28 protein-coding genes are annotated in these 45624 nt (G+C 71.3%); 4 read left to right on the forward strand and 24 right to left on the reverse strand.

Features of this window, described 5'->3' with window-relative positions:
• The 4 genes from P2Q00_RS48870 to P2Q00_RS48885 all read right to left on the reverse strand — a co-directional run.
• A partial coding sequence (locus P2Q00_RS48870; protein ID WP_275781475.1) for a beta-ketoacyl synthase N-terminal-like domain-containing protein occupies nucleotides 1-3640 on the reverse strand: 3640 nt, incomplete at its 3' end.
• A gap of 74 nt (nucleotides 3641-3714) precedes the next feature.
• A complete protein-coding gene (locus tag P2Q00_RS48875) occupies nucleotides 3715-4623 on the reverse strand; it encodes a thioesterase domain-containing protein (protein ID WP_275781476.1) in 909 nt (302 codons plus the stop codon).
• A complete protein-coding gene (locus P2Q00_RS48880; protein WP_275781477.1) occupies nucleotides 4607-4873 on the reverse strand; it encodes an acyl carrier protein in 267 nt (88 codons plus the stop codon). The genes P2Q00_RS48875 and P2Q00_RS48880 overlap by 17 nt, the downstream gene beginning before the upstream one ends.
• A gap of 32 nt (nucleotides 4874-4905) precedes the next feature.
• Nucleotides 4906-6207, reverse strand: a complete 1302-nt coding sequence (locus P2Q00_RS48885) for an NAD(P)/FAD-dependent oxidoreductase (RefSeq protein WP_275781478.1) — start codon at nucleotides 6205-6207, stop codon at nucleotides 4906-4908.
• Between the two features lie 360 nt (nucleotides 6208-6567).
• Here P2Q00_RS48885 and P2Q00_RS48890 point away from each other — a divergent pair, with 360 nt between their 5' ends.
• Entirely contained in the window at nucleotides 6568-6987 is a 420-nt protein-coding gene (locus P2Q00_RS48890) for a DUF3291 domain-containing protein (RefSeq protein ID WP_275781479.1), read from the forward strand.
• The gene (locus P2Q00_RS48895) at nucleotides 6984-8531 is read left to right on the forward strand and encodes an MFS transporter (protein ID WP_275781480.1); all 1548 of its coding nucleotides are present in this window, start codon (nucleotides 6984-6986) and stop codon (nucleotides 8529-8531) included. The genes P2Q00_RS48890 and P2Q00_RS48895 overlap by 4 nt, the downstream gene beginning before the upstream one ends.
• Before the next feature lie 9 nt (nucleotides 8532-8540).
• Here P2Q00_RS48895 and P2Q00_RS48900 read toward each other — a convergent pair whose 3' ends face one another.
• Genes P2Q00_RS48900 through P2Q00_RS48910 form a run of 3 tightly spaced genes read right to left on the reverse strand, consistent with a single transcriptional unit; the run spans nucleotide 8541 to nucleotide 13933 of the window.
• Nucleotides 8541-9434 carry a DUF4231 domain-containing protein gene (locus P2Q00_RS48900; RefSeq protein WP_275781481.1) on the reverse strand — a complete coding sequence of 298 codons (894 nt, stop codon included), beginning with the start codon at nucleotides 9432-9434 and terminating at the stop codon, nucleotides 8541-8543.
• 1 nt (nucleotide 9435) lies between these two features.
• On the reverse strand, nucleotides 9436-13431 hold the full coding sequence (locus P2Q00_RS48905; RefSeq protein ID WP_275781482.1) for an nSTAND1 domain-containing NTPase: 3996 nt from the start codon (nucleotides 13429-13431) through the stop codon (nucleotides 9436-9438).
• 1 nt (nucleotide 13432) lies between these two features.
• Nucleotides 13433-13933: a hypothetical protein gene (locus P2Q00_RS48910; protein WP_275781483.1), complete on the reverse strand. Its 501-nt coding sequence runs from the start codon at nucleotides 13931-13933 to the stop codon at nucleotides 13433-13435.
• Nucleotides 13934-14458: 525 nt separating this feature from the next.
• On the opposite strand from P2Q00_RS48910, the gene P2Q00_RS48915 reads away from it, so the two are divergent.
• Both P2Q00_RS48915 and P2Q00_RS48920 read left to right on the forward strand, forming a co-directional pair.
• Nucleotides 14459-18325, forward strand: a complete 3867-nt coding sequence (locus P2Q00_RS48915) for a Pls/PosA family non-ribosomal peptide synthetase (RefSeq protein ID WP_275781484.1) — start codon at nucleotides 14459-14461, stop codon at nucleotides 18323-18325.
• A 77-nt stretch (nucleotides 18326-18402) separates the two neighbouring features.
• The gene (locus P2Q00_RS48920; RefSeq protein ID WP_275781485.1) at nucleotides 18403-19773 is read left to right on the forward strand and encodes a M1 family metallopeptidase; all 1371 of its coding nucleotides are present in this window, start codon (nucleotides 18403-18405) and stop codon (nucleotides 19771-19773) included.
• Nucleotides 19774-19815: 42 nt separating this feature from the next.
• On the opposite strand, the gene P2Q00_RS48925 is transcribed toward P2Q00_RS48920, so the two are convergent.
• From P2Q00_RS48925 to P2Q00_RS49005, 17 genes are read right to left on the reverse strand one after another with little or no spacing between them, the layout of a single operon-like run.
• Nucleotides 19816-20703 (reverse strand): peptidoglycan-binding protein, encoded by an 888-nt coding sequence (locus P2Q00_RS48925; RefSeq protein WP_275781486.1) that lies wholly within the window; start codon nucleotides 20701-20703, stop codon nucleotides 19816-19818.
• Nucleotides 20703-22259 carry a DUF6519 domain-containing protein gene (locus P2Q00_RS48930; RefSeq protein ID WP_275781487.1) on the reverse strand — a complete coding sequence of 519 codons (1557 nt, stop codon included), beginning with the start codon at nucleotides 22257-22259 and terminating at the stop codon, nucleotides 20703-20705. Before P2Q00_RS48930 ends, P2Q00_RS48925 begins: the two co-directional genes overlap by 1 nt.
• Nucleotides 22260-22313: 54 nt before the next feature.
• Nucleotides 22314-24452, reverse strand: coding sequence for a hypothetical protein (locus P2Q00_RS48935; protein ID WP_275781488.1), 2139 nt, complete (start codon nucleotides 24450-24452; stop codon nucleotides 22314-22316).
• A complete protein-coding gene (locus tag P2Q00_RS48940) occupies nucleotides 24452-28249 on the reverse strand; it encodes a putative baseplate assembly protein (RefSeq protein WP_275781489.1) in 3798 nt (1265 codons plus the stop codon). Before P2Q00_RS48940 ends, P2Q00_RS48935 begins: the two co-directional genes overlap by 1 nt.
• On the reverse strand, nucleotides 28246-31362 hold the full coding sequence (locus tag P2Q00_RS48945) for a putative baseplate assembly protein (RefSeq protein ID WP_275781490.1): 3117 nt from the start codon (nucleotides 31360-31362) through the stop codon (nucleotides 28246-28248). The genes P2Q00_RS48940 and P2Q00_RS48945 overlap by 4 nt, the downstream gene beginning before the upstream one ends.
• The gene (locus P2Q00_RS48950) at nucleotides 31359-31748 is read right to left on the reverse strand and encodes a GPW/gp25 family protein (RefSeq protein ID WP_275781491.1); all 390 of its coding nucleotides are present in this window, start codon (nucleotides 31746-31748) and stop codon (nucleotides 31359-31361) included. Before P2Q00_RS48950 ends, P2Q00_RS48945 begins: the two co-directional genes overlap by 4 nt.
• Nucleotides 31745-32080, reverse strand: coding sequence for a hypothetical protein (locus P2Q00_RS48955; RefSeq protein WP_275781493.1), 336 nt, complete (start codon nucleotides 32078-32080; stop codon nucleotides 31745-31747). The genes P2Q00_RS48950 and P2Q00_RS48955 overlap by 4 nt, the downstream gene beginning before the upstream one ends.
• A 21-nt stretch (nucleotides 32081-32101) precedes the next feature.
• On the reverse strand, nucleotides 32102-32641 hold the full coding sequence (locus P2Q00_RS48960; protein WP_275781495.1) for a phage baseplate assembly protein V: 540 nt from the start codon (nucleotides 32639-32641) through the stop codon (nucleotides 32102-32104).
• A 33-nt stretch (nucleotides 32642-32674) separates the two neighbouring features.
• Nucleotides 32675-33814, reverse strand: coding sequence for a hypothetical protein (locus P2Q00_RS48965; RefSeq protein WP_275781496.1), 1140 nt, complete (start codon nucleotides 33812-33814; stop codon nucleotides 32675-32677).
• Nucleotides 33807-34160, reverse strand: coding sequence for a LysM peptidoglycan-binding domain-containing protein (locus tag P2Q00_RS48970; RefSeq protein WP_275781498.1), 354 nt, complete (start codon nucleotides 34158-34160; stop codon nucleotides 33807-33809). Before P2Q00_RS48970 ends, P2Q00_RS48965 begins: the two co-directional genes overlap by 8 nt.
• Before the next feature lie 10 nt (nucleotides 34161-34170).
• Nucleotides 34171-34857, reverse strand: coding sequence for a hypothetical protein (locus tag P2Q00_RS48975; protein ID WP_275781500.1), 687 nt, complete (start codon nucleotides 34855-34857; stop codon nucleotides 34171-34173).
• Nucleotides 34854-35546, reverse strand: coding sequence for a hypothetical protein (locus P2Q00_RS48980; RefSeq protein ID WP_275781501.1), 693 nt, complete (start codon nucleotides 35544-35546; stop codon nucleotides 34854-34856). Before P2Q00_RS48980 ends, P2Q00_RS48975 begins: the two co-directional genes overlap by 4 nt.
• Nucleotides 35547-35592: 46 nt before the next feature.
• Nucleotides 35593-42183 (reverse strand): eCIS core domain-containing protein, encoded by a 6591-nt coding sequence (locus P2Q00_RS48985; RefSeq protein WP_275781502.1) that lies wholly within the window; start codon nucleotides 42181-42183, stop codon nucleotides 35593-35595.
• Nucleotides 42180-42476 carry a hypothetical protein gene (locus tag P2Q00_RS48990; protein ID WP_275781504.1) on the reverse strand — a complete coding sequence of 99 codons (297 nt, stop codon included), beginning with the start codon at nucleotides 42474-42476 and terminating at the stop codon, nucleotides 42180-42182. Before P2Q00_RS48990 ends, P2Q00_RS48985 begins: the two co-directional genes overlap by 4 nt.
• Nucleotides 42467-44416, reverse strand: coding sequence for an ATP-binding protein (locus P2Q00_RS48995; RefSeq protein WP_275781509.1), 1950 nt, complete (start codon nucleotides 44414-44416; stop codon nucleotides 42467-42469). Before P2Q00_RS48995 ends, P2Q00_RS48990 begins: the two co-directional genes overlap by 10 nt.
• 32 nt (nucleotides 44417-44448) lie before the next feature.
• A complete protein-coding gene (locus P2Q00_RS49000) occupies nucleotides 44449-45306 on the reverse strand; it encodes a Pvc16 family protein (RefSeq protein ID WP_275781506.1) in 858 nt (285 codons plus the stop codon).
• Between the two features lie 60 nt (nucleotides 45307-45366).
• Nucleotides 45367-45498 carry a hypothetical protein gene (locus P2Q00_RS49005; protein WP_275781508.1) on the reverse strand — a complete coding sequence of 44 codons (132 nt, stop codon included), beginning with the start codon at nucleotides 45496-45498 and terminating at the stop codon, nucleotides 45367-45369.
• Between the last annotated feature and the right edge of the window lie 126 nt (nucleotides 45499-45624).

The raw sequence follows: 45624 nt of genomic DNA on the forward strand, positions 1-45624 counted from the left end.
CCAGAATCTGCACCCGCTTGATCGAATCGATCCCCAGGTCGGCCTCCACATCCATCCCCGGCTCCAACATCTCCACCGGGTAACCCGTCTTCTCCGCCACCGCACCCATCAGCGCATCCATCACGCCGTCAGCGACCGCCGAGTTGGGGGTTGAGACCGGCTCGGGGGCGGGAGCGACCCCCACGGGCGCCGACTCGGCAGGCACCGTGGAAGCCAGGAACCCGGCGATGTCGTCCAGGGTCCGCAACTCCGCGAGCACCTCGGGGTCGACGTCCTCGGAGACCGGATACGACTCCTGCAACGCACCGAGGATCTGCACCCGCTTGATCGAATCGATCCCCAGGTCGGCCTCCACATCCATCCCCGGCTCCAACATCTCCACCGGGTAACCCGTCTTCTCCGCCACCGCACCCATCAGCGCATCCATCACGCCAGCCGCAATGGCGGAATCCGCGACGGACACGGGCTCGGGCTCGACCTCCATGACCGGCACCGGCGTCGACTCCGCCTCCGGCACCGGCTCCTCTGCCGGCGCCCCCGAACGCAACGCATCCAGCAGCAACCGAGTGGACCGCTCGTGCGCCGCCCCGATCGTCGCGCTCTGCTCCCGGATGAGCCGCAGCGCGGACTCCGTGTCCGGGTGCCCTCCTGCCCGTACGGACTCCTCCAGCGAACGGACCGACGCGTGCACCGTGTCCGCGTGGGCGGTGAGGATCTCCGCCTGAAGGGCGAGCCCGTCGCGTACGACATCCTCGACGCCGTCGGAGCCACCCGCACCGTCACCGGTATCGGCACCCGCACCCGCCGCCAGAGCCAATGGCTCCGCAATCGCGTCCCGATACGCCGAACGCCGCTCCTGTGTCACGTAGTTGATGCCGCGCAGCGGGATGCTCATGCCCTTGCGGACCGGCAGCTCGGCCCGCGGCTCGATGTGGTCGTCGAAGCCGGTGAGCGGCAGCCCGAGCACCGCGAGTTCGATCGCGGCGCGCTTCAAGGAGACCTCGCCGTCCTTGCTCGGCCCGCCGTCCACCGCGAGGGTGACGACGTCGGTGCGGCCTTCGAGGATGCGGTCGATCAGATCCGTCAGGACCCGCTTGGGGCCGAACTCCACGAAGACGCGGAACCCGTCGGCGTACATCTTCTCGATGCCGGACACGAAGTCGACCGGCTGGAGCAGCTGGTCGACGAGGGTGCGACGGTTGGCCGCCGCGTCGCTGCCGTACGCGGATCCGGGGGTGTTGGCGTAGACCGGGACCGTCGGGACGCCCAGCCCCGTCGACTCCACGGCCTGTCGGAACGCATCCGCGGCATGGGCGACGAAACCCGTGTGGAACGCGGCGGAGACCGGCAGCCGCTTGGCCGGGATACGGCGGCCCGAGACGTCGGTGACCAGGCGGTCGATCTCGTCCGTGGGGCCGCCTACGACGATCTGGCCGGGGGCGTTGATGTTGCAGATGGCCACATTGCGGTATGTGGCGACCAGCCCCTGGACGTCGGAGAGGGAGGCGCGGATGGCCGCCATGGCGCCGGGGTCGAAGTCGGCGGCGGCCTGCTCGGGCGGGGCCATGGCGTGGCCGCGGGCGCGCGCCAGCGCGGCGAACTGGTCGTCGTCCAGTGCCCCGGCCGCCCACAGCGCGGTGAGTTCGCCGAAGCTGTGGCCGATGACGCCGTCGGCGCGGAAGCCGAGTTCGCGCAGCCAGGTGTACTGGCCGGAGGCGAGCGCGCCGATGGCGGGCTGGGCGAAGTCGGTGCGGCGCAGGGCGGTTTCCTGCTCGCTGCGTAGGGAGTCCGTGAAGGCGGGCGGCGGGAAGACCGTGCGGGCGAGGGTGTCGGGGCCCTCGGTCAGCCGGTTGGCGCGGTCGAACGCGGCGCGCACGGACGGCAGCGCGACGGCGGCCCGCCGCCCCATGCCGACGTACTGGCTGCCCTGCCCGGCGAACACGGCCGCCGTCTTGACGGAGGCGGGCAGGGCCTGGCGCCGGTAGGTGATGCCCTTGGGGTGCTGCCAGGAGTCCGCGTCGGGGCGGGCGCGCAGCAACTCCACTGCCGTACGGCACAGTTCGGTGAATTCGTCGGCGCTGCGGGCCACTATCCCGATGCGGGCGTCGGTCGCGGGGATCGCGGCGGACATGTCCGGAGCCGCGCCGTTCTCGATGCGGTGGGCGAGCGCCTCGGGGCCGGCCGCGTGCCACAGGCCCCAACGGACCGCCGGGCCAAGGGATTTGGCCTCGGACGGTGCCTCGTGCTCCTCCAGCACCATGTGGAAGTTCGTACCGCCGAAGCCGAAGGAGGAGACGGCGGCGCGGCGCTTGCCGCGTTCCGGGTCCAGCACCCATGGACGCGCCTCGGTGTTGACGTAGAACGGCGTGCTCGTGGGGTCGACCGCCTCGCTCGGTGTCTCGACGTTGATGGTCGGCGGGAGGACCTTCTGGTGCAGGGCGAGGGAGAGTTTGATGAGGCTTGCGGCGCCCGCGGCCGCCTTGGTGTGTCCGATCTGGGACTTGACGCTGCCGATGGCGGCGTAGCCGTGGTCGTCGTTGTCGGCCGCGACGACGGAGGAGAGGGCCGACAGTTCGGTGTGGTCGCCGACGGCCGTGCCCGTGCCGTGCGCCTCGAACAGTTCGATGGAGTCGACCGGCACGCCGGCGTCGTCGTAGGCGCGGCGCAGGGCGAGTTGCTGGCCCTCGGCGCGCGGGGCGTAGATGCTCTTGAAGCGGCCGTCGCTGGAGGTGCCGATGCCGCGCAGGACGGCGTAGATGCGGTCGCCGTCGCGTTCGGCGTCGGCGAGGCGTTTGAGGGCCAGCATGCCGATGCCCTCGCCGATCAGCGTGCCGTCGGCGGTTTCGTCGAAGGGGCGGATCTGCTGGCTCTTAGAGAACGCCGGGGTCTTGCTGAAGCACATGTACATGAGGATCGTGTTCTCGGCGTCGCAGCCGCCGGTGATCATCATGTCGGCGCGGCCCTCGATGAGTTCGCTGACGGCGAGCTTGACGGCCGCGAGGGAGCTGGCGCAGGCGGCGTCGACGGTGCAGTTGGTGCCGCCGAGGTCGAAGCGGTTGGCGATACGGCCGGCGACGACATTGCCGAGCATGCCGGGGAAGGAGTTCTCCTCCCACGGGATGTACGCCTTCTTGAAGCGCTGCGCGATCTCCTCGGCGTCCTCCTCGCTCAGGCCGACGCTGCGTACGACCTCCTTGAGCACCGGGGTCTGCAGGCGCGCGGAGAGCGGCTGGGTGAGGGAGTTGGCGCCCGTGATGCCGAGGACGACACCGGTGCGGGAGGCGTCGTACCAGCTGCCCTGCTCGGCCCCGGCATCGCGCAGCACGTCGCGCGCCACCGTGAGGGAGAGCAGCTGGAGGATGTCGGTGACCTCCAGGGTGTTGGGCGGCAGCCCGAACTCCATGGGGTTGAAGGCGATTTCGGGCAGGAAGCCGCCGCGGCGGACATAGGTCTTGTCCTCGGCCGCGGGGTCCGGGTCGTAGTAGTCCGCGGTGTTCCAGTGGCTCTCCGGGACGTCCTCGATGCAGTCCTCGGCGTCCACGATGTTGTGCCAGAACTCGCGCAGGTCGCGCGACTTGGGGAAGAGGCCCGCCAACCCGACGATCGCGATCGGCGTCTCGGCCAGACGTGAGTAGTGCACGATGGTGGTCCTCTCGGGCTTGCGCGTCGCGCGGGTCGTGTGCGGCGAATACGTCGGAAGGGTCTTGGGCTGCTTCAGCCGGTGCGTGAACCGGCGAGCACCGCGGCGAGGGCCTGAGCGGTCCCCGGCTGCCGGAGCATCGTGTAGTGGTCGCCCGGGACGGCCAGTTGACGCAGCGGCCGTCCGCTGAGCTCGCTCCAGCCGAGGTCGGGGCTGTCGGGCAGCAGGGAGCGCTCCGGCTTGACGACGGTGACGGTGCGGTCCAGCGGAGCGGGCAAGTACCCGACGGTGCAACGGTTGTTGCGGACGAGGCCGGTGTGGAACGCGCCGTAGAGCTTGCGCAGTCCGGCGTGTTCGGTGCCCTCGGGCAGGAGGCCCTGTGCCACCGCCTCGGTGAGGAGGACGCCCAGGCCGTCCTCCTCACCGAGACCGTCCAGGGCCGACGGCTCCAGTGCGAGCCGGCGGCCGCGCTTGGCTCCCAGGTACATGGCGAACCAGCCGAGCAGCATGGCCGGTTGAAGGTCCTCGTCCGGCCGCGCGAAGGCGGCCACGGGTGCGATCGAGTCGAGTACGACGAGGTCCTCGACGCGATCGCCGGGCCTCTGGGCGTCGAGGCGGGCGGCGATCTCGTAGGCCACCACTCCCCCGAAGGACCAGCCGACGAGGGTGAACGGCCGGTCGGTGAGCCCGGCGGCGGTCAGTTCCGTCAGACAGCGGTCGGCGAGTTCGCGGACGCCGATGACGGACAGCGTCGGGACGAGGGCCGCCGCGAAGTACTCCGGGACGTTGCCCAGATCGCACAGGTGCAGTGCGTGGTCGGCGGGCAGCCGTGCCGCGACCGTCTGCCAGGCGGTGGCGGGCAGCGCGCCCGGGTGGACGGCGACGACGGTCCGCGCGGCCGGGTCCGCCGGTCGCGGTGACGTCAACAGCGGGTGGGCCACGCCCCGTTGACGTGGGGTGGCCGTGTCAGGCCGCGGCGACATGACGGTCGCTCTCCTCGGCGATGTGCTCGGACAGGGCGGCGATCGTCGGGTGGTACCAGAGCGCGGTGGCCTCAAGTTCGAAGCCGAGCCACTTCTCCAGCTCGCCCGCGAGGATCAGCGCCTCCGTGGAGTCCAGGTCGAACTCGTCGAAGTAGCGCTCGACATCGATCTGTTCCTGTTCGACCCCGAGCCGGATCGCCAGCTTCTCGACCAGCCAGGCCCGGGCTTCTTCGGCGGTGACACGCTGCATGGAGGATCTCCCCTAACTCTGCGCTGTGCGGTTCAGTGGGCGGGCCGGAGCTGCATCTCACGGGCGACGGCCTGAGCCGCCTTGCGCCCCGAGACGAATCCGGCCTCGTGGGAGCCGATGAGGTCGACGCCGATGCGCGGCGCGTGGAAGTAGGAGCCGGCCAGCTTGATACGGCCGCCGGGCGCGTTGACGTCGTAGATCGTGCGCTGCATGGCACGCACCTCCAGATCGATGACCGGGTGGGTGAACGGCAGCTCACGGACGACGAGTTCGTCGCGCGGGGCGATCGGCGAGTCGAGCGTGACGAAGTAGTCGTGCTCGGCGGTGAAGCCCTGCAGGGAGTTCATGTAGTAGGCGACCCAGGTGCGGGGGCGGCCGTCCACGGTCTTCAGTCCGTAGTTCCAGCTCTGCCAGCGGTCGCGGTTCGGCGGCATGCTCGACGGGTCGGTGTGCAGGATGGCGCGGGTGGCGCTGTAGCGGACCTTGCCGAGGATCTCCGCCTGGAGCGGGGTCGGTTGTTCCAGCAGCGCCAGGGTCTGGTCGGCGTGCGCGGCAAGTACGGCGTAGTCGTAGCGCTCCTCGCCGGCACGGGTACCGACGACGACCGTGCCGTCCGCCTCCTCCCGTACGCGCCGCACTTCCGCCCCGGTGCGGACCTTGCCGTTGACGCCGGCGACGACACGGCGGACGTACTCGATGCTGCCGCCCGAGACGGTCTTCCAGGCCACGGAACGCCCGCCGAGGCCGCCGGGGTCGTGGGACATGAAGAAGGCGATCACGGTGGTCGCGGGCATCTCCCAGATGAGCTCGGCGGGCACCGACCAGACGGCGGTGGCGAGCAGCACGACATAGCCGTACTTGAAGGCGTCGGAGTAGCCGCCGCGTTCGAGATAGTCGCCGAGGGAAAGGTCCGTGCGCCCCCGCAGGAAGTCGCGGGGTGCCTCGCGGTGGAAGCGCTCGGCGTCCCGCCACAGCGGCAGGAAGTCGGCCGGGTAGCGGGCCGCGATCTCATCCTCCGAGAGCTCGAACTCGGCGGTGCCGTAGTCGAGTCCGCGGTCGAGGTCGAAGAAGTCGAAGCCGCCGGTGTGGTCGAGGGCCGTGGCGCCCAACTTCTCGAAGAAGGCGGTGAGTTCGGGATACGTCCGCGCGTTGAAGACCACGAAGGCCGTGTCGATGCCGATGGTGCGGCCGCCCTCGTCGACCTCCACGGTGTGGGCGTGGCCGCCAGGGCGGTCCTGGCTCTCGTACACGGTGACTTCGACGTCGTCCGGCAGGTGATGGGCGGCGGAGAGTCCGGAGATCCCGGCTCCGACGACAGCGACACGGGTGGTCATGGCAGGGCTGCACCTCGGCTCGAACAGTTCTCGGGAACGGTCACGGTGAGGCGCAGAGGGCTGATACCTCTGAAAGGGGCGGCGATCCGCGAGAGTTGCTCTGCGGATGGCGCACAAGCACCGTAGGCCGGGCCGGAAAACGGGGTCAATCGGCCCATCGACGCCCGGATTTCCGCTATCGAAGGCATCGATAAGGCATCAATGGGGGCGCCTGCGGAAGGTCCGGATCCGGTCATACGGGCGCTCCGTGAGCGCGATTGCACGCAGTGCCGTCGGATTCACCCCTGCGGGGGTGCACGGAATCGGGCGCCCGTGGACTCTTTTGAATGACCGTCTGATCCCGCCGAGGGGAGAACCTCCATGCCGACGATTCCGTGGATGCCCGGCACCGCCAAGGACACCACCGAGCCCGCCGGCCAACCGCTGGTCATGGCCTCCCGTCTGGAGCTGCGCTCGCTGCTGGGCGTGCCCAAGTTCTTTCTGCTCTCCCTCGTGATCTTCCAGCAGGTCCGCAGCTCTCCGGGACTGCTCGGTGCCTCGTTGAAGGCGGAGCCGCTGAAGCGGACGTTCTGGACACTGTCGGCCTGGCGCGACCAGGAGGCCCTGAACACCTTCAACAAGACGGACCCGCATGCGAAGAGCGTGCGCGGGCTGCGCCCGGGGATGAAGGGCTCGGTATTCGTCTTCTGGAACACCGAGCGCGAGCAGCTGCCGATCAGCTGGGACGAGGCGCAGCACCGCCTGGCCGAGCAGGCCGAGCGGGAGGCTCAGTCGACATGAGCACGGTCTCGAAGGCAACTGGCGTACCACAGGCACCAGTTGTCCCGCACGGCCGCCTCGTCCTGCTGGCGGCCTGCCTCGGCCTCTTCATGTCGTTCATCGAGGTGACCGCGGCCATCTCCACGCTGCGGGCGCTCCAGGTCGACATGCAGGTGGCGCCCGCCGACCTCAGCTGGGTGTCCAGCACCTACACCCTCGTGGTCGCGGCCTGTGTCCTGTCCGGCGGGGCGCTGGGCGAACGCTTCGGGCGACGCCGGGTGTTCATCACCGGCACGGTCCTGATCGCGGCCGGCTCCCTGGTCGTGGCGTCGGCGCAGAGCTATCCGCAGGTCCTGATCGGGCGCGGCGTGAGCGGACTGGGCGGCGCCCTGGTGCTGCCCACCTCCCTCGCCCTGATCACCACCACGTTCTTCGTCGACCTGCCGCGCATGCTGCGCTACATAGCCGTCTGGGTGTCGGTCTCGGGCGTGGGCCTGGCCGTCGGCCCCTTGCTGGGCGGCGCCCTGCTCCAGACATGGAACTGGCGGGCGGTGTACCTGGTGAACACACCGCTGGCGGTGATCACCGTCGCGGTGACACTGCGCGCGGTCGCCGAGTCCCGGGTCCCGGACCGGCCGCTCGACCTGGCAGGCCAGTTCTGGGCCGTGCTCGGACTGTCCACGCTGGTCTACGGAATAGCGGTGGGCGGCCGGGCGGGTTACGACGACCCCGTGGTGATCGCCGTGCTGGCGGTGGCCGCGGTCTCCCTGACCGCGCTGGTCCTCACCGAGCGCCGCAGAGCGGTCCCCATGCTGGACGTCCGCATGATGGCCAACGCCCGCTACACGGCGGCCTTGTGTGTCGCGGCGGCCGCCCTGTTCGTGTTCGTCGGCGTGGTCTTCCTGGAGGTGCTCTTCCTCCAACGGGTCCGCGCCTTCGACCCCTTGGACACCGGTATACGGCTGCTGCCCGCGATGCTCGCGTTCGTCGCGGCGACGGCCATGGCGCAGCGCCTGGCGGGGCGCGTCCGCGCGGGCCGGCTGCTGGCGGCGGGCTCGCTCGTCACGACCGCCGCAGCCGTGGTCCTACTGGGCCAGCAGCCGGACGGCTCCTATGCGGTCACCGCGCTGGGTCTGGTCCTCGCCGGGCTGGGCAGCGGCCTGGTGGTCGCCCCGTCCACGGCCGCCGCCTTCGAGGTGGTGGAGGGCCCGCAGATGGGCGCGGCCTCCTCGGCCGTGACAGCCTTCCGCCAGGTCGGCTCGGTCCTTGCGACGGCGATACTCGGCGCGGTCCTCGCTGTCCGCTTCCTCGGCACCCTGCCCGACCGCCTCGCCGCACACCATCTGCCGGCCCCGGCGATCGACCAGGTGGTCACGGTCGCCCGCAGCGGAGGCAGGTCCACCGGCCGCTCGTCACCGCAGATCACGGGGGCGGTCGGGGACGCGTTCACGGCGGGCGTGCACAGCGCGTTGTGGGTGGTGGCGGGGGTGTCGCTGGGGGCGGCGGTCCTGGCGTGGACCTTCCTCGCCCGTCTGCCCGCGAACCGTGCTGTGCCGGGGAGCTGACTGACGTGGTCACTCCGAGGTCCACTTCGCCATCCAGGTGTCGTTCAGTACGGAGATGACCCGCTCGCAGTGCGCCACAAAGGCGTCCTCGACGGCTGGGCTCGTGCGATCGGTGTCCGCGTACCATCGCGCGACGGCGTCCTCGAGCTCGGCGGCGGTGGCGGTGAACTGCACCTGTTGGTAGGCGTAGTTGGCGGCCATGCCGTGTGCGCCGATCGCGGCGCCGGCAGTGGTGGCGACGGCCACCCAGGCGGCCGCCTGCTCCAGCTCGAAGGTGCCGGCCAGTGCACCCAGCAGTACCCCGACCGACCCCAGCGCGACCTCCCCTCGGCGAACCCAGGCGGCGCGGCTCCCCAGGGTCCGCGCCCGGGACAGGTAGTAGCCGCTGATCTGTGGTCGCAGACAGAGTTCGATGTAGGTCTCGACGTCCGAGACCGCGGGCGGCCGCCTGGGGACGGGGGGTATGCCCGCGGTGCGGGGAAGAAGCTGGGCGGCCTCCTCGCGCAGCGCCTTCAGGCGCTGGTGCAGGACGAGTTGGGCATCGGATGCCCGGTACGGCGTCACGCCCGCCAGCCATATGTGGATCTCGCTCTTGAGGGACTCACTGGTCACCCTCAGCCGTGTCCAGTCGCGTACGGCCGCGGGTCCGGCGTACCGGGCGGCGATGGGGACCAGGCCCGTGGCACACGCGGCGCCGAAGGCGAGCGCCTTGCCCAGGGTCGAGTGCGCTGCGATGACCTGGGACGCCGCCGTACCGAGCACGGCCGCGGCCAGGCCCAGAACGAGACTCAGCGTCCTGGCCCGGTCGATGCCGGCCTTGGCGCGACCGGCCGCCTGGGACCAGACGCTCTGCTGGTCCCAGGCCTGCTGGGTGGCGGCGCCGGCCGCCCGGTCGGTCGTCATGTCAGTATCCGGCGGCGGGAGCGTGGGACGGGGCACCCTGCCCGGACGGCAGGTCGGGACACGTTCGTTCGTAGCGGCGTCCTGGGACGTACTCCTGCCATTCGGTGGCGGTGAGGTTGCGGTTGACGAGCCTGCAGCCGTCCTCCACCCAGGAGTTGAACTCCGGTTTCCAGATGCGCGCGGTGCGGTCGGCGCCGGCGGAGGCCAGGGACGCACCGTCGGGGCTGAAGGCGACGGCGTACACCTCGCCGAGGTGACCGGTGAGGACGAGGCCGGCCGGGCGTCCGGTGCGGACGTCCCACCTGCGGACGGTGGCGTCGTCCCCGGCACCGGCCACCACGCGGCCGTCCGGGCTGAAGGCGACATCCTCCGCTCCGCCGGTGAATCCGGTGAGGGCGGCGCCGTGCTGTCGCCTGGTCGTCACGTCCCACAGGCGCACGGTGCGGTCGAGGCTCGCGGTCGCCAGGAGCCGGCCGTCGGGGCTGAAGGCCACGTCCATGATCGCGTTCGTGTGCCCCTTCAGTGGACGACCGACCCGCCGGTGACGTGCGACGTCCCAGAGCACGATGGTCTGGTCGTTGCTCACCGAGGCGAGAAGCCTGCCGTCGGGGCTGAAGGCGACGCCGTTGGCCGACTCGCCATGGCCCACGAGCGGCCCGCCCACGGGGCGCCCGGTGGCCGGAGACCACAGCCGTACGCTGCCGTCGCCCGCCGCGGTGGCGAGCAGCCGTCCGTCGGCGCTGAAGGCGGCGTCGACGGCCCCACCGGGGTGTCCGGTCAATACGCGTACCCCGTGTCCTCCGGGACGGACGTCCCACAGCCGTACCGTGCCGTCCGCGCTCGCGGAGGCGACAAGCGTGCCGTCGGGGCTGAACGCGACCCGGTTCACGACGTCCTGGTGCCCGCGCAGGATCCGTACGGTGGCCGGGTTCGCGCCGAGCCGCCAGAGCCGTACCGTCCTGTCGTCGCCCGCGGTGGCGACGAACCGGCCGTCCGGGCTGAACGCGACGCCGTTGACCTCGCCGTCGTGGCCGACGAGTGGTGTGCTGACCGAGTAGGTCGGGGCGACCTGCCACAGTCGGGCGGTGCCGTCCCAGCTGGTCGTGGCCAGCGTCTTGCTGTCGGGGCTGAACACGACCTGGTTGACGAGGTTGGTGTGCCCGGTGAGGGCCTCGCCGACCTGGGCGTGGGTCCTGGCGTCGTACAGCCGGACCGTGCCGTCGCCCGCCGCGGTGGCGAGCAGGGTCCCGTCCCCGCTGAACGCCACGGCCCACATGTCATGGCCGTACCCGCTCAGATTCCGGCCCTGTGTCCTGCCGGTCGCGGTGTCCCACACCCGGGCCGTGCCGTCGGCGCTCGCGGTGGCGATGCTCCTGCCGTCGGGACTGAACTCCACCCGGCGCAGCCAGTCCGTATGTCCCTTGAAGTCGCGTATCCGGTGCGGTCGGCCGGGACCCAGGCTCCACAGGCGTGCGGTCATGTCCCAGCTCGACGTGGCGAGTCGACGCCCGTCGGGGCTGAACGCCACGCCGGTCACGGCGTCCTTGTGACCGGTGAGGACGGAGCGCAGGCGTCGCGTCGGCACGTCCCACAACCGCACGGTGCCGTCCAGGCTCGCGGAGGCGAGAAGGCGTCCGCTGCGGTCGAACGCGACGTCCTGGACCGCGCCCCGGTGCCCGCGCAGGGGCACGCCGATCTGCCGCCGTGCCGCCACATCCCACAGCCGGACCGTTCCGTCCAGGCTGCCCGTCGCGAGCATCCTGCCGGTGGGGTCGAACGCCACGTCCATGACGGCTCCTTGATGACCCGTCAGCGGCTTGCCGACCGGCGCTCCGCTGTGCGCGTCCCACAGCCGTACGGTCCGGTCCCAGCCGCAGGTGGCGAGCAGCCGGCCGTCCGGGCTGAAGGCGGCTCCCTGCACCTGAGCGGGGTGGAGGAGACGGGTCGAGGCGTGGGTGATGCGGGCCAGTCCGGTGATCAGCCCGGAGGGGGGCTGCGGTGTGGGGTGGTCGCCGTGCGCGACGCTCAGACTCTGCAGCCCCACCAGCACGGCCACGTCCGGCGTGCCGTCCGCCAACCGGTCCGACTGGGCGGCCAGTTTGCCGGCCAGGGCGAGGCGGGCCCGGGACTGGGCGCGCGCGTTGTTCACGTAGGCGAGAGCGGTGGCCAGCACGGTGAGGACGAGCAGCACCGCCAGTCCGGCGGACAGGCCGCGCAGACGACGGTTGGAGCGTTTGGCCCGGTCGAGTTCGCGGGAGGCGAGGGCCCGGCCGGCGGCCATGAACTGGCGCTCCAGCGGGCCGAGTTCGTCGGGGTGTCCCGAGGCCCAGGCCTCGAAGGTCACGAGCCGGCCGCCGCGCAGCAGGTACGCCTCGTCCTGGCCGCCGCGGTCCCAGTCGGCCGCCAGCCGCTCCAGTTCGGAACGCAACCGGAGGGTACGGCGCTCGAGTTCGACGCTCTCGGACAGAGGCGCCCACCGTCGCAGCAGTGCCTCGTGGGCGACCTCGACCATGGTGTCGCCCTCGTCCACGCGCCCGCGCACCAGCAGCCGGGCCTCGACGAAGGCGTCCACCACGTCCCGCTCGTCCGCGCTCAATGCACCGTAGGGGAGTCGTCTGCCGGTGGCCTGCTGGTCACCGTCGACCGAGGCGAACTTGAGCAGGGTCGGCAGTACCGCCCCTTCCCTGCCCCGCCGTTGCAGTTCGTCGCGGATGGCGTCGGCACGTCGGCGCAACGATCCGACGACTCCGCCGATCGTCTCGTAGTCGGCGAGCTCCAGCCGTCCCTCGCCGCCCACGCGGGCGTACAGCTCCCGCAGGGTGTAGGCCAGCAGCGGCAGTGCGTCGCCTCCGGTGGTCTCCTGGATCATCCGCGCGACCAGACCGGGGCCGAACTCCAGCCCCGCCTGTTGCGCGGGGCGTTCGATGACCTCGGACAGCCGCTCGCGGCTGAGCGGCTGGATCACCAGATCGTCGTCGATCGCCTCGGTCAGCCCCGTGCGTTCGGGGCTCGTGGTCAGCGACTCCGAGCGCACCGTGGCCAGCACCCACACCGGGCTGTCCGCACGCAGCGCATCGCGCAGGAGCCGCAGGAAGGACCGCTGTTCCGATACGCCCGTGCGGCCGAGGAGTTCCTCGGCCTGGTCCACGACGACGAGCACGTTGCCCGGCCGGCTTCCGTCGCCGAGCCGCCCGAGTTCCGTCGCCAGTTCCACCAGACCCGCAGGGCCACGCCGCAGGACACTCATCACCTCGTCGGCCGTCCGGGGGCGACCGTGCGCGGTGAAGGCCTGCGCCAGGCTCCCGGCCAGGGCCTCGGTGGGCCCGGTCCCCGGCCGAAACGGCGTCAGCACCTCCCATCTCCGTGGACCGCTCCGGAGCCGGGGCAGTACTCCCGCACGGACCAGAGAGGACTTTCCGCTGCCCGACGGACCGATGACGGCCACGAACCGGCCGGCCTCGTACGACACGACGGGATGCAGAACGGCGAGGATCTTGCCGACCTCTGCGTCCCGTCCGAAGAACATGGCGGCGTCCTCGGCGGCGAACGGCTCCAGGCCGGGATACGGGGGCCGCGTCGCATCCCAGGCGAAGGAGTCCTCGGCGGAGAGTCCGGCCCGCCGCAGCCCCTCTTCGAGCCTGTCGAGCGCGTTCTCCCCCTCCCTGAGGTCCACCCACTGCACGTCGTCGAGGACACGGATGCGCGTCGCGTCGTCGAGGCGCACCGGAAAGACGGGCCTGCCGAGCGATCGGGCCATGCTCAGCTCGGCGAAGCACCAGCGAGACGCGGCCGAGGCCGCGCTCGCCAGATAGACCACGGCGTCCGCCCTGCGCAACTGCGCGTAGAGCTCCCGCTCCCACGAACGCCCTGCGGGAATACCCGCTTCCGGATCGATGTCGAGGAACAGCCCCTCGAATCCGGCCGACTTGAGCCGGGTGACGACCCGCCGGGCCACAGCCGCGTCCGTGCTGCTGTGGCTGATGAAGAGTCGGGCCATGTCAGGGTGCCGGCGTGGGGCTGGGGTTGGGCGGGTACGGCCGCCGCTGCAGATACCACCTGGTGCCGTCGTCGGAGGTGGCCAGCATGGTGTTGCTCAGCCGCCCGCCGCCCTTCTTGCCCTGGTCGACGAAGGAGCAGTTGTAGTTGTCCGCGGTCTTCTCGAGCTGCGCGTTCACGATGGTGCAGCGGAAGTTCTGCGGAGCGGCCAGATATTTCCACCCCTTGTTCTGCCACCACAGACCCGCTCCACGGCCGGAGTCGGTGTCCGGCGCCAGCATTTCAGCGAAGAGTTTCGGCGTCGAGTTCTCCCCCGCGTTACACACCCAGTCCTCCACCTTGATTCCTCCTACCTTTTCCAGATAGGAGCATCGGAAGGTATCTTTGGGTGGACGGTAATCGTCGACGAACTTGGCGAACGACTGGTTGTACTTCGGCCGCTTCCGCTTGGCCGACGCGTCCGTCGCCGTCACGAACACCAGCGCCCCGACCAGGGCGGTCACCAATAATCCCAGCAGAACGGAGTTTGGCCTCCGTGCCCAGTTGATTAACAATTCAATCCCTCTCGGGACAGAAAGAAGATCGAGGTGAGCACCTCGTTTCAACGCGCCAAAGATTCACCGCAGGCCCCAGGTCCCCCTCCGAGTGCCTCCAGCGCCAGAATCCGAACTCGCCTACGAGCACATGCGAGCCGAATAGACCCAATTCAAGCGGCCTCGAGATTACTCTCACCGAATATTTACCGTCAACCCGGAATAAATGCCTTCTCTTTTCGGCTCGGGACGGAAGCACCACTGTCACCCTCCGTGTGGCCCATCTCTCTCCACGCACATAGCACCAGGTCAGGGGCCATGCACCAGCCGCCCGAGCGCCCCCAACAGCCCTCCCGACTGGCCGATCAGCCGCCGCGAACCTAGCGTCGTACTAAAATTTCCGGCTTGTTACGGAGCTGGACCCGGACAACCCCAGGCAGACCTGCGGGCCCGCCAGCGCCCCGGAGGCTTCCGGGATCGAGACGCGAGGACCGGATGGCAGCCATACACGAGAGCAGCGCTCTCGGCCTGCTCGACGATGAGTTCAGCGCGGAGATCCACCAGCAGTTCGGCGACACCGCACGCTTCTCCGGAGGTCAGGCGGCCTCCCCGCGCACGCTCGTCGACATCTTCGACGCGTCCGTGCGGTCGTACCCGGACGAGCTCGCCCTTGACGACGCCACGACCCGTCTCACCTACCGTGCGCTGGCCGCCGAGGTGGAGCAACTGCGACGCAGGCTCTCGGCCGCCGGCGTCGGCCTCGGCGACCGCGTGGGCGTCCGGGTTCCCTCCGGCACCAACGACCTCTATGTCGCGATCCTCGCCGTCCTGGCCGCAGGGGCCGCATACGTTCCCGTGGACGCCGAGGACCCGGACGAGCGGGCCGAGCTGGTCTTCGGCGAGGCCGGCGTGCGGGCAGTCGTCGGGGCCGAGCACCAGCTGACCGTCACCGGTCGCGCCGACGTCCCCGCCGCCCGCCCCGGCACCGAGCACGACGCGTGGATCATCTTCACGTCCGGTTCGACCGGGAAGCCCAAGGGCGTCGCCGTCAGTCACCGCAGCGCCGCGGCGTTCGTGGACGCCGAGGCCGCGCTGTTCCTCACCGACGACCCGATCGGTCCCGGTGACAGGGTCATGGCAGGGCTGTCGGTCGCCTTCGACGCGTCCTGCGAGGAGATGTGGCTGGCGTGGCGCTACGGCGCCTGTCTGGTGCCCGTGCCCCGCTCGCAGGTCCGCAGCGGCGCCGACCTGGGCCCCTGGCTGGTCGAGCAGGAGATCACCGTCGTCTCGACCGTGCCCACGCTCGCCGCGCTCTGGGAGCCGGAAACCCTCAACGACGTACGTCTGCTGATCTTCGGCGGCGAGGCCTGCCCGCCCGAGCTGGTGCAGCGGCTGGTGACGGAGGGCAGGGAGGTCTGGAACACGTACGGGCCCACCGAGGCCACCGTCGTGGCCTGCGCCTCCCTCATGTCCGGCGAGGAGCCGATCCGGATCGGGCTGCCGCTCGACGGCTGGGAGTTGGCCGTCGTCGACGAAGCCGGCTTTCCCGTCCGGATGGGCGAGAGCGGCCAGTTGGTGATCGGTGGCGTCGGGCTCGCCCGGTATCTCGACGCCGAGAAGGACGCGGAGAAGTACGCGCCGCTGGAGTCCCTGGGCTGGGAGCGGGCCTACCGCAGCGGTGACCTCGTCAAGGCCGAGCCGGAGGGGCTGGTCTTCCTCGGGCGGGCCGACGAGCAGATCAAGCTCGGCGGGCGCCGTATCGAGCTCGGCGAGGTGGACGCGGCCCTGCAGGCGCTGCCCGGTGTCGCGGGCGCCGCTGCCGCCGTGCGCACCGCCCGCAGCGGCAATCAGCTCCTCGTCGGCTATGTCGTCACCCAGGAGGGCTGGGACCACGCGGCCGCCGTCGAGAAGCTGCGCGCCGAGCTGCCCGCCGCGCTCGTCCCGCTGCTCGCCCCCGTCGGGGACCTCCCGACCCGGACCAGCGGCAAGGTCGACCGCAACGCCCTCCCCTGGCCCCTGGAGGGCCTGGAGACCGGCGGCCCGGCCGAGCAGCTCTACGGCACCGAGGCGTGGCTGGCCGAGCAGTGGACGGAAGTCCTCGGCATCCCGGTCACCAGCGCCCGCGACGACTTCTTCGCGATCGGCGGCAGCAGCCTGGCCGCCGCCCAGCTGACCACGCGGCTGCGCACCCGCTACCCCAGCGCGGCCGTCCTCGACATCTACCAGCAGCCCACCCTGCGCAAGCTGGCCCGCCACCTGGAGAAGTCGGCGCAGGACGACGGCGCCCGGCGCACGATCACCCCGGTGCCGACCCGCGCCAAGGTGATCCAGCTGCTGCTGCTCGTGCCGCTGTTCACGCTGCTCGGCCTGCGCTGGACGGTGGCCCTGGCCGCGGCCGGGAACCTGCTGCCCGCCTACTCCTGGCTGCCGACCGCACCCTGGTGGCTGCTCGCGGCCGGTGCCGTGCTGCTGTTCAGCCCGCCCGGGCGGCTCGCGATCGCCGCGGGCGGCGCGCGGCTGCTGCTGCGGGGCGTCGAGCCCGGCCGGTACGCGCGCGGCGGCAGCGTCCACCTGCGCCTGTGGACCGCCGAGCGGCTGGCCGAGTTCAGCGGCGCGACCTCGCTGACCGGCTCCTGGCTGGAGCGGTACGCCCGTGCCCTGGGCGCCAAGATCGGCCAGGACGTCGACCTGCACTCGCTGCCGCCGGTCACCGGTCTGCTCAAGCTGGGCCGGGGCGCGGCCGTCGAGTCCGAGGTCGACCTGTCCGGCTGGTGGCTGGACGGCGACCGCCTGGAGATCGGCCAGGTCAAGGTCGGCGCGCACGCCACCGTCGGCACCCGCAGCATGCTCTTCCCGGGCGCCCGTGTCGGCAAGCGGGCCGAGGTGGCCCCCGGCTCGGCGGTCACCGGACAGATCCCCACCGGCCAGCGCTGGGCCGGCGCGCCCGCGGTCAAGCTCGGCAAGGCCAAGCGGAACTGGCCCAAGGAGCGCCCGCAGCGCGGCACGTACTGGCGCGTGATGTACGGCCTGACGGGCCTCGCGCTCTCCGCGCTGCCGCTGCTGGCCGGCGGGGCGGCGTTCCTCGTGGCGCACGCCTTCATCGACCCGGCCGCGCCCCTGCGCGGTGCCGCGCTGGCCCTCGTCCCGGCCACGCTGGCGTTCGGGCTGGCGTACGCCCTGCTGATCCTCGTCGCCGTACGGCTGCTGAACCTGGGCCTGCGCGAGGGCACGCACCCCACCCACAGCCGGATCGGCTGGCAGGCCTGGACGGTCACCCAGCTGATGGACCGCTCCCGCGAGACGCTGTTCCCGCTGTACGCCGGGCTGGCCACCCCGGTGTGGCTGCGGCTGCTCGGGATGAAGATTGGGCGCGGCGCCGAGGTGTCCACCGTGCTGGCCCTGCCCAGCCTCACGACCGTCGGCGAGGGCGCGTTCCTGGCCGACGACACGCTGACCGCGCCGTACGAGCTCGGCGGCGGCTGGATGCGGATCGGGCGCGCGGAGATCGGGCGGCGAGCCTTCCTCGGGAACTCCGGGATGACGGCGCCGGGGCGGTCCGTGCCCGACGGCGGGCTCGTCGGAGTGCTCTCCGCCACGCCGAAGAAGGCCAAGAAGGGCAGCTCGTACCTGGGGCTGCCGCCGGTGAAGCTGCCGCGGAACGCCGAGAAGGCCGACCAGAGCCGGACCTACGACCCGCCCGCGCACCTGCTGTGGGCGCGCGGTCTGGTGGAGCTGTGCCGGATCGTGCCGGTGTTCTGCTCGGCCGGCCTCGCGGTGCTGACGGTGGCGGCGCTGTGCCTGCTCGGGCCCTGGGCTCCCCTGCTGTCCGGTCTGGTGCTGCTCACCACAGGCGCCGCGGCCGCTGTCGTGTCGTTCGTCGCCAAGTGGCTGCTGGTCGGGCGGCACCGCACCGGTGAGCACCCGCTGTGGAGCGGCTTCGTGTGGCGCAACGAGCTCGCGGACACCTTCGTCGAGGTCGTGGCCGTGCCCTGGCTGGCCGGTTCGGTGCCGGGGACGCCGCTGATGACCGCGTGGCTGCGCGGTCTGGGCGCGAAGATCGGCAAGGGCGTGTGGGTGGAGAGCTACTGGCTGCCCGAGACCGACCTGGTGACCCTGGAGGACGCGGCCACCGTGAACCGCGGCTGTGTCCTGCAGACCCACCTCTTCCACGACCGGATCTTGCGGACGGATACTGTTGTACTCCGTGAGGGCGCCACCCTGGGCCCTGGCGGGATCGTGCTGCCCGGCAGCACGATCGGGGCCCGTACCACCCTGGGTCCCGCGTCGCTCGTCATGGCCGCGGAGTCCGTCCCCGACGACACCCGTTGGCTCGGCAACCCGATCGAGGCATGGCGTCCCTGAGCGCGGGCCACTCGGAGTCGGTGAGCGGTGTACCGGCAGAATGGAGTGGCACGACGGCGCAGGGAGCAGAAGCGGCAGTGGCAGTTCAGCAGGCGGCGGGTTCGGACCCGTACTTCCCGGAGCACGGTGACGCGCGTTACCGCGTGCACCGTTACGAGCTCGCGCTGGACTACCGCCCGGGCCCGAACCGCCTGGCGGGGACGGCCCGGATCAACGCCATCGCGGGACGGTCCCCGCTCACCGAATTCACCCTCAACCTCTCGGACTTCAAGATCGGCCGGGTGCGGGTCGACGGCCGGCAGCCGCACTACACCCACCGCGGCGGCCGGCTGCGCATCCGCCCCGCAAAGCCGATCCGGGGCGGTGCCGCCTTCACCGTCGAGGTGCACTGGTCGGGCAACCCCAAGCCGGTCGCCAGCCCCTGGGGCGGGCTCGGCTGGGAGGAGCTGGAGGACGGGGCGCTGGTGGCGAGCCAGCCGATCGGCGCGCCGTCCTGGTACCCGTGCAACGACCGGCCCGCCGACAAGGCCTCGTACCAGATCTCGGTCACCACGCCGTCCGCGTATGCCGTGGTGGCGGGCGGCCGGCTGCTGACCCGTACGACGAAGGCGTCCACGACGACCTGGGTGTACGAGCAGTCGGCGCCCACGTCGAGCTATCTGGTGGGACTGGCCGTCGGCAAGTTCCAGACGGTGCTGCTGGGCGACCCGGGGCCGGGCGGGGTGCCGCAGCACGGGCACATCCCGGCACATCTGCTGCCGGAGTTCTCCCGGGACTTCGCTCGGCAGCCGCAGATGATGGACCTGTTCCAGGAGCTGTTCGGCCTCTACCCGTTCGGCGAGTACGCGGTCCTGGTGACCGACGAAGAGCTCGATGTCCCCGTCGAGGCACAGGGGTTGTCGCTGTTCGGCGCCAACCACGTGGACGGTGCGCGGGGTTCGGAGCGGCTGGTGGCGCACGAGCTGGCGCACCAGTGGTTCGGCAACAGCGTGTCCATCGCGGACTGGCGGCACATATGGCTGAACGAGGGGTTCGCCAAGTACGCCGAGTGGCTGTGGTCGGAACGCTCGGGCGGCCGCACAGCCCAGCAACTCGCCGCTTCCGCCCACCGGTTGCTGTCCTCCCAGCCGCAGGACCTGCGGCTGGCCGATCCGGGCCGCAAGTCGATGTTCGACGACCGGCTCTATGAGCGCGGCGGCCTGACCGTGCACGCGGTGCGCTGCGCGCTGGGCGACGACGCGTTCTTCCGCATGCTGCGCGCCTGGGTGGGGCTGCACCGGAGCGGCGCCGTGACGACCGCGATGTTCACGGCCCATGTCAACCGGTTCGCGGACGAGCCGCTGGACGACCTGTTCGCCGCCTGGGTGTACGGCACGTCGCTGCCTGCGCTGCCCGCGCAGATCCCGGCGCGTCCGGCGCACCCGCCCACCAACGCCGAGTCGGCGTAGGCGGGCGGGCCGGCCTGGCTCAGAGCCTGGGGAAAAGGGCTCTCACGTCGCCGGCACCTTCAGCTTGTCCCAGCTGACCTTGCCCGGAATGCCGTCCGCGTCCTTGCCCTTGAAGCCGAGCTTGCGCTGCCAGGCCCGGTAGGACTCGCGGTCGGCGTCCGTCCACTCGGGGCCGGGCCCGTCCTCGTAGTGACTGCAGCCCTCGGCGACCAGGCGCTTGCCCATGGCCGTGATCAGCGGGGACTTCTGCCCGTCGTGGAAGAAGCCGGGGCCCGGGAACGGTGCGTGCGACGGCTTGGACGGAGCGGGCTTCGGGTCCGGGTCGGGCGCCGGGGAATTACCGGCCAGCCGCTCGGCGATCCGCTTGCGCATGCCGTCCATGGTGAAGCCGCGCGGGTCCACCTTGCCCGGCTGCCACTCCTTGTGGCCGATGACCGACCCGGCACTCCAGCCGTGGTGGCGGCAGATCGCGGCGGAGACCTTCTCGATGGCCTCCTTCTGCGCCTCGGGCCAGGGGTCCTTGCCGTCGCCGAGGTTGATGCACTCGAAGCCGTAGAAGTGCCGGTTGCCGTCGGTGTCGGCCTCGTTGTCGTGCGGCAGCTTGGTCTCGTTGACGACGGCGCGCAGCACGTCGTGGTCGCCGAGGCCCGCGTGATTGGCGCGGCCGTTGCCGACGAGATGGACATGGCCCTGCTTGTCGATGACGCCGTGGCACAGCGGGCCGGGCAGGACGGAGTAGCCGTCGTAGCAGATGTTCACGGAGTTCTCGGTCCCCGAGGTGACGGTGTGGTGGATCATCACGCCGTTCACCGGACCCCAGGGGCCCTTCGTATTGCGGTTGTGGGTACGCCAGTTGCGCACCTCGATGACCGTCAGGCCCTCCGCGCGCAGGATCTCCAGCAGCTGGGATCCGGTCATGGGTGTGGCCATCACACGTCTCCGTCCACGGCTGCCTCCGCTTCCGCGGTGGTCTGCGACCTCCCGTGCGAGGGGTCCTCGGCCGCCAGTTCCTCACGGCGTGCCTGTGCCTCCGCCGCGAGGGTCGCCTCGTCCGCGGCGGGGAGGCTGCTGGCCAGCGGGCGGAAGGCCAGGCGCAGGTCGACGGCACCCTCCTCGCCCTTGACCAGGGCCAGCGGCGCGAGGTGGCGGGTGATGCCGGCGGGCCTCTGCAGCAGCGGGCGGCGCGCCCGGTCGGCTGGCCATTCGACGCTGCCGGTGGCGGTGCGCGCGGGGATCAGCCAGTGGTCGCCGGTGCGGTAGCCGCCGCCCTTGGCGAAGTACACCTCGACGCCGTCCTCCAGGGGCAGCCACTCCCCCTCGGTGACCGGGAGAGCGCCCCCCTTCAAGGAGGTCGTACGGCCCTTGCGCCTCGGCCCCTCGCGGTGGTCCCAGCGGCGCAGGAACGGATTCAGCTCGGGCAGCCGTCCGACACCCGGCTCGGGCTCGGCGGACAGCCGGACCCGGCGGCCGGGCAGGTCCAGCTCCTCGACCCGGAGCAGGGGCAGAGCTTCCAGCCGGGAGGAGTACGCCGTGTCGGTGAGCTCGACGTGGTCGCCGACGTCGAGGTCCAGCTTGTCGTCGTAGCCGAGGGAGGCCAACTGCACCCAGGTGCCGTCGAGTTCGTCGACCGGGAAGACGACGGAGCCGTTCTCGCGGGACCACTTGAAGGTGGCGTCCTTCGCGTCGCCCCCGGTGTGCACCTCGACCCGGTAGAGCTGGTTCTCCGTGCCGCGGTAGCGGGCGTCGGGCCTGACCAGGCACGGGTCCTCGTCGGCGTGGTCGGGCCGCTCGCTGCGGGCGGCCAGACGGCCGGAGGACAGGGAGTGCTGCTGCGCCCACTTCTCGAAGGCCGTGCGGACGTTTTCCTTCGACAGTTCGGCGTCCTCGATCGCCAGCTCGGCGAGGGACAGCGGCAGTACCTGCCAGACCACCTTCACCCGGGCCGCGGTGTCGGGCATGGCGGCACCCAGGGCGACCTCGCGCAGCGCGGGGTCCTCGGCGGCGTTGACCGACCGCTCCCACACGTTCAGGTAGACAACGAACGGCGACTGCGCGGGCGAGGGCAGCCGGTCGCGTTCCGGGTCGAGGAAGGCGTCGGGCTGGTCCCAGTACGTCCAGTAGTCCGGCGGGGTCGGCGTGTCCTGCTCGTCCGCCTCCTCGTCGGGTACGGGCACACCGGGTGCCGGGCGGGTCGCGTCGAGCAGGATGCCGTCCACGTAGTAGTGGCCGGGGCTGATGTGGAGGGTGTCGATGTCGAGCTTGCCGCCCACGTAGTCGATGTGGAAGCCCGCCTTGTCGCGGCCCGCCGCGTCGCGCGGACCGCCGTAGCGGCCGATCAGGTCGGCGGCGAGGGTGCGCACCTGGTGGAGCTGGATGGCGGTCTGCTCGTTGGCGTCGGCGTCGAGCTGGACGCGGCCCTGCTGGGCGACGACCGCGGAGTAGTGCCGCTCCGGGCGGAAGGTGAGACGGGAGAGATCAGCGTGCATGAAGGGGGTCCCCCTGGTTCAGGATTCTGCGGGTGTGTCGTACGGCGGCACTGCTCATGTCACGAAGAAGATCCCGGCGTCGGCACCGGCGGGCGTGTACTCCGCGAGCCGCGCACGCAGTCCGTCCTCGCGCTGCGGCCGGTACAGGTCGTGGAAGGCGCCCATCTCGGCACCGTCGTCGGAGCCGCGCCGGATCTCCTCGACGCACCGGTCGGCCAACTGCCCGTACCAGGGCGTCCCGTAGCGCACCGATGCGAACAACGGCCGTACGTCGGTGCAGCGATGGCGTCGCGGGGTGCGCGAGCCGGCGGGGACGGCCGAGTACCGCAGGCAGCCGATGCCGCGCCGGGCCACGTGCAGCTTTCCCGTGAAGACCGAGTTCTCGGCGATCTCCACCGCATGGGTGTGGACTTCGCCGATGACGGTCGTGCGGTGCACATGGAGGACGGCGTGGGCGTGGCGGCAGTCCGGGGCGGACAGGGCCTCGCGGTCGTGTCCGGTGGCGTCCAGGATGCTGTCGCGGAGGTGGATGTCGAGAGGGTCCTCGCTGACCTCGTCGCCGATGACCTCGATGGTGCCGAGGATGCTGTGCTCGACCTGGAGGCAGGCGCTGGTGCGGTCCAGGACGATGCTGGGCTCCTCGGGCGAGTGCGGCTCGCACTCGGGCTCCAGGGACCAGCCGGGGACGAGCGTGCTGTGCCGTACGACGACCGCGCCCATCGGGCCGGTGACGTTGATGCCGCGCCCGGCGACGAGCAGCCCGTCGAGGACGATCCGCGGACGCTCGTGCGGGGCGCAGTCCTCCGACACGGCACGGATGTTGAGGGCGTCGGGCCGGTTGCTGTACCAGTCGAGCAGCCGGATCACCGGCCGCGTCCCCTCGGCGGCCCGCAGCTCCAGCCGGTCGCCCGGGTCGAGGTCGAAGTCCAGCTGCTCCTGGTAGGCGCCGCTGTGGGTGATCTCGATGATGCCGTCGGGTCCGGTGCGATCGGCCCGGCGGTCGTGCTGCCAGGCCCGGTAGGCGTCCATGATCTGGCGGTACGGCTGTCCCGGTCCGACCCGGTAGAAGGCGGCGTCCGGCCGGTCCACGCGGTCGGGCCGCTCGTACTCGCCGCCGCCCATGTCGGCGCCGTACGCGTAGTGGTAGTCCACCCAGACGCCCTGCCGGGGCGCCGAGCGCGCCCCGAACGCGATCCGCCCGAGCTCCGGGTCGACGGCGACCTGGCCGCGCTTCGGCCGATAACGCCAGTCGGAGAGATCCGTCACCACGATGTCGGACGGCGGTACGGGTTTGTCCTCGCCGTCGCGCCGGATGACGAAGCTCTTGCCGGGGCCGTAGTAGTCCAGCAGCCGGTCGTGGAGCAGACGGCGGGTGATGAACGCCGGGACATTGTCGACGGTAGCGATGTGGGTGGGCGAAGGCTCCGGGACCGGCTTGGTGACCAGGGGGCTGTCGTTGCCGAGGATCGAGAAGGTGTAGAGGTTGCGGGCGCGGTCGATGCAGTACGCCGGAGAGGACGTCAGCGGGTACGCCTTGAGCCGCCAGACGAAGAGGGCGACCCCGACGGGACTCCAACCGCCTTGTCTGCGCGTGGAGTTGGCGCGGCGGACGTCGACCGTGCGGGCCGTGGTGTCGAACGGTCCGCCGGCGAGGGCCAGTGCCGAGCCGTCCCGGAGGTCGACGAGGCGGCCCCTTCCGGTGTCCCGGTACAGCTTCACCGACTGGTTGTGGGCGACCAGCCGGGACAGCTCGACGGCGCGGGCGGGATAGTCGGCGACCTGCTCGGAGATCTCCTCCAGCAGGTGCAGGGTGCCCTTGCGGCGCCGGTTGGCGACCGTGGCGGCCACGTCGGCACGCGGCGCGATCGCCTCGGCGAGGGCGTCACGGCCCCCCTCGTGCAGGCCGGTGGTGAGAACACGCTCATAGCCGGGCAGGGTGCGGTAACCGACCAGGTCACCCAGGTACGGCAGCACCCAGGGGGCCGCCGTCTCCACGAACAGGTCCTCGTAGCCCTGCTCCACGCCGTCGCGGACCCGGTCGAGCTGCTCGGCGATCACCGCCAGCAGCGCCCGCAGCGGCTCGCCCTCCTCGGCGTCGCGCAGGAGGTGCCAGCGGGGCAGCAGCGCGGCCAGACCGTCGGGCTCCCGGGAGGTCACTGCGGCCTCCGTGTCGAACTGCACGTCCGGGGACATCACTTGACCTCCGTGAGGATGAGGGTGTCCGCGGCCCGCGGCGACAGCAGGGCCAGCTGCGCGGGGCGGATACCGCGGAAGACGAACACCGACCGGCCCTCGTGCAGGCGTTGGGTGTCGGTGATGTCGGGGTTGAGGCGCAGGAGTTGGGTGAGCGGAATGCCGTAGCAGTGGCAGATCTCCGACAGCGTCTCGCCGTTCGCGGCCCGCACGGTGTGGATCTTCTCGTCGTACGTCGCCGGATGGGCAGGGACGCTGGGCCTGGGCTCCCCGGGGTGGGCGAGCAGCTCGGCCAGCTCCTTCGGCGTGGCGGAAGCGGGGACGCCGGTGAAGACGTCGACGTCCACATAGTCGACGCCGGGCACGGTGTGGGCCGTGGCGAGGAGGTCGGAGAGGCGGGCGGGCTGCCCCAACTCCCGTCCCTCGTAGCCGAGTCGGCGCAGCAGTGCCGCCCGCAGCCGGGGCTCGACGTACTCCCAGGCGTGGTCGGGAGCGACCTTCACCTTGGCGGAGACGAGCAGCAGGACCAGCTCCCGTACATCCACGCGGACCGGCAGGTTGGGATCGCCGTACTCGGTCAGGGCCCCGCGCAGGGCGCGCAGGGTGTCCGAGTCGCCGTCGAGCGGCACGTCGTCCGTACCCGCGACGGTCACGTGCAGTACGCGCCGCCGCCCGTCGAAGAGTTCACGCGCGGCGGCCCGCCCGATGCCGGCGCGGGAGCGGGCGAAGTCCTCGTAGTCGGCCTCGGAGACGAGCCGGTCGAGGGCGGAGACTGCAAGGGGGATCGTACGGCGGGTCAGGCCGGGTCCGTCCGCGTCCGCGCCGCCCGCGGCCGGGCGCGGGTTGGTGACGGCGGTGACGCCGAGCGGGCGGGTGAGGGGCTGGGTGATCCGGTCCGCCGGGACGTTGGCCGCCTTGCCGGTGCCGAAGCGGTAGCGGGCGTGGACGTTCTCGTGGCCGCTGGGCAGACGGGCGCCGTGGATGCCGTCGCCGAAGGTGACCGTCGTACGGCCGTCGGAGGCGGTGCCGCTGATGTAGACGCGCTCGTTCGGGCCGCGTCCGGCCAGGCTGTCCACCTGGTGCCACAGGACGCCGTCGACCCGGATCTCCAACACCGGTGTGGCGCCGAGGGGGTTGTCGTCGGCGAGCCAGGTCAGCGGGGACTGCCAGAGTGCAAACGTCTGGTTGACCCGCTCCGAGTCACCGCTGCCGATGGCCTCCTCACGGCTCTCGCCGTGGGTGGCCTCGACGACATTGCCCAGGATCCGGACCGTCTCGCGGCGGTAGCGGTGGGCGAGATCGGTGGTCAGGACCAGGCGGGTGTGGACGCGGTCGCCGGGCAACTGCGGGTCCACGGTCGCATCGGCGGCGTCGATCGTGACGACCTCGGTGGCGGTCACACCGGTCGTCCCGGGGATGTCGCTGCGCTCACCGCTGACGATGAGCGTGCGCCCGGGCCGCAATCCGTCGTACAGCTCGGCGAGTTCGATCTCGTTGCCGTGCACCTCCTCGCCCAGCGGTTCGTCGGCCAGGCGCAGTGGCTCGCCCCCGGCGTACACGGTGGTGTCGCGGATGTGCGACAGCAGCACGTCGAACTCGTCCAACCACGGGTCGGCGAGGGTGAGTTCGGTGCCGCGGCCGGTGATGCCGTAGTTGGTGTACGCCGCCGTACGCGCCGCCACGACCTGGGTGGTGACGAACGCGAGCCCGGGGTCGCCGGGTATGCCGTTCTGGGCGCCCTTGGCGGGGCGCTGGACGGCGACCCAGCCGCCGACGGTGATGCTCGTGTGCACGCTGTCGAGCTGCAGCACCCGGCGATTGACGGGTGCCGGCTTGCTGGCGATGACTACCTCGACGTTCGGCTCGGTGCTGCCCACCGTGTAGCGCAGGCTCACCTCGTAGTCGCCATGGGTGAACTGCACGGGGCTGCCCGGGTGCAGGGTTTCCTCGCGCGGCGTGCCGTTGTTGATGCCGACGTGGATCAGACCGTCCTCATCCGGCCGACCCACGAACAGCGTGCGCTCGGGCAGTCCGGCCCGGAGGCGGACGGTGACGCCGGGCTCCTGGGAGTCTGCCGGACGGCGCGTGAGCCAGCTCAGATCCCGGTCCTGGGCGGCCCGGGTCGACAGATCGACCTGCCCCGGTCCGAGCGCAAAGCTGACCGGCTGGGCGATCGGCAGGGTCACCGCCTGCTGCGCGGAGCTGTTGCCCTCGACATACTGGAACTCCGCCCGCACCGGCGCCTTGCCCGCGGTGTCGTAGACGATCCGTATCCCGGTCAGCACGGCCCCCGTCAGCGGCCAGTCCGCGGACCGGATGACCCGGCCCTTGTCGTCCTGAACGGGCTTGAGCGGCGCAGTGGCGCCGAACGGGGCCGCACTGACCCGCATCGCAAGCAGAGCACGCAACAACTGCACACCGGTCGACGCGGCAGCCTTCCGCCAGGCGGGATAGAGACTGCCGAGCCCGGGATGGAGAGCCGCAAGCAGCCGAGCGGTGTCGGTCCCGGGAAGCTGTGTGCCGGTGGCGGCGGAGGGGGCGGGACTCTGGGCACGCAGGGCCGGAAGGACAGCCGCCAGCGCATGAAAAGCGGCGGCGCGCGGATTGCTTTTAAGGGGCGCGGGGAACTGCGCGACCAGCCCCAACGGCGCCGCAGACACCAACCCACCCACCGAGGCACTCTCAGACGTGCCCTGCGCAGGAGCCAACGCCAGTGCCCGCGCACCGAGTTCGGCAAGAACAGCCTGCAACTGCTCAAACCACGCAGCGACATCATCCCAAGGCTCAGCCAACACCTCAGCCTCACCGAGCCGCGCAACAGGCTCCGCCAGAACCGCAGCAAGACTCTCCGGCGTCTTCACCCCGTCCAGGGCCGCCCGCAGCGGCGCGAGTACCTGGCCGTCGAAGTCCTCGATCAGGCGGCTGACAGGCCGCGGATTGGGCACCTCGGGTGTAGGCGGCTCATCGCCGGGCTCACCGGGGACGGACGGCTCGGCGACCCACAGCCGCACCTCGCCGACAAGCTCCTTCAGCGTCGCAGGCGCCGACTTCGGCAAGGAGATCGCCGTGATGTCGTCATCACGATCGATCCGCACGCCCGCGACGGGCAGCAACTTCCGCTCGCCACCCGCCTGTTCACCGAAGACAAACAGCAACTGATCCCCGGTCTGCAGAGAGTTGGCCGTGCCCTCGACAAACAGCTCAGGGCGACGCTCCAGGTCCTCGGGCGTCACCAGCGACGGCCGCCGCCGACGCACCTTCAGCTCGTTCCAGTCCCAGCGGGCGGTGAGGTCCCGGCTCGTCTCGAAGGTCAGCGACTCCTCGTCGGCGGAGGCGGGCACGCTGTGGGCGCGCGCCCCACGCGGGATCACCACGGACAACGCCTCGGCACGCGGATCGCGTTCGAGGCTGTACGCAAGGTGCGTGGCGGCGGCGACACCGGGCCGCGGCCGATGTCCGACGAGCCGCCCCAGCAGCACCAGCGAGCGGTGCTCGTTCGCCGTACGGATGTAGGCCTCGTCGGCGATCCGCTCCGAGTGGAAGGTGAGCAGGTCACCGAGGACGGCGGTGGCGTCGAGGAGGCCGATCGCCGGGTCGTCCGGGGTGCGGACGGTGAGCCCCTCCAGGGCCGGGTACGCGGGCGAGGCGAGCCGGTCGAGGAGGGCGGCCAGGAAGGAGCCGTACTCGCCGACGCGGTAGTCGAGGGCGGTGCGGCCGGGCGGGTTGTGGATCGGGGCGGGCGCGAGGCGCTCGTCGTTGCCGCCGCAGCCGCAGGTGCACTCATCGGTGGCAGTCATCGGGCCGCACCTCCCAGGGATATCGCCAGCAGGCCGTTCTCCGGCCGGTCCGGGTCGTTGTCGCAGGTGGCGATCTCCAGCGGGCCGAGCCGCAGCACGCCGTCCTCCCTCTCTCCTCGGTCCTGCTCGAACAGCCGCCGCAGCCGGGCGACCTGGACGCTCTGCACGCCCGGTACGGCCGCGGCGACGGCGACGAGACGGCTGAGCCGTACGGGTTCGCCGAAGGTCAGCGCGTCCGGGTGGAAGAACCCGAGCCGCCCGTCGGCCAGGCGGCCGCTGCCGAGCACGCGGTACAGCTCGGCGAGGATCTGCCCGTGCTGGTGGCCGGGGGCGGCGCACACGCGCAGCTCGATGTCGAGCGGCACCGGACGGGCCGGGCCGACCACGAGGTCGTGGCCGATGCGCCGGTACGCCTCCAGGGACTGCTCGACCTGTGCGAGCAGTTCGGCCGACGGTTCGGCGCCGCCGTACGCGTCGATCGCGATGTGGGCCTCCTGGACGCTGCCGGTCCAGCGGATCTCGGCGGCGGCCCGCTGCACACCCGGCAGGGCGCAGGCAAGGTCCGCGTAGTCCTCGGCGGTGACCGCCCGCAGTCGGGTGCGGCGCAGGTCGAGCGGCGCCAACTGGCGTGCCTGCTCGACCGGTTCGGGCTCGACGCCGCCGGTGGCGGGCAGCGGGTTGCGGACCACGGCGGCCGGCGGCTGCTCGCAGTCGCTCTGGATGACCAGGTGGTTGATGGCCTCCGCGCCCACGTTGCCCGCGATGCCGCCGCCGAGCCGGTGGTGCAGAGCGAGCCTGGCACCCGCCGCCGGCTTCGCGCCGTGCCGCCCGTCGCCGAAGCGGAGGGCGAGACGGCCGTCGTCCTCCAGCTCGCCGACGAAGTGCCGGTCGCGGGGGCCGCTGTGCAGCAGGTCACGGCGGGGCGCCCAGGTCAGGTCGCCGTCCTCGACGCGTACGGCGGGCAGGGCGCGACGCGGGTCCTGGGCGAGGGCGGCGGTCGCGGAGCCACGCAGCACCGGCTCGTCGGGGTGCAGTCCGGCCGCGTACGCCGGACCCCAGCTGTGCGCGATCTCCCAGGCGATGTGCCCGTCGAGGACCGTGCCGGCACGGGCCCGGGACGCGAGGACCGCCACCCGGCGCAGCTTGGTGTCAAGCAACTCGTCGTTCCTGTGCAGGAGTTCACGCAGAGCACGCACGGGATGCATACGCAGCTCGAACCGCTCGATGACCTTCAGGCCGTAGATGACGGTGAGTTCGTCGATCTCCTCGTCGGCGAGCCCGTCGCGGTCGCGGGCGCTGCGCCACAGCTCGACGAGCCGCTGCCGGACCCTCCCCGGGATCGCGGCGATCCGCTCGGCCTGACCTGCGGCCACGGCCTCCGCATCGGGGAAGGCCACCGCCTGCACGACGGGCGCACGCCCGAGTACGGGCCGGAACCGCGGCACGATGCCCGGGTAGACGGACTGCGCGAGCAGGGTGCGCAGGGCGGCCGCCTGGGCGTACGCAGTGCCGGGCACCACACGCTCATGCCGCTGCCCGGCGCGCTCCAGACCGATTCCGGCGCGTAGGGTCGCCGCCTCGCCGACCACCTGGAACAGCTCGCGGACATCGTCGGGTGCGAGGGCTTCCCCGCTCTCCGCACTGTCCGTGAGGGAGTTGATGAGCCGGGCAGATGCGTTGCCCTCTTCACGGTCGTAGCAGCCGAACTCGGGCGGGTCGCAGGGCGCGACGACGGCCGGCTCGGGCGGCACGGTGGCGGTCTGCGGGAGTCCGGTGAGGGTGCGGCCGTGGTCGACGAGGACGACGTTGCCGCGCGCGAGGGTCACGTCCTCGACGGGCAGGCAGTCGCGGCCGCCGCGCGTGGTCAGGCAGAACGGGGTGCGCAGGGCGTCCTCGGTGGCCCAGGTGACCTCCAGGACCGGCTGGTCCTCGATACGGTCGATGCCCGGGGTGACGGAGGTGAGGCGCACGGCCTGGCGGTGGCTCGGATCCTGATCTCCGGGGGTGCCGGTGCGCGGGCCCTTCACCTCCTCCAGGATCAGCAAGTCACCCGGTGCGAGAGCGAGTTGACGGTCGCGGCAGGTCTCGGGGTCGTCCCACTCGTCCCGCAGCGTGGCGGAGGTCGCGCCCTTCGGGAGGGTGCACACCTCGCCGCCCCAGGTCCACAGGCGGATCGCGTTGTGGGCGGCCTTCAGCTCCAACGGGTCGGCGGCGACCACCGGTTCGAAGACCTCGACCGAGCCGCGCTCGTCCAGGTCGCCGAGGTCGATCTCGTCGATGACGGTGCCCGGTTCGGGCCGGTCGTGCGGGTCGAGGGCGCGGACGTCGACGGAGGCGAAGCGGAAGGTACCCGCAGCGAGCGTGGTGTCACCGGCGGTCTGCACGGTGACGTACGCGCGTGCCGTGCAGCCGTCGTGCATCGCGTAGTCGATGAGCCGGACATGCCGCCGTACGGAGACCCGGCGGCGCGCGGTGTCGAGGTAGGCCTCGGTGGCGACCGCGTCCTGCTGATAGCTGATCTGGTCACCGGTGTACGCGAGCAGTTCGACGAGCGTGACGCCCAGGTCGGCGGGGTTGCGCTCGACCCAGTCGGGGGTGGTGAGCGCGAGCCGGTCCAGGAGCAGTTTGCGGATGGTGTCGTAGTCGCGGGCGGTGTAGTCGACGACGGGCGCGGCCGGGAAGTCCGGTGCCTCCTCCCCGTCTCCCTTGCAGTCGAAGGGAGACGGGCAGTCCGGCCGGAAGGAGAAGGAGGCGCGGTGATAGCGCTGGTCGAAGCCGCGGAAGGGTTCCGTTCCCGGCCGCCCGTACGGGTCGGTCTCGACCAGCGCGAACACATACCGCGAGGTGTCGCCGGCCCGGTCGAGGGTGACGTAGAGCCGGTCGTCGAGCTCCGGGTCTTCCTCGCGCTCGACGCTGACGTCGACGGCGGTGATGCCGGTGATGCGGCGGCCGCCGTCGATCCGGACATTCTCGGGGCCGAGGCCGTGCGGGGCCTTGCCGAGGAAGGTGACGGTGAGCAGCAGCCCGTCGTCCCCGACCTCCACCGCGTCGACTCCGTTGAGCTGAGCGGCTCTCACCTTGGCGCGGCGGGAGGTGGTCGTACCCGTGCTCATGCCGCCCTCCCTTCGAAGACGTCGTCCGTCCGGGCTCCGGTGGCCCGCAGGACGTACGACAGATGGACGCGTACGACGTTCTCGTCGCTGACGACGTCCAGGGCGACGACGTCGATGAGGTCGCCGAGCCAGCGCTGCAGCGAGGCCTGCACGGAGAGTTCGAGGGTGCTGACCAGCTCGGGGCTGTTCGGGGCGAAGACCAGGTCGAGGAGCCCGCAGCCGAAGTCGGGGCGCATCACGCGCTCACCGGGGCTGGTGAACAGCAGCTGCTCGATCAGGTCGTGGACGTGCGCGGCGTGGTCGGCGTGCGCGGTGCGGCCCCGGCGGTCGGCGCGGAAGGGGAACGCGATGTCGGTGCGCGGGTGGCTGCGCGTATGACGGCTCATCGGACGGTGACCTTTCGCTGTGCGGCCTGGACCACGGGCGGTCCCTGCGGCACGAAGGCCGCCGTGAAGCACTCGGCTGCGGAGGTGTCGAGCAGCACAGCGGCGCCGTCGACGGTGACGCCGGTGCCGTCGGCGGTCCAGCGGACCGAGACGCACGGCGAGGGCACCCCGGCGACGGAGTGCGGGCAGCCGATGACGACGTACGCGTGCGCGCCCGTGGCGACGGCGGCGCCCCCGATGCGTACGGCGCCGGAAGGGGTGGTGGCGGCGGTGACACGACCGCCGTGCGGGCAGCCGATCACGGCGCTCGCATCGAGCAGACTCCCGGACAACTTCTCTTCTCCCCCGTGTTGCTAACGCTTCGACTGCACGGTCAACTGGCCCTGGTTGATGGTGACGTGATCGCCCTGCAGCAGGATTTCGGCGCCCGCGCCGTTCGCGATGATCACGGTTTCCTTGGTGATGCGGATGTAGGCACCGCCCTGGGCCTGCAGCAGGATTCCCTGCTCGGCTCCGGCGGTGTCGTTCATGACGAGCTTGTGCGCGCCCGGTGTCTGCACGACGACCGGTTTGCTCGGCGAGTTGGCCTGCAGCTCGCGGCGCGCGTCGGGCGGCAGTTCTGCGGCAGCCCCGTACCAGCACCCGGTCCACACCGGGAAACTGGGATCCCCCTGCTCGAACTCCACCCACACACCGGCCCCCGGCGGCGGCACCACGAACTGCCCGGACTCGGGCCCGGTGAACGGCAGACAGGGCAGCGCCCAGGTGGACGGCTCGTCACCGAGGACGTCCGGGACCTCGACGGTGATACGGCCGATGCGCATCGGGTCGTTGTTGTCGACGACCCGGCCGCGGAACTTGCCGAGGTAGCGGTTGTTCGCTGCTGCCGCCATGCTGAACTGCTCCTGCTCCTGAGTGATGAGGTGTTACGGCCGGACGGTGTCGTTGAGGGCTTCCAGTCCCTCCCTGGAGAGGGTGAAGTTCTGCTGGAAGGACCCCGGACGCAGGTTGTGCGTGACGGACTTGACGTAGTAATCGCCGTCGTACGCCCGTCCGGAGCCGCGCACGCCCACGAGCTGGCGGGGTTGCAGGATGTACCCGTGCCGGTTGACGTCGAGCGATCCGGACCCGGAGACGACGTCCGCCGACACGGCAGCCCGGGCGAGGAGCTCGGCCTCGGCCTGCTCGCGCTGCTGCTTGGCGGTGCCGGAGAGGGTCCTGCGTTTGAGCGCCGGGGTGGGGCGGCGGCCCAGGGGCGGGCGCAGGGGGCTGATCGACGGCTGGGGCAGCAGGGTGGACACCCGGGTCCCCGGGTCCTGCCAGCGGGCCTGCGGCTCTTCTCGCGCAGTCCCGTCATACGCAAAGGTGAGCTGGTCCACGGTCGTATTGGCGTCCATGTTGACGTTGAGGGCGTGCTGACGGATGCCGAGGCGGACTTCCGGCCCCCAACGGGCGGACGACTGGCCCGGGTTGGGGCCGGGTTCGAGATAGAAGGTGTAGCCGTTGGCCCGGGCGAGATCGGTGAGGTACTGGAGATCGGTACCGGTCTGGTAGTGCACCCGCAGATCCTGGTGCGGCGGCTGCGCGATCTTCTCGGCGTAGACATCGGGCCGGATGCCGTAGTCGGAGTAGCGCTGCAGGATCGCCAGCGCCCGCTGCGAGGGCGGCAGGTTGGGGTAGCGCGCGGTGCGTTCCTCCAGGTCCATCAGCAGGGTGAGGTCCTCGCCGGTGACGGTGAGGGTGGAGTGGCCGGGCTGGTTGCTCGCCCCTACCTCCTGGCGCACGACGAGCCCGTCGAAGAGGACGTCCTGCGTCCCGCGCACGCTGACGGTGATGACGAGCCGCGTCTTCGGGTCGAAGAAGCCCTCCGGCAGCAGCCGCTGGTTGATGACGCCGGTCTTGGTGAGATCGAAGGCCAGCTGAAATCCACTGCGCTCCCCCGCCGTTGCGGTGATCTGCGCGGACAGCAGCGCCTCGGTCACCTCGGCCGGCACCGGCCGGACCAGCTTCGGCCCCATGAGGAGCGTGATGTGGACGGGGCCCTGCCGCACGGGCTGCTCAGACACGCCGGACTCCTCCGGGCTCGGGGATCTCGACGACCCGCCCGGCCTCGTCCGTCAACTCGCGTGGATCGAGTACGGGGTTGGCGTCGGCGATCCGCCACCACTGGCCGGGGTCGCCGACGTAGCGCTGGGCGAGCAGATCGGGCCGCTCGCCCGCGCCGACGACGTGTTCCCGGGTCTCCTGGGCGTCGAGCGGGGGCAGCAGGCGGCGTTTGGCGTACCGGACTTCGGTGCCGTCCTTCTGGATGTGTATGCCGATCTCGGCGTCGTGGTAACGGCTGGTCCGCGGGTAGGGGTGGGCCCCCGGTATCGCGCTCAGGGCACTCTCGTAGGACTCGATGTCAGCCATGAGGTCGGGCTCAGCCCCTTCCACTCAGTACGTCGGCACCCGGCAGCCCGAGGGCCCCGAGACTCCCGCCGCGCGCGGCGGCGGCGAGCCGCTCCTTCTGCGCGAGGTGGGCCATGTAGAGGTCGGCGCCGCGGTGCCCGGCGGGCAGGTCGCTGACGGTGAGGATCTTCATTCCGATACTCAGCGAGGCCCGTATCGGATTGAGATTCACGTCGAACGCGGACTCGTTGACGGACAGTTCGGTGAGCCGCACGGGCATGACCCGCTTGCTCCCCCAGGTGAACAGCGTGAGCGGCATCTCGATCGGGCTGATCTCGATGGTCCCGTTCGCCGCGAGCCGACTCGCGGCGCGGAGCTGTGCGGTGGTGGGCTGCACAAGCATCTCCAGCGTGGCGAGCTGGGGGTGGATCCCGTCGGGCGCAGCGATCTCCAGCTGATCGGTGGCGTCGATCTCGGCGGTGAACTTCCAGGTCTCCTGCGCCGGCCCCTTGAGCCTCAGCGCCTCGTTCCGGTCCCCGCTGCCGGCGCCACCGCTGGAAGCGTCACCGCTGTCCCCGGCGGACTGGGGCGCGATGCTGCGCTCCAGGGTGTCCGGGTTGAACTGCAGCACGATGATGCGCTGGGGGGTGCCGGTGTCGGGGTCGACGACGACGATGCCGGAGCGAATGGGTTTGGGGATGTCGGCGTAGCGGGTCACAGACGGGCCTCCAGCCGGCTGATGAGCGGTGCGTAGTCGTACTGCGGGAAGGCCGAGGGAAAGGTCCGCAGCATGGCCGTGAGGTTCTCCCGATGCCTCCGGAACTCAAGACCGCGCAATTCCACGTCGACGAACAGCATCTGCCAGCCGAAGGCACCCTTCGTCAGGCGCAGAGCCTCCAGATAGGCGCAGTAGTCGAGCTCCATCCGGAGGAATCCCTGGGTATTGGTGTCCTCTTCGTACAGGTAGCGGTCCTGGTACCAGATCTCCAACTGGTCCTTGTGCGGTTCGATCCGGATGTAGGCCGCCTCGCCCGTCGCCCTGGCGGGAGCGAAGTCGATCAATCGCAGCTCCGACATCAGGGAGCGTTCCGGTTCCGAGGCCAGGTCGTTGTAGCGCGGAGCGTCACGGAGGAGTGCCCGGTAGAGGTGCGGGAGGCAGAACTCGCCGTGCAGCTCCAGCTCGGGGTCCACGCAGTGCCATTGGCACGACAGGGACCAGAACCGCAGCGCGCAGTCCTTGAGTTCGGCGCTGAGCCGTACGTCCGCCCATTCCTCTTTCGTCCCGGACAGCGGGTCGAAGTCGGAGATGGGGAACGACAGGCTCTCCTTCTCGTCCGTCACCTCGAACAGGGGATTGGATTTCAGCTCCCTGATGGATTCGACCTGCTGCTCTTCGCTTCGTGTCAACGCTTCCATGTGTTCTGGCCTTCGATAGGAGTGGGGCTTCCCCCGTTCAGAATTGGAGACGGCCTGCCGTCTTCAGCTGGAGCAAGCGCTTCTTGATCTTGTCCAGCTTGAACCTCTGGTTGTACGCCTGCAACTTGTTCACCATGTCGACCTCGTTGACGAAAGGCCGCAGTTTCACGATCGCAGTCATGTGCGAATCCCTGGCCTCAAGGGCGAGTTTGAGACGGTAGAGGTCCTTCTCCGTGTTGACGTTGATGGTGCGGTGCTCGGGGAGAGTCGGCGGTTTCTCCATGTTGGAGATGGTGACTTCGTCCTCCAGCCCCATCTTGGTCCAGTGGGTATCACTCTCACCGCTGGTCCCGTCCTTCTGTTCGTACTTCCCCCATGCGGTGCGAAGGCGGCTGGGGAAACCCGGGGGTTGGGTGACGCGGTCGTCCGGAGCACGAAGTTCCGGGTGATAGGCGATCTCCACCTGATACCAGGCGATCCGGCTCCCGTTCTTTATCCACTTGAAGGCGGGTCCCTCGGTCGCCCGGAGTCTCATGTTCTGGTAGTGCCGCGCCGGTACGAGGTTCTGGTTCATGGTGTTGCCACCCAGTTCGGACGGCAGGAGATGGGTTCGGTCCCATTGTTCGCTGTCGTTCAGTGTGTTCTTGCCCAGGTAGCGGAATCCGATCGGATCGGGCGTCCGTGCGGTGTTCTTCGAGCCCTCCTCCGCGGCGAATCGCGCGTTGAGGTACTGGGAAGTGAAGTCAGCGGCGAGCGCATTGTCCCGGAATCGCGGCGACTTGACCGGCGGCAGGCCCTTCTTCCGGTGCGGCGCGTTCAGCCAGTCTTCCGGATTGGTCCTGTCACCCAGGTCGTCGCCATTGGTGTCGAAGCCCTGCTGCGGCGCCTCCGTACCGCCGATCACTCTGCCCTTCGGGTTGAGTTCGGCTTCGACCTCGAAGTGCGGCGGGTGATTCCGGGTCAGTGCGGTGAGCCGATACCAGATCCGGTACAGCTCGAGCCGCTGGAGGTGACGGCTGCGGGCGATTCCCTTTTCCAGACTGCTCTTTTCCTTCGGTTCTATCCGGGCGATGATCTTCCGCAGGCGCTCCTGCTTGGAGTCCTTCGAGTCCTCCTTCTTCTTGCGCCTGTCCTTGTCCCTCTTCGACTTGGGCCTGCCGGGCCTTTCCCTGTCGGGCTTGTTCTTGGGCCGGCGGGGATCGCGCTCGTCCGGTTTCGGCCTGCGCGGCTTGCCGTCCTCGTCGTGCTTGGGCTTCTTCGGGTCCTCGTCCTTGCCGTTCCTCGGCTTCTTCGGGTCCTCACCCTTGTCGCCGGGCCGCCTCGGCGGGGTCTCCTTGCCGGGGCCCTTGGGCCTGCCCGGCGTTTCCTCCTTGGGCCTGCCCGACTCGCCCTGCTTGGGCCTGCCGGGCTCCTCGGGCTTCGGCTTGTTCGTGCCCGGTGTCTCCCCCGTGTCCTTCGGGCGCTGGGGGGTCTCGTCCTTCGGCTTGTCGGGCGTGGAGTCCTTCGGCTTGTCCGGGGCGGTTTCCTTCGGCTTCTCGGGGGTCTTCGGCTTGGTCTCCGGTTCGGGCTTCGGCTTCGGACGGGGCTCCGCCTTCGGCTGGGGCTTCGCCGTCGGCGTGGGGCGGGTGTCCGGCTCGCCCGAGGGCCTGCCGGCAGGCCGGTCCTTCGGACGGGTGGTGCCCGTCGGTTCCGCCGGCTTGGGACGGGTCGGGGTGCCCGTGTCACCCGCGGTGGGCTTTCGGGTGGGAGCCGCTGCGTCCTTGGGGGCGCCCTCGTCCTCCGCTCCCCCGCCCGGACGCCTGCGCGGGCCCTCGCCCTCCCCGCCGCCACGGAACAGCTTCGCCGCGATGCCCTTCAGGCGGCGGCCCACCTTGGCGACGTACTTGCCGATCGCGCTGAGCAGGTACTGGTAGGCGAGTTCGAGCAGGGCGACGATGCCGGCCGCGACCGCCTTGGCGAACAGCAGGCCCGCGCCGCCCTGGCGGACCGCGCGCAGCCAGGACAGGACCGCGCCCATGGCCTGCAGAATCGCCCCCAGGGCGCCGATCGCCGTACGGATGGCGTCGATCACGGCCATCGCCCAGCCGGCGCCGGGAATCAGCTTCGCGACGACTTTGGTGATGACGATCTCGCCGATGATGAAGGGGAGTTGGGGGACGACCGCGTCCCAGGTCTCCTTCACGATCCGTTCGAGGGAGAAGCCGCCCTTGATCAGCTTGTCGATGATCGCCTTCGGTATGCCGAGGATCTCGTCGAGCTTCTCCTGGAACCACTGTTTGACCGCGGACTGGACCTCGCGGAACATGTAGTGCTTCGCACCGTCGACCGCCGAGTTCTTCGCGCCGCTGAGCCAGCCGCCCGGGTCGTCCAGGAAGTCGATCGCGATCATCATGAACTCACCGAGTGCGCCCAGGAGTTTGGAGGCGTAGTCGAGGATCGACTTGACCGCGTCGATGATCGACTTGATGACGTCCATGAGCATCTTCTTGAGGATGTTCAGGATGTCGCTGAGCATCTTGGCGAGCTGGTTGAGCAGATCGGTGACGAACTGCTTGAGCTCCGCCGCGAGCCGGGTGACGAGGGCGATCGCCGCCTCGATCAGGTCGGTGACGAGCTTCCGTATCCGCTGGGCCAGTTCGATGATCTCGCGGACCATCTCCACGGCGAACTCGATCAGATCGTCGATCAGGCTCTTGATCGTGTCGACGATGAACTTGCGGGCCTCGTTGATCCAGCGCTCGACCGTGTCCTTGAAGTTCTTGATGAAGTTGACGACCGCGTCACGAGCGTCCCGAATGATCTGGACGATCGCGTTCTTGATCTCGATGACCTTCTGCTTGATCCAGTCGAAGGCCTTGGTGAGCCAGTTGCCCGAGTCCTGGGCCGCGCTGTCCGTCTTGTTCTTCGCGTCCGACTCGGCCTGGTCGCCCTTGTCCTTGATCTGCTTGTCGCTGTCGGTCTTCTGCTGGGCGACGTCGTCGTCGGTCTTCTTCTCGTGGTCCTGGACGTCCTTGCGGACCTTGTCCGCCCGGTCGGTCTTCTTGTCGCCGAGCTTCTTGAGCGACTGGTCCTGCTCCTTGCGCCAGTCCTCCCGGTGCGCGGTGACCTCGTCGAGGGCCTTCGTGCGCCGGCCGGCCTGGTCGCCGGTGTTCTTCCGGATCCCCTCGTCGACCTGTTGACGGTTCTTGGTCTGTGAGTCCCGGGTGTCCTTGTCCTTGGTCTGGCGGCTGGTGGACATGCCTTTCTGGCCCTGGCTGAACGCCGCCTGGAACTCCGGACCCTTGTCGTGCTCGGCCACCACCGAGGCCGCGTCCGGGGGTACGGCACCGGTGACCGCCCCGCCGGGCACCGCGGCACCCTGGCCGCCGTCCGCGCCGGGCACCTGCCCCTTGAGTTCCTCCTGGGGAGCGTCGGGATAGACCTGGTCCTCGCCCATCGAGCGGCCGGAGTCGTCACGGGCCGTGTCGAGCGTGTCCTGGCCCTTGGTGTCGACGGCCTCGCCCTGCTCGTCGGACGTCTGCTGGGCCGCGCCCTGCATCTGCACGCCTGGCGCGTTGCCCGCCTGAGCCTGCTTCAGCGCCTCGTCCTTGGTGGGCAGTCCGGCGAACTTGGCGGCCAGTTCCTGCTTGTCGACGTGGAAGCCGAGCTTCTCGGCGAGCCAGCCGATGCCGAAGCCCAGCGCCATCTTGAAGGTCTGCCAGCCGCTCGGCTCCTCGGCCTTCTCCGCCTCGATCTGCCCCTCGGGCTCCTTGGCACCGGTGACCTGGGCGTTCTCCGCGTCGGGGGCCTGGGACTTCTGCGCCGGGTCCTGCGCGTACTGGGCGGGCGCATCGGTCTTCGGCTTGCCCTCAAGGGTCTGCGGGGCGCCCGCCGGACGCTGCATGGAGGGCGGTGCGGCGGCGAGCTGCTTGTGCTCGTCGCCCACGCTGCGGTCCACCGAACCGCTCACCCCGCCCATCGCCACCAGGGCCTTGTCGGGCTTCAGGGTGGCCGCCGTACTCAGGCCCGCCTCGGGTGAGACCTGGGAGAGGTTCGGGGCCGGTGCCGAGTCCTTCTTCCCCTTGCCCTGGCCGGCGGGCTTACTGGCGACGCCACCTGCCGACGGTGCGCCGGAGGCGGATGCCGTCTGCGGGGCGGCGGCCGGTGCCCGTTCCGGCTGCGGGGCGGCACCGACCGCGTCCTCGACGGCCTGGGCGGTGGACGTGGCATTCGCGGTCCTGGGTGCGGGCGCGGGCCGAGGCGCCGGCGCGGGTGCCTGTGCCGTCGCGGGCCGCGCGGGAGTGGCACGGTCCGGCTCCGGCGCCGCCCCGCTCTGCGCGCCGCTGGTCGCCGTCCCGGGCCGGTCGGCGTTGGACCCGCCGGTGAGCTGCGAGTCCCGCGCGGCCGGGGGCGCCGTGGCCTCGGCCTTGACGTCGCTCCCCGCGGCCGGCGCGGAGCCGGTCTGCTGCTCCGGCCGGCCGCCGGCGGTCTGCGGTGCGGCGGCCGTACCGCCCACCGCCTGCGGTGAGCCCTTCTCCTGGGCGGCCCCGCCCCGCTCCCCCGCGGCCGGGGTGCCCTTCTCCTCCTTGGCCGCCTGCTCCTGCCCGGCCCCGTCCGGCTTCGCCGACTGCTGGGCACCGGGAGCCTGCTGCACGGTGGTCTGCGCGGTGACGGGACCGGCCTTCGGATCGTCGGCGCTCTTGGGGTCCTGTGTGACGGAACCGGAGCTGGGCAGTGCGGTGGCCCGCTCCTGCGGGTCGAGCCCGGAGAGCAGGGTGTCCCCCGGCCCGCCCACCGTCTCGGGAGCAGTCGACGTGACCGGCTCGGCCGCCGGGGTCTCGACGGTGTCGTCCTCGACGTCCGCCTGGGCCGCCGCGTCCTCGGCGTCCTCCGCGTCGCGCTCCGCCTGTACCTGGTCGGCCTTGGTCGGCGGCGGCGCCGGGAAGTCCGGGCGGGACGCGCCGGCCTCCGCTCCCTTGTCCGCCGTCGGCACGCCGGACACATCGGGGTCCTGTTCCGGGAGGAAGTCCTCCGGCTGGAGGTCGATGTCCCAGGCGCTGGGTTCGGCGCCGCCGACCTCCACCTCCGAGGTGCTGTCGGAGAGCGCACCCTCGTCGTCGGCCGCCTCCTGATTGCCGTCGAGGTCCTGATTGCGTACGCCGTCCAGAGCGCTGGACGGGGTGGGCAGCGGGATGTCCGTGCCGGGCGCGGGCGAACCCGTCGGCCGGTCCGAGCCCCGCTTGTCGGCCTGCGGGATCTGCCGGCCGGCGGCGAACTGGTCGGCGGCACCGGGCCGGTTCCGCGCGGCGGACTCCTCCGCGCCGGCGACGGGGACGCCCTGCTCACCTGCGGCGTCCTGCTGCTGCGCCTCCTGCTGTTGGTCCTGCCCGCCGCCCTCGGCTTCCTGCTCCTGCGCCTGCCCGCCGCCCTCGGACGCCTCCTGCTGCCCGGCAGCCGACGGCTCCGCCGGCGCGGCGGCCGGGATGTCCTGCGCCTGCTGCCCGGCCGGGGCCGAGGTGTTCCGCGAGGGGGTCGCGTCCCGTACGCCGGCCGCCGGAGCCCCGCCTGCGCGCGCCTGGGACCCCGGCTGCTGCCGCCGGTCCCGGGCGTCGGACTCGGCCCGCTCGCGCCGGGCGCGCTCCTCGGACTCGGTCTGCCGCTGCTCACGGGTGCCGCCGTTCAGCGGGGTGCTTCCGGGGGCGCCCGGCCGCTCGGCCCGCTCCTTCTCCGGACCGGTCGCGCCGGCCGGGCGGTCCTGGCCGGCCCGGTCCTCCTGGGCCCGGCGCTGTGCGCTGTCCCGCTCGGCGCGCACCTCCTCCGCCGTGTCCGGCTCGACCTCGGGAGCATCGTGCGCGTCGCGCTCCACACGGTCGTCGGCGAAGTCGTCGTACGCCTCGATGTCGTCGACGAGGTCGAGTACCCGGTCGTGCTCCGGGCCGAGCAGTCGGCCCTCCAGCCGGTCGAGGACGCTGTCGAGCAACTCGGCGGGCAGTCCGGCCAGTTGGCGGCGGGTGCGCTGGGAGAGGTCCTCGGGGTCGCCGCGCAGGGAGCGTACGAGGGAGTTGGCGAGCCGGTCGACGAGGGTCGCCGGGTCGATCGCCTCCGCGCGCTGCCGGTCGGCGTCCACCGTCGCGTACCGCAGCCAGCCGGGGGTGGCCTGGCCCTCCTCGACCTGCGGGGCGGTCTCCTCCCGGACGGCCGCCTGCGCCGCTGTCTCCGCCTCCCGCTCGATGGCCTGCTGCGGCAGGCTGACGGCGCCGAGCTCGCGGCCGGCCCGCAGGGCGCCGAGGCCGTGCGGGTTCTGCACCGTGTGCTGGAGTTCGTGGGTGAGCAGCCGTCGGCCCTCGTCGGTGCCGGGCTTGAAGGCGCCCTCACGGAACAGGATGTCCTGACCGACGGCGACCGCGTCCGCGCCCAGCAGCTCGGTCAGCTGCCCGGCGTCCCGGCCGGTGTGCAGCCGTACGCGGCTCAGGTCGTGACCGAGCTGCTCCTCCAGCTCCCGCCGCAGACCGGGGTCGAGAGGCTGTCCGGCGCCGCTGACGATGTTCTTCGGCTCGGGCGCCCGGGACTTGGCGGCCCGCTCCTTGCGCTTGCGGCGCCGCTGCTCGGCCGACTGCTCCGAACTGGCGTCCTGGGTCTGGGAACTCACCGGCCCACCTCCCCGTGACCGCTCAGCCCCTCGTGCACGGCACGCGCCAGGTGCTGTCCGAGGCGCCGCGCGGAGAGCCCGGCGGGCAGGGGCGGCAGCCCGGTCAGCGCGTCGACGGCCAGGGGACCGTCCGCGGCCAGGGGCACTCCGTGCAGCCGTACGAGCCGGGTCAGTTCGCTCTCGAACGCGGCCGAGACGCGCTCGGGGTCGGCCCGGAAGCCGTCGAGCACCAGCTCGCCGACCTCGATCCGAATCGCCGAGGGCTCCCGGTCCCGGGAGGACGTCACACCCATCCGCGGACCTCCGTCGGCGTCAGCGAGCGCTCCAGCTTGAGGTACTCGGTGCGGGCGGCGGCGAGCATGTGCCGCATCTGCAGCCGGTCGCCCTCCTCGGCGGCGAGGAAGGCCCCGGACAGGGCGATGTTGCGGATCGAGCCGCCGGCAACGGTGAGCTGGGCGAGCAGCGCCGGGTCGATGTCCTTCACCGGGGCCTGTGGCGGCAGCACCCGCCGCCAGATCTCCGCCCGCTCGTGCTCGGCGGGGAAGGGGAAGTCGACGACGAAGCGGATGCGCCGCAGGAACGCCGTGTCGAGGGCGTTCTTCATGTTGGTGGTGAGGATCGCGAGGCCGCGGTAGGCCTCCATGCGCATCAGCAGATAGCTGACTTCCAAGTTCGCATACCGGTCGTGGCTGTCCTTGACCTCGCTTCGCTTGCCGAACAGCGCGTCGGCCTCGTCGAAGAGGAGCAGCGCGCCCCCTCTTTCGGCCGCGTCGAAGACCCGGCGGAGGTTCTTCTCGGTCTCTCCGATGTACTTGCTGACGACCTGCGAGAGGTCGATGACGAAGAGGTCGAGGCCGAGTTCCTTCGCCATGACCTCGGCCGCCAGCGTCTTGCCCGTGCCGGAGCCGCCCGCGAACATCGCGGTGACGCCGAGCCCGCGCCGCAGGGTGGCGGCAAATCCCCATTCCTGGTGGACGGTTGCCCGCTGCCGGACGTGCGCGACGATCTCCCGCAGCACACTCGTCTGCCGCTCGTGCAGCACCAGGTCGTCCCAGCCGGCCTGCGGCGCGATCCGCCGGCCGAGCTCGTCCATGCCGATCCGCGCCTCGTCGAGCCCGGCCCGCCAGGCGAGTTCGGCGGCGTCGTACTCGTCCTCGTGCGGCAGCCGACGGCGTACGGCGGCGGCCGCGGACCGTACGACATGCGGGGGCAGCTGGAACTGGGCGACGAGGGAACGGAGTTCGCCCTGGTCCAGGTCGATCTCCTCGAAGGCGTCCGCCCACAGGCCGAGCTGCTCCTCGTCGTCCAGCCGCGGCACGGCCACCCGGGCGCCGTACGAGCGCTCCGAACGCAGCGGGTCCTCGCTGGACACCACCACCGGTACGGCCGCCCCGGCGAGGAACGATTCGGTCGCCGCCCGCTGGTCGCGGTCCAGCTCGCCCGCCTCGACGAGCAGCGCGGCGGGCAGCAGGATCGCCTCGCGCTGCCACAGCCGGGCCAGCCGGTCGCGGTCGGCCGGGTCGGTCGGGACGTCCTCGGCACTCATGGAGTACAGGCCGAGCCCGGCGCGGGCCGCCGCGGCCGCCGAGATGTCGGCCCGGCTGCGCAGATCCCCGCCCGTCACTTCGACGAGCGGCGGCGCACCGGTCTCCGCCCCTGCCGTCCAGCCCTCTGCGAGCCGGCTCGCGGCCAGGTCGTACGACGGTGTCAGCGCCGCCGGCGGCGGGGTGCGGCGCAACTGCCCGTGCAGCCGGGCGTCCAGATAGGGCGAACCCAGCAGGAAGTGCAGGATCCGCTCGTCCAGCCGCAGCCGGGACGTGGTCAGCCGGGACTCGTCGTCCAGCTCGACGATCCGCCACCGCCTGAGCGGTGCCACCGGGGTGAGCGCGCTCCAGTGCGGTTCCGCGAGGGCGGCAAGGGCGAGGGAGAAGGTCGGGTACGCCCGCTCCGGGTCGCCGCAGGCCGCGGCACACCGGGCGGCGGCCGTGGGCTCCAGCTCGTGGGCGGCGGTGAGGAGAGCGAGGTCGCGCTCGAAGGGGGTGAGGCTGAAGCAGGCGACGAGGGCGTCCAGCGGGGCGGTGGCGGGGCCTTCGACGGGGACCACCTGGGCGCCGGGCGCACGGGTCTTCTCGGCGGACCGTGCCGCATGTGCGTCGACGCGGGCCAGGACGCGCCGGATCTCCGCGGTCAGCGTCGTCCCGCTCTCCTGCGCGCTGTGCTCGTACGCCCCCATGCCCTCACCTGCCCCCGTCGTCTCCATGCCGCTCAGTTCTCCGTGCTGTCGTCGCCGCCCTGGCCCGGGGCGGGCCTGGTGGCGCGGGGCGCCGCCTTGCGGGTGCGCACGGCCGACTTGGCGGTGGTCCTGGCGACGGTCTTCGCGGGGGCCTTCGTGGCCTTCTTGGCGGGTGCCACGGCGGGCGGGTCCGCCTTCTCGTGCACAACTTCGCCGGAAGTCACGTCATTTGACGGGACGTCAGCTGCTGTCTGCGCCCCCGGAGGGACCGGCGCGCCCGGCGCGCCGAACGGCAGCACCCGTACCTCGGGCCGCTCGACCGGCTTGCCCGCCACCGGGGTCTCCCGGCCGTCGATGAGGACGAGGGCCGCCTGGTAGCACACCGACAGGGTGTACGGCGTCTGGTAGAGCATGCCCCACAGCTTCGACGTCTCGTCGATGTCCATCACCGTCTGCGTGAACCGGACGCGCTGCGCCGACTCGGCGAGGTTGCTGCCCGCCAAGTAGGGCCGCTCTCCGGCGAGTTCGATGACGTCCTTCGGCAGCACCGGGATCTCGTGCAGTGTGCGCACCACGGAGCCGATCAGCCGCTGCCCGACCAGTTCCGTCTCGTCGCCGTACGCGGTGATCAGGAAGTTCAGGTCGAGCGCGGCGACGGGCCGCTTGACCAGGGTGCCGTCGGCCGCGCGCGTCGGCAGGTCGCTGTTGCGCAGCGAGGTGTCGGGCGTGACCTGGTACAGGAACACCGAGATGGTGGGCTCGGCCGGCGGGTCGGCCGGCGGCTTGCGCGGCTCGACCTTGACGGCCATGTCGATCTCCGGCCCCAGGTTGGACTCGATGAGCAGGGCGAGGGCCTGGGTGACATGCGCGAGGGCAAGTGCGTTGCTCATGGCGTCAGTTCCTCGGTTCCTCTCGGCCTGCTGGTCGTCGTACTGATCCGTGTTCGCCGTTCACCAGCGCCCCCGCGCCAGGTACTCCGCGAGGCTCAAGGTGGCCCCGGACCGCTCCTTCGCGGGCGTCCGCTGCCGCCCGCCGCCGACCGGTGCGTCGCCCGCCGTCACTTCGAGCCGCCCTATCTGCACCTGAACCACCTGCTCGGCAGCTCGGGCCGGCCGCCGGGCCCGTGTGCCGCGCGATCAGCCGATCGAAGAAGTCGGGGGAGTCCGGCGCGCCCTGGGTGTCAGACATCCGCACACAGCTCCAGGTAG

The sequence above is a fragment of the Streptomyces coacervatus genome (assembly GCF_029223485.1).
GTDB classification, from domain to species: domain Bacteria; phylum Actinomycetota; class Actinomycetes; order Streptomycetales; family Streptomycetaceae; genus Streptomyces; species Streptomyces coacervatus.

Bases quoted from the DNA above. Each gene is read 5' to 3' on its own strand.
- P2Q00_RS48880 (WP_275781477.1), bottom strand. From the start codon at position 4,873: ATGCAGCGTGTCACCGCCGAAGAAGCCCGGGCCTGGCTGGTCGAGAAG.
- P2Q00_RS48915 (WP_275781484.1), top strand. From the start codon at position 14,459: ATGGCAGCCATACACGAGAGCAGCGCTCTCGGCCTGCTCGACGATGAG.
- P2Q00_RS48895 (WP_275781480.1), top strand. From the start codon at position 6,984: ATGAGCACGGTCTCGAAGGCAACTGGCGTACCACAGGCACCAGTTGTC.
- P2Q00_RS48990 (WP_275781504.1), bottom strand. From the start codon at position 42,476: ATGGGTGTGACGTCCTCCCGGGACCGGGAGCCCTCGGCGATTCGGATC.
- P2Q00_RS48970 (WP_275781498.1), bottom strand. From the start codon at position 34,160: ATGGCTGACATCGAGTCCTACGAGAGTGCCCTGAGCGCGATACCGGGG.
- P2Q00_RS48875 (WP_275781476.1), bottom strand. From the start codon at position 4,623: ATGTCGCCGCGGCCTGACACGGCCACCCCACGTCAACGGGGCGTGGCC.
- P2Q00_RS49000 (WP_275781506.1), bottom strand. From the start codon at position 45,306: ATGAGCAACGCACTTGCCCTCGCGCATGTCACCCAGGCCCTCGCCCTG.
- P2Q00_RS48930 (WP_275781487.1), bottom strand. From the start codon at position 22,259: ATGCACGCTGATCTCTCCCGTCTCACCTTCCGCCCGGAGCGGCACTAC.
- P2Q00_RS48925 (WP_275781486.1), bottom strand. From the start codon at position 20,703: ATGGCCACACCCATGACCGGATCCCAGCTGCTGGAGATCCTGCGCGCG.
- P2Q00_RS48885 (WP_275781478.1), bottom strand. From the start codon at position 6,207: ATGACCACCCGTGTCGCTGTCGTCGGAGCCGGGATCTCCGGACTCTCC.
- P2Q00_RS48935 (WP_275781488.1), bottom strand. From the start codon at position 24,452: ATGTCCCCGGACGTGCAGTTCGACACGGAGGCCGCAGTGACCTCCCGG.
- P2Q00_RS48995 (WP_275781509.1), bottom strand. From the start codon at position 44,416: ATGGGGGCGTACGAGCACAGCGCGCAGGAGAGCGGGACGACGCTGACC.
- P2Q00_RS48960 (WP_275781495.1), bottom strand. From the start codon at position 32,641: ATGGCGGCAGCAGCGAACAACCGCTACCTCGGCAAGTTCCGCGGCCGG.
- P2Q00_RS48945 (WP_275781490.1), bottom strand. From the start codon at position 31,362: ATGAGCACGGGTACGACCACCTCCCGCCGCGCCAAGGTGAGAGCCGCT.
- P2Q00_RS48900 (WP_275781481.1), bottom strand. From the start codon at position 9,434: ATGACGACCGACCGGGCGGCCGGCGCCGCCACCCAGCAGGCCTGGGAC.
- P2Q00_RS48890 (WP_275781479.1), top strand. From the start codon at position 6,568: ATGCCGACGATTCCGTGGATGCCCGGCACCGCCAAGGACACCACCGAG.
- P2Q00_RS48940 (WP_275781489.1), bottom strand. From the start codon at position 28,249: ATGACTGCCACCGATGAGTGCACCTGCGGCTGCGGCGGCAACGACGAG.
- P2Q00_RS48905 (WP_275781482.1), bottom strand. From the start codon at position 13,431: ATGGCCCGACTCTTCATCAGCCACAGCAGCACGGACGCGGCTGTGGCC.
- P2Q00_RS48950 (WP_275781491.1), bottom strand. From the start codon at position 31,748: ATGAGCCGTCATACGCGCAGCCACCCGCGCACCGACATCGCGTTCCCC.